The organism is Acinetobacter wuhouensis (assembly GCF_001696605.3).
In the GTDB taxonomy this organism is placed as follows: Bacteria; Pseudomonadota; Gammaproteobacteria; order Pseudomonadales; family Moraxellaceae; genus Acinetobacter; species Acinetobacter wuhouensis.
Map to the genome: position 1 here is coordinate 2,709,466 of NZ_CP031716.1, position 57,671 is coordinate 2,767,136.

Consider the following 57,671-nt stretch of genomic DNA (forward strand, 5'->3'; position numbering starts at 1 on the left):
TTATCCACTTCATCAATCACAGTCTGGAATGTACCAGTAGCAAGCTCATCTAAAGTAGACGTTGCAAGCTTGTGACGAAGTAATGATTTAGGTGACATTACGATCAATGGTTTACGTAAAGGACGAATCGCTTGACGACGTAAAACATGATAGATCTGTGCAGGTGTAGTCGGTGTAATCACTTGCATGTTTTCTTCAGCACAAAGCTGTAGATAACGTTCTAAACGTGCAGATGAATGCTCTGGACCTTGACCTTCAAAGCCGTGTGGAAGCAACATTGTCAAACCACAAACACGCTCCCATTTGGTTTCACCAGAAGCGATGAATTGGTCAATCACCATTTGCGCACAGTTTGCAAAGTCACCGAACTGAGCTTCCCAAACGATCAAGCTTTTCGGCAATGTAGTTGAATAACCATATTCAAATGCAAGTACAGCCAATTCTGACAATAATGAGTCATAAATTGCAGTACGTGGTTGGTTTTCTTTGATATGACAAAGTGGAATATAAACCGAACCATCAACTTGGTTATGAAGTTTCGCATGACGGTGTGAGAATGTACCACGACCTACGTCTTCACCAGTTAAACGAACAAGGAAACCATCATCAAGCAAAGACGCATACGCTAAAGTTTCAGCAGCACCCCAGTTCAATGGCATTTCGCCTGTTTGCATTTTCAAACGGTCATCAATCACTTTAGAAACTTGACGTTGCATCACAAAGCCTTCAGGCAATTGACGCATTTTTTGACCAAGCTCTTTTAAGCGTTCGATTGGGAAACGTGTATCCCATTCGTCTGTATAGTCATGACCCAAGTATGGAGACCAATCGACAAACATTTTTTTGTTTGGTTCAAGTACCAGTGCGTTTGCAACATGGTTACCTGCTTCAAGATCTTCACGATATTTTTCAACCAAAGCATCTGCCGCCGCGCGATCTAATACTTTTTCTTGTACCAATTGATCTGCATAAAGCGTACGAGTTGTCGCTTTTTTGCTAATTACTTGATACATCATTGGTTGAGTTGCTGCTGGTTCGTCTGCTTCGTTATGACCACGACGACGGTAACAGAACATATCAATCACAACATCTTTACGGAATGTGTGACGGAAATCATGAGCCAATTGAGAAACAAATAATACAGCTTCTGGATCATCACCATTTACATGGAAGATCGGTGCTTGGATCATTTTCGCAATGTCAGTACAGTATTCTGTAGAACGCGCATCACGTGGATCAGAAGTTGTAAAGCCCACTTGGTTGTTGACCACGATGTGAACTGTACCACCGACTGTGTAACCACGAGTTTGTGACATTTGGAAAGTTTCTTGGTTTACACCTTGACCTGCAAATGCAGCATCACCGTGAACAATGATTGGCAATACATCATCACCACCAATGTCTTTACGACGGACTTGACGTGCACGTACAGAACCTTCAACTACAGGTCCAACAATTTCCAAGTGTGATGGGTTAAACGCCAATGCCAAGTGAACTTCACCACCTGGAGTCATTACGTTTGAAGAGAAACCTTGGTGATATTTAACGTCACCAGAACCTTTTTTGTTGAGTGCTTTACCTTCAAACTCACCAAACAAGTCAGCTGGGTTTTTACCCATGATGTTGACAAGTAAGTTCAAACGACCACGGTGTGGCATCCCGATCACAACTTCTTTACAACCTACAGAACCTGCACGTTGAATCAGTTCGTTGACCATAGGAATGAAAGATTCACCACCTTCAACACCGAAACGTTTAGCACCTACATATTTATTACCGAGGAATTTTTCAAGACCTTCAGCCGCTGTTAAACGCTCAAGTACATGTTTCTTTTGATCAGCAGAGAAATTGAATTGACCACGCGCACCTTCAAGGCGTTGTTGAATCCAACGTTTTTCTTTGGTATCAACAATGTGCATGTATTCAACACCGATAGAAGCACAATATGTCGCTTCCATGGCATTTACCAATTCACCCAAAGTCGCTTCAGTTTTACCAATTGCTAAATTACCAGCATTGAAAACTGTATCTAAATCAGACTTTGTTAAACCGTGTGCAGCAAGATCCAAATCTGGCACATCTTCGCGTTTTGCCAAACCAAGTGGATCTAATTTTGCTTTTTGATGCCCACGGTTACGATACGCCGCGATTAATTGCAATACACCAATTTGACGACGTTCATGCTCAGTACTTACTTCACTTTGCACAACAGGCTGAACACGGTTCGAATTGCGACCTAATAATAAGAATTGCTCACGAATATTTCCGTGTGGTTGATCACCTTTAGGGAATTTATCGAAATATTGCTGCCAGTCCTCACCTACTGAGGTTGGAGAAGAAAGGTACTGTTCGTAAAGCTCTTCAATATACGCTGCACTATCAGCGGAAAGTTCAGTGTCAAGACGCAGTGCGTCAGCAACTTCTTGCATTTGTGGACCCATTTCCTATTGCAAAAACATTAGAGGGTGCTTTTTAAGCACTCCCATGATTGATAATGCCAAATCGGTAAATTGACATTCACCCATCAGGCGCTAATGACCAAGGGGCGTTAACAACATTGGCTAATAACCAATGCAGACAATGAATCATAACGCCTTCATTGGCATCATCACTCATCTATATACTCAACCGCAGCTGAGCAATTTTTTGCAAATCGACTTAGAAAAAACAAAGCGTAAATTTGCTTTTTCTAAAGCGGTTCTAAGCTTAGTTTATAAAAATATTTATAAACCGTTATGAATCACACTTATGTAGATAAAATGTACTAAAAAAGCAGTCCGTTTTTCACATATAGTGGTTTGTTAAATCCTAACATGAACTGTCGGTCCAATTGATTTTTTTGACACATACCATCCATAAATTAGCTAAATACATACAAAGAATAATCTATTATCATCAGCCCATTTATATAAAATAATGATGGCGAAGATCGTATTTTTCAATGCTTTTCAAAAATCAATAAAAAAGAGCGCACATCTAAAGATGCGCGCCCTCCTTTTCACGTCGTATTAACCAGCTTGGTCGAGCAACATGCTACGGATATGACCGATTGCTTTTGTTGGGTTCAAACCTTTAGGACATACAGACACACAGTTCATAATCCCTTTACAACGGAACAATGAGAATGGGTCATCAAGACGACTTAAACGATCTTGAGTCGCTGTATCACGAGAATCGATGATAAAACGATATGCATTCAACAATGCAGATGGGCCTAAGAATTTATCAGGGTTCCACCAGAATGATGGGCATGAAGTTGAACAACATGCACAAAGAATACATTCATACAAACCATCAAGATGTTCACGATCTTCAGGAGACTGTAAACGCTCTTTCGGTGGCGCAGGTTGATTATTGATTAGGAATGGTTGAATTTTGTCATACTGATCGTAGAACTGATTCATATCCACAACTAAATCTTTAACCACTGGCAAACCAGGCAATGGACGAATCACGATTTTTTCTGGTAAATCGTTCAAGTTCCAAAGACAAGCCAAACCATTTTTACCGTTGATGTTCACACCATCCGAACCACAAATACCTTCACGGCAAGAGCGACGGAAAGTCAAAGACTCATCTTCTACTTTTAATGCAAGAAGAGCATCAAGCAACATACGGTGCTTATCAGTCAATTCAAGTTTAAAAGTTTGCATGTACGGTGCTTTATCCTTATCAGGATCATAGCGGTAGATTTCGAATGTACGGGTACCTCTACTCATCTTATTTCTCCCAATTAGAATGTACGTGGTTTAGGTGGAATTGGATCAACTTTCAATGGATTATAGCGTACTGGCTTATATTCCAAGTGATTGTCTGTAGAGAACCACAACGTGTGTTTCATCCACTCATCATCACGACGACCATATGGGTAATCTGCATGATCAGGTGGTAACTCGTAATCTACAACCGTATGCGCACCACGACATTCTTTACGTGCAGCAGCAGAAATCAAGGTTGCTTTCGCTACTTCGTATAAGTTTTCAACTTCCAAAGCTTCAATACGTGCTGTGTTGAATACTTTAGATTTGTCTTTCAAGTGAATGTTACGTACACGAGGTTCGATTGCAAGAATCTGTTTAACACCTTCGTCAAGTAATGCTTGAGTACGGAATACACCCGCGTGATCTTGAACGATGTCACGGATTGCATCAGCGACTTCTTGTGCATTTTCACCTGAAGTTGAATCATCAAGGTGTTTGATACGATTTACTGTATTTACAAGCACAGTTGTAGGTAATGGTGTGTACTCATCACCGTGATGTTTAGTCACGTAATCAATGATGTGTTCACCTGCAGCTTTACCAAATACAACCAAGTCAAGAAGTGAGTTCGTACCTAAACGGTTTGCACCATGTACAGATACGCAAGAACATTCACCAATTGCATAGAAACCTTTTACAGGTTTAGTGAAGTTACGTTCACCACCATTGTGTGAATACACACCAGTTTCTTTGTTGTAGTTCGCAACAAGTTCTTGAGTTTCAGCACTTTCAGGAAGAACAACTTGACCATGAATATTCGTTGGAATACCACCCATTTGATAATGGATTGTTGGTACTACAGGAATCGCTTCTTTAGTGATGTCAACGTTCGCGAATTTTTTACCGATCTCAAATACAGATGGTAAACGCTTCATGATCGTGTCCGCACCCAAGTGAGTCATATCAAGAAGGATATAATCACCTTTAGGACCACAACCACGACCTTCTTTGATCTCTTGGTCCATAGAACGTGATACGAAGTCACGTGGAGCCAAATCTTTCAAAGTTGGTGCATAACGTTCCATGAACGGTTCGCCGTCTTTGTTACGAAGGATTGCACCTTCACCACGACAACCTTCAGTCAACAATACGCCTGCGCCCGCTACACCTGTAGGGTGGAACTGCCAGAATTCCATATCTTGTAATGGAATACCTGCACGAGCCGCCATACCAAGACCGTCACCAGTGTTGATATATGCGTTAGTAGATGCACGGTAAACACGACCCGCACCACCAGTAGCAAACAATGTTGCTTTACCTTGGAATACTGCAATTTTACCCGTTTCTTGGTCAATCGCAGTTACACCAAGCACATCACCTTCTTCATTACGGATTAAATCTAATGCAATCCATTCAACAAAGAATTGAGTACCCATTTTCACGTTGCTTTGATAAAGCGTGTGAAGAAGTGCGTGACCTGTACGGTCAGCAGCAGCACAAGCACGTGGAACTGGTTTTTCACCATAGTTCGCAGCATGACCACCGAAAGGACGTTGGTAAATTGTACCGTCAGCGTTACGGTCAAATGGCATACCAAGGTGTTCAAGTTCATAAACAACTTGAGGCGCTTCACGAGTCATAAACTCGATTGCGTCTTGGTCACCTAACCAGTCTGAACCTTTAACAGTGTCATAGAAGTGATAGTGCCAGTTATCTTCTTGCATATTACCAAGAGATGCACCAATACCACCTTGAGCCGCAACTGTATGAGAACGAGTTGGGAATACTTTGGTTAGCACAGCAACTTTCAAACCTGCTTGAGCAAGCTGATAAGAAGCACGCATACCTGAACCACCACCACCAACGATGACTGCATCGAAAGTTTCGTGTGGAATATTTGTGTAATCTTCTTTAGGGATTATAGCGCCCATGATTGTTTCCTATCAATTCGCCCAAAAAATCTGGATTGCCCAAATCGCGTATGCAAAAACTGCAATAATCACTGCAGAAGTCAATACCAAACGCAAACCTGAAGCCGAAGGACCCATTTGACGTGTAGTCACATAGTCAGTGAATACTTGCCACATACCAATCCAAGCGTGTGCAACTAAAGACAAAACAGCCAATAAAGATAAAATCTTCATCGGAAGTGTCATCATGAAGCCAAACCATTGCTCATAGTTAAATCCGCCATTGCAGAGAATCCAACCCAAAACCACAACAGTATAAACAGCAAGCACAACAGCACTCACACGTTGGATATACCAATCACGAGAACCTGAACCCGTTAAACCTGTAGCACTTTTCATTAGAGAACAATCCATACAAATGATGCGATTACAGAAATCGCAGCCAAAATTAATGCAATTGTAGCTACAACGCGACCACTTTGAAGTTCTTCAGCAAAACCAAGGTCTGCAAATAAGTGTTTAATACCCATAATGAAATGGAATAATAAGCCTGCTACAAACACCCATACGATGAAACGTACAACGAAGCCACCAAAGATTGCTTGAACTTGAGCAAAACCTTCTGGTGAAGACAATGATTTGTCTAAAAGCCACAAAAGTACCGGTACGAGTAAAAATACGATGACACCAGAAAGACGGTGTAGAATTGATGCAATAGCCACAGGGGATTTTAAGTTTACATCTAAAACTTGACCCATGGACAAATTGACAGGTCTGTTGCTTTTCACAGCGGGCATCCTGTAAGTAAAAACTCCATCCGGAGTTTGTTGGAATTAATTCGAAGGAAAGCTAGCATTGTCAGACAAATTCATTTGCCTGAACTTTAAACGACACTGAATTATAAAACGTGAACTGTCAAAATACAAACCATCGAAATTGGCTTTTCCTTTAAAAATCACTCAAATAAGAATCATTTACATCAACTTAAAAGCTAAACTCGATAATTCCAACCACACAACCTAAGCTATCTATCTATTTTATAAGAAAATTAACTTTAAGCCACTTATACATATTTACAACTTATAATATTTTTTAAATTTAGACTAAAGCACAAGATTACGGACAATAATGTTCCATAAATGATAACTACCTCTTATTTTACTTTGAAATGATTTAAGCATTTATAAGATAGTCATTATGTTCTTTCTAAATAAACCTTTATTTATATTTTAAATGGTTGTCATTCAAATCCTTGATTTGACTTAAAGCTTTACAATAAGAAAGAACAACTTAGTGTGTGAATAATTCTCGATTTTTATTTAATTTTGATGTCAATTGATTATTTATAAAACATTTAAATACAAATTTATCGCATTATTTGAATGTTTTTTGCACATTAAATATTATTTTTTAATCAATTAAGCACAAAAATGAAAATAAATATTTCATCAATTTATTTGCATATTTTTCATACAGCAACAACACCCAAAGCTATGTAAGTCATGAAATTTAGATGATTTTAAAACATAAAAAAAACAGGGCTTAATTACAAAAGCAACAAAATATTGGTTAAAAATGCCATTCCCCGCCTCGCAATCATAATTATTTTTATGCAACTTCCTCAGAATTTGCCTTATTATACTGACCGACTCTGAAATTCAATGATCAATATTTATTCATCATCACATTTTGACTAAAATACTTACGAAAACATTATCTGTTCATCCATAAGTATAATTGACAAAATTTCAGTACTCACTAAGCTTAATAGCAATTTTTGATCCGTCTGACTTGTGCATTACAAGATGACTATGCAAGTTAGATAAAATATCCACCAGGACAGGAGATCTATTGAATGTCTGCAGCAACTGGCAAGAAAGCCGTTCTAGAGCTTGATGGCAAAAAAATTGAATTACCAATTTACAGCGGCACATTGGGCCCAGATGTAATCGACGTTAAGGATGTGTTGGCTTCAGGTCACTTTACTTTTGATCCTGGTTTTATGGCTACTGCTTCTTGCGAGTCTAAAATCACTTTCATCGATGGTGACAAAGGCGTTCTTTTACACCGTGGTTATCCAATTGCACAACTTGCAACTCAAGCTTCTTACTTAGAAACTTGCTATTTATTGTTAAGCGGTGAGCTTCCAACTGCTGAACAAAAAACAGACTTCGAAAACAAAGTCCGCAATCACACTATGGTTCACGACCAAGTTAGCCGTTTCTTCAATGGTTTCCGTCGTGATGCTCACCCTATGGCTGTTATGTGTGGTGTAGTTGGTGCGTTATCTGCGTTCTATCACAATGGTTTTGATGTTGAAAATGTTGATCACCGTGAAATCACTGCAGTTCGTTTAGTTGCTAAGATTCCTACTTTGGCTGCTTGGACTTACAAATATACAATCGGTCAACCGTTCGTATATCCACGTAACGATTTAAGCTATGCTGAAAACTTCTTGTACATGATGTTTGCTACTCCAGCAGATCGTGACTACAAAGTTAACCCTATTCTTGCGAAAGCAATGGATCGTATCTTTACGCTTCATGCTGACCATGAGCAAAACGCGTCTACGTCTACAGTACGTTTAGCGGGTTCTACTGGTGCTAACCCATACGCTTGTATCGCTGCGGGTATTGCTGCACTTTGGGGACCTGCTCACGGTGGTGCGAACGAAGCTGTTCTTAAGATGCTTGATGAAATCGGCTCTGTAGAAAACGTTGCTCCGTTCATGGAAAAAGTAAAAACTAAAGAAGTTAAACTTATGGGCTTCGGTCACCGAGTTTATAAAAACTTCGATCCACGTGCGAAAGTAATGAAAGAGACTTGTGACGAAGTGTTAAGCGCACTTGGTATCAACGATCCTCAATTAGAACTTGCGATGGAACTTGAGCGTATTGCGTTAAGCGACCCGTACTTCATCGAACGTAAACTTTACCCGAACGTAGACTTCTACTCAGGTATCATCCTTAAAGCGATTGGTATCCCAACAGAAATGTTTACTGTAATCTTCGCGCTTGCACGTACTGTTGGTTGGATCAGCCACTGGTTAGAAATGCACAGCGGACCTTACAAAATCGGTCGTCCTCGTCAGCTTTATACTGGCGAAACTCAACGCGATATCCAACGTTAATTCGTTACGCGTTCAGATCGAACAAGAAACCACCCTTTGGGGTGGTTTTTTTTACGCCCTATTGTGAATAGTAATAGTTTAAGTTTAATTTCATGAATTATAAGAATTACAAATAAACACCAATAGAAACACTTTAAATTAAAATATTTTTATATATTGCATAACTTATATTTATTAATCATTTTCAAAGGAATTGAAGATGTCACAAGATTTAAAACAATATGATCAGGCCTTTATGGGACACCCCAAACCACTAAAAGGCTTATTTTTCACAGAATTATGGGAACGCTTCTCCTATTATGGCATTCGACCACTACTTATTCTCTACATGGCAGCAATGATTGCAGATGGTGGACTTGGACTAGACCGCCCTTCAGCATCTGCAATCGTAGGTTTATTTGCTGGTTCGATGTATCTCATGACTGTTCTAGGTGGCTGGGTCGCTGACCGATGGCTGGGGCAAGAAAAAGCTGTTTGGTACGGCTCTCTGATTATTGCTTGTGGACATATCTCTATTGCTTTGACCGCACTGTTTAGCCATTTCTTTTTTTACTTTGGCTTGGTTTTGATTGTGATCGGATCTGGTCTATTCAAAACCTGTATTTCAGTCATTGTGGGTACATTGTATAAAGCACAAGACACTCGACGCGATGCAGGCTTTTCAATCTTTTATATGGGAATTAACCTAGGTTCGGTCCTCGCCCCTTTAGTTACTGGGCTTTTGGTTAAAGATTATGGTTGGCATTGGGGTTTTGGAATTGGTGGAATAGGCATGCTCATTTCATTGATTATTTTCCGCGCCATGACTGTGCCTCAACTAAAAAAGTTCAATGCTTTACAAGGTGCAGAGACAACATGGGACAAAGCAGTACATTATGATAAAAATGCACCAAAAGTCGTAACTCTATTCCTTGTCTTGGTCGCTGTGGTTGTTACTTTAACCTCCATAGGTTATTTACACATCAATCCAGTTATCATCGTAAAATATTTAACCGTTTCAATCTGTATTGCGATCATTGCATATTTTGCTTACCTACTTCTGTTTGCAAATCTAAATACGACTGAAAAAAAGAAAATTATTATTTGTTTTGTACTTCTCATGACTGCAGCGCTGTTTTGGTCTGCTTTTGAACAAAAACCAACCTCATTCAACCTATTTGCTCAGGATTTTACCAATCGACAATTTTTAGGATTTGAAATTCCTGCGGTTTGGTTCCAGTCTGTCAATCCAATTCTTATTGTAATTTTTGCACCCATCGCTGCGTGGTTATGGATGAAATTAGGCAAATCCAATCGTGACCCAAGTTATATCAGCAAATTTATTATTGCATTGGTATTGGCAGCTTGTGGCTTTGGGTTAATGGTTCTTGCAAGCCATTCTGTGATCCAAAATCACGGAAATACAGTTTCACCACTGTGGCTCATTGGTGCAATGTTATTTTTAACCTTAGGTGAACTATGCTTAAGCCCTGTTGGTCTCTCCGCAATGACTAAACTTGCACCAAATGTTCTACGTGGACAAATCATGGGTTTATGGTTTACTGCATCTGCACTCGGTAATTTAATGGCAGGGTTAATTGGTGGGCATGTTTCTGCTGATGAAATTAATCAATTACCAACCTTATTCATGCGCTGTGTGATTGCATTACTTATTGGTGCTGTGATTTTATGGTTATTAAGGACGCCTATTCGTAAACTTCTTGATCAAACTGCATCAACTAAACCTACACCTATACAAAATTCTCAAGTGGAAACCTAATGAACACTCAAACGCCAAATGAAAAACTTAGCTTATTGAGAAGCCATATGCAGCAGCATCAGATTGATGCTTTCATTGCCATGAGTGCAGATCCGCACATGTCTGAGTATTTACCCGAATATTGGCAAGTTCGACTTTGGCTCACGGGATTTACGGGTTCAGTCGGAACTGTGGTGGTGACTCAAGACTTCGCTGGACTTTGGGTCGATGGGCGTTATTGGGTACAAGCTGAACAACAACTAAACAATACGGGCTATATCTTGCAGAAACAAAGCCATGATCCAGCTTCAACGCACCTTGCTTGGTTGGCACAGCATTTAAGCAAAGATGCAAAAATTTCTGTGAATGGACAAAATATTTCTGTACAGCAATATAATGCTTTAGAGGATATTGCGAAACAACAGCAATTTAAACTCGAAACCCATTTAGATCTGATCAGTGAAATTTGGTACGATCGCCCTGCCTTACCTCTACAAACAGTGTGGCAAATGGCAGATGGTTTAAATGCATTCACACGTGTAGAAAAAATTTCCGCAATTCGTGATGCTTTATCAACAAAAAATGCATCTGCTCATTTTGTTTCTTCGGTAGATGATATTTCATGGATCACTAACTGCCGTGGTCGCGATGTTGAATACAATCCTGTGTTCTTAGCACATTTATATATTGATCACTCTCGTACTGTGCTTTTTATTGATGATGCAAAACTTTCTTCTGAATTACGGGAAAACTTAGAAGCAGATCATATTAAAATTATTGCTTATGCGCAGAGTGCTGAGTTTCTAAAACAAATTCAAAATCAAGTTGTACTCATTGATCCTGCAAAAGTTTCAATATTACATGCTCAAGCAATTACCCTGCACAATCCAGTGATTCAAGACATCAACCCAAGCACTTTATTTAAATCATGTAAACATCCATCTGAGATTGCACATGTCAGAAATGCCATGATCAAAGATGGTGTTGCACTGTGTCATTTCTTTCATTGGTTAGATACTGCGCTTAAGAATGGTGAAAGCATCAATGAACTAAGCATTGATGAAAAAGCCACAGCTTTTCGTAAACAACAACAAGGTTTTATTGATTTAAGTTTCTCAACAATTGCGGGTTTTAATGCCAATGGCGCACTTCCGCATTACCGTGCAACTCCAGATCATTTTAGTCAAATTGTAGGTGATGGCTTATTACTAATTGATTCAGGTGCACAATATGCAGATGGCACCACTGACATCACACGCGTTGTTCCTATCGGTACAACAAGTAATGAACAAAAACGTGACTATACCTTGGTTTTAAAATGTCATATTGCCTTAGCACAAACTGTTTTCCCTGAGGGAATTGCATCACCTTTATTAGACAGTATTACGCGCCAAACTTTATGGAAATATGGTTTAGATTATCGTCATGGTACTGGTCACGGTGTGGGCTTTGCGCTGAATGTGCATGAAGGTCCACAAGTGATTTCATACTATGCACCACCAACAGCAAATACCAAGATGCGCGTAGGCATGATCACATCGAATGAACCTGGCTTATACCATGAAGGTAAATATGGCATTCGTATTGAAAATTTAGTGGTCAATCAATCTAAAGTTTTTGCAGACAAAACCTATGGTGTTTTTTTAGAGTTTGAAACTTTAACGCTTTGTCCAATCAATACCCAATGTATTGTTCTGGATTTGATGACGAATGATGAAAAAGCATGGCTCAATCAATACCACCAGACTGTACGTGAGCGTTTATCGCCACTTTTACAAGGTGAGATTTTAAATTGGTTAATTGAAAATACTCAGGCGATCTAAATAATTTATCCACGAATAAAACAAAGCCCTAAATCTTTTAGGGCTTTGCTGATTAAATTATAGCTGAATGATGAAGTAGAATAACCATCAATTCACAGTCGTTTTCTTTGTTTCAACTGAATAATGATCAGTATTCCAAACTTTTAACTGGTTACGCAGTTCTTGTAAAGACCACGGCCAAGCAGCAAAGTTACGACCATTTTCATCCAAATAATAAGACTTACAACCACCCGCATTAAATACCGTTGTTTTTAAATGCTTTTGTAAACGCTTATTGTGTGCTTCAACCACATCACCTTTAATTTCAAAACGAGTGAACTTCTGATTACGCATTTTCACTAAGGCATCTACAATATAACCCACTTGGGCTTCAGCAATACCAATAAATGAATCGTAAACCAAGATATTTGGACCTAGTACCAAGAATGCATTTGGAACATTCTCAATACTTGCACCCAAGTATGCTTCAGGTGAACTATTCTTCCAACGATCTGCTAAAACCTGACCATTGGCATCATAAACTCGCTTACCAATCGGTGGATGTGATACTTCAAAACCAGTCCCCCAAATAATCACATCAACTTCGTGACGTTCACCATTGGCCGCAACAACAGTATTACCATCTATCTCCACCAAACCATGTGGCACTAAACTAACATTGTCTTGTTGCAGTGCTGGATAATAGTTGTTGGCGAACAAAAGACGCTTACAACCAATATCAAAGTTTGGCGTAACATCTTTACGTAATTGATCATCTTGAATTTGCAATTTAAGCAATTGCTTACTGAGGAAATTAATTGGTTTCAATACTTTTGGATTACGCAAACCGAAATTAATACCATTTAAAATTTGCGCAATACTGTTACGCCATGTTTGTTGAATCACTGGGAATTTAGAAATAATACCTTTTGCTGTATCACTCAATTCCATATCTGCTTTTGGCAATACCCACGGCGCAGTACGTTGGAATACCACGACTGATTTTGCTAAAGGTTGAACTTGTGGGATAAACTGAATCGCTGAAGCGCCAGTTCCGATCACAGCAACACGCTTACCCGTTAAATCATAGTCATGATTCCAACGTGCTGAATGGAACATTTCACCTTTGAAACTTTCAATCCCTTTTAATTTTGGCATCGATGGTTCAGTGATTGGACCTGTGGTAAATACAACCGTTTTGGCTTGATATTTGCCTTTTGATGTTTCTAAATTCCAAATATGTTGCGACTCATCCCACTTAGCACTGGTCAATTCATTATTAAAGTCAATCTTGCCACCTAAGTTATACTTCTCAACCACTTCTTCTAAGTAAGTTAAAATCTCAGGTTGTTTGGCAAATAAGTGACTCCACTTATGACTCGGTGAAAATGAAAATGAATACAATGCCGATGGTACATCACATCCACAGCCAGGGTAATTATTATCACGCCAAGTCCCACCAACACGGCTTGCTTTTTCAAGGACGATATAATCGTGATAACCCGCTTGATTCATTTTATAGGCAGCAGCGATTCCTGAAATCCCTGCACCGATCACAATCGTATCGTACACATGTACAGATTCAGGCTTTTTAGTACTTGAAACCGGCTTTTTACTTTCTTGAGCTTGATCCACTTTTTCAGTTTTAACTGCTTTCGTCGCAGTGGTTTTAGAAATCGCAACCTTAGTTGGTGCTTTTATTTCGACTTTTGCTTCAACTTTTGGCTCAGTCTTTACTTCAGCTTTTTTCGCTTCTGCAGGCTGGATCACCTGTTTAATTTCTTCAACAGTAGTTTGTTTATTGGTCTTTTTTTCGCTTTTATCTTCAAGAAGCGTATCTACAGTCTGTTCAGTTGTCATCTTGATTCACTCTACAATTATTTTACATATTTATTAAATAATGGATAACCGATACCCAACATTTTTGCGTATAAGGCAGGTGAAGCGCGCTTCATTAACCAGAATAATTTCGCATCAGGTTGAGGTACGGTATAAAGTTTGCCAGCATCTAAATTATTCAATGTTTTAATCACGACTTTTTCACTGGTTGTGAAAGCATAATTCATCAATAAATCATCAGCCAATCCTGCATACTGTTTTGGCAAGCGACCATTTTTCATGATATTGGTTGGAACAAGTGTTGGACAAAGTACATTGACACTAATTTTATCTTTGCGTAACTCTGCTGAAAGTGTTTCAGATAAAGCCAAGACGCTAGACTTTGTGACGTTGTATGCAGTCATTTCAGGCGCTGCCGTAAAGCCAGCTGCCGATGCAACATTAATGATTGCACCATAACCTTGTTGTTTAAACTTCGGTACAAAATAATGGCAACCATAAATCACTCCCCAAAGATTGATGTTGACACACCATTGCCAATCTTCGAGTGATACTTCGTCAAACTTACCACCGAGCCCTACGCCCGCATTATTAATCACTAAAGTCACTGAATGGTTCATTAACTTTTCAGCTTGCTCTGACAACGCTTTGACCTGTGTTTTATCCGTCACGTCACATTGCACAGCAAATGCTTTGCCTGTGGTTTGAGATTGAATTAAATTCACTGTTTCTTCAGCTGCTGCAAGATTAATATCCGCACAAACAATCGTACCACCACGCTTTGCCAGTTCCATCGCAAAGCTACGACCGATCCCACTGCCAGCGCCCGTCACCACAGCATAAGCATGTTGGCTCGGTTTTAATTTTTTAGAAAAAATTCCCATGTATTTCAATCCATTTATTATTGTAAGGACGTTTTAAGAACGTAGTGCTGGAATAAATTCTTTGGTCAAATATGGCGTCAGAACACCATTTTCAGGATTCAACAAAGTTTCTTTGTAATATGCCAAAAACTCACTGGTATCGTGGTCATTTGGATGAAAGTCTGGACGCAAATAATCAAATATATGCTTTAAAGAACTACCATAAACACCATCTTTTAAACCGAAAATCAAACGGAAACTATGTGGAATCTCTTTCCAATAACTCCAACGGATCAGGTTTTTAGGATCACGATAGAACGGTACAATCGTCGATGCAGCCGAGATCAACACAAGAATCGTGATCAATGCAGGGAAAAATCCTGCAATACGCAATGCATAATTATTTGATAAAGTTTGGAAAACGTCGAAAGCAATATCTTTATGCTCAGACTCTTCTAACATATGCCACATCCAAATCGCACGTTGTTTTTCATCTGTAGAGCGGAAGAAGACCGACTCATGATTCATCATGTATTCAGCCAGAACCGCAGTAAAATGCTCAATACCTGCCATTAAGGATAATTTCATTGGTTGTGGTAAACGGTTAAAACCATACTCAAAAACATAACCTGCTAAAAAGCGAAATAATTTCACTGGCAAATCACGTTCCATATACGCATCATTTAATTCTTCATGCATTTTAGAATGAATTGCTTCTTGCCCAATCAAAGAGGTCACACGCTGTTTTAACAATGGATCTTTAATAAAATCACGATGATAACGTGCTGTATCAATCACCAAGTCTTCGCCGAGTGTCAGAAAAATAGATAAAGATGCAAAATATGCACTGGCTAATTCCGCATCCATATAAAATCTGTGATCCAATTTTTCAGGTTCAAAATCAAACTTCATATGACGAATAGGAATAATTGGTGTTTGATTTTCCAGACTAAAAGGTGCCGCTGAAAAAACTTTTGAAAATGCTTTTTTGATTGGTTTAGCTAAGATCATTGCAAATACCCTTTATTCATGAAAATGGAAATCCAATTTCTGTTGAAGCTAAAAGATTTATTTTTTAGAGTAAAAACTCCAGATTATGCATGAAAATTACGCCATGCTTTATCAATTACCATTGGCACATTTCTTCTTTTGATTAGCAAATTATGACAACATCACTGCTTTGTTAGACAAAATATTTGAGAATGGTTTCAACTGATAGAAAATGTCCTATAAAGACAATATTTGATTTTCATTTTCACAACAAAATTGGCTGAAATGACATTTTAATTTTGCCCCTAAAAGCACATAGAAACGTATCTCACAGCATTTTTTATTGGACAAATCTAATGTTTTAAAAGTGGCTCAATCGCAAAGTCAATTCAGCCACTTTCTAGCCATCGATCTATGCACATTACACACGTAAAGCAGGGGTAAATTCTTTAACAAAGAATGGGGTTAAAGTCCCTGTCACAGGATCGAGTAACTCTTTTTTGTAATGTTCTAAAAGCGCATTGGTATCATGATCATTTGGATGAAAATCTGTCCGTAAATAATCAAAAATATGACCTAAGCTACTGCCAAATACGCCCTCTTTTAAACCAAATAATAAGTCCCAACTGCCTTTGGCTTCTTTCCAAAAATCAAGGCTTAAGGCATTCTTTGGACGGCGTAAAAATGGGAGGAATAAAGCACCAGCGCCTACCCCAAGCCCCAAAGTTGCTAAAGCAATAAAGAAACCTGCGATACGTAGCGGATAATCACCTGAAAGCACCTGATAAGTATCATAAGCAATATCTTTATGCTCAGATTCTTCCAACATATGCCACATCCACAGCGCACGTGTCTTTTCATCTAAAGAATGATTAAAAATGTCTTCATGGTTCATCGCATACTGTGCAAATACCGCAGTGAAATGCTCAATTCCTGCCATCATTGAAAGTTTTAAGGGTTGTGGAAACTTCAAGAAAGTATGATTAAACACTTGTTCTGCAAGGAAACGGTAAAATTGCACAGGAAAATTACGAGGGATCATCGCATCGTTATATTCTTCATGAATTTTTGAATGAATTGCTTCTTGCCCAATCAAACTGGTTAAACGCTGTTTGAGTATAGGATCTTTGATGAAATCACGGTGATAACGTGCCGTCTCGATCACCAACTCTTCACCATAAGTTAAGAAAATAGACAGTGCAGCAAAATAAGCCGTACCCCATTCCTTTTGCATAAAGAACTTCGCATCGATGTCTTTCGATTCAAATTTGAAGTTGAAATGACGAATCGGAATATTGGCTAAACGACCTGTAAGATCAGGCATTGCTTGTGGAAATATTTTGGTAAATACTTTTTTGACTGGCTTTGCTAATAACATAGAGAGTACGCTCTGGATTCATTCATGGATCATGAGTTTGATTGCTTAAGCGGAACAATTTCACAAATTCAGCAAAAACCATGTTTTATGCACAAAAAATAAAGGATTCCTTTCAAAATACCGTTAGCAATTTAGGTCAATTGATTAGCAATACATGACTATTCGTTAAAATTGTCTGACAAATCGCTCTTCGTTATTCATCTATTGAATATTTCAAAATAAATCATGACCCATGAGGACAGTGGATTTAAACTGACATTACTTGAATAGTTGTTTAAAAAATCGTTATGGTAGGTACATTGAACTATAACAATACCTGTTGGAATGAATATGCAAACTGCTGAATCATGGATTGATCTCACCGCTCATTTACAACTCTATGTAAAATCATGGACACCTGAGCAGCTTCAGCATCAAATACCGATTATTTTATTACATGACTCGCTCGGTTCAGTGCAGTTATGGCGTGATTTTCCTGAGCAACTTGCACAAATGACTGGGCGAAAAGTGATTGCTTATGATCGACTTGGCTTTGGTCAATCTTCTGCAAATCCTGAAACATTAAAAGTCGATTTTGTTTCGACTGAAGCAACAACTCATTTTGCAAAAGTACTCGAACATTTCAATATTCAAGATTTTATTGTGATGGGACATAGTGTTGGCGGAGGTATGTCAAGCTGTTGTGCGGCACATTATCAAAACCGTTGTAAAGCCTTAATAACCATGTCTGCACAAGCAATGGTGGAAGAGCTTACCCTTTTTGGAATCCGCGAAGCCAAAGCAATGTTTCAGCAAGCAGGACAACTGGATCGCTTAAAGAAATATCACGGAGAAAAAGCCCAATGGGTATTAGATGCATGGACTGAAACATGGTTATCACCTGAATTTAAAGACTGGTCTTTAGACTCATTCCTCCATCAGGTGCATAGCCCTTTATTGGTTATTCATGGTGAGCTGGATGAATACGGCTCTTTAGCACAGCCTCAACGATTTATTGATCATACTCAAGGGAAAAGTCAGCAAGAAATTATTTTGGGGGCGCATCATATGCCACATAAAGAACAACCTGAATTGGTTTTAAGCTTAATCCAAGGTTTTCTTAATTCCCTTAATATTGCTTAAATTCTTATTTAATCAGCAGATCGTTTGATGCATCTAAATCGTGAATAGTGCCATTATTTCATCATGACATTGTGAAAATACAAATGACATCGCGAATGAAAAGCTAAGCGAATGAAAAGCTAAAAATACATATAGCATATTGATCAATGTTAATATTGATCACATATACTCATTAGAAATTTTCAATGATGCCGATATTCACCAGACTTTTAGCCAAATTGCTTCGACTCGATCAATTTAAATATCGAAGTCTCACTGAGGGTGAAATTCTGATCAGTAAAACTGTTTTTGGTGATCTAATTGATTATCAAAAGGTTAAAGTCATGAATCATCCCTATTTGCCTTGGCAACCTGTGGGTATTTTGATGGCACCCAATGGCTATATTCATTTAAAAGATGCTGACTATTGTGAAGATTTTTCATGCCTGAGTCTGGGTTATCAAGCAGTCTTTATCCATGAGATGGCGCATGTTTATCAGCATCAACGGCATGAAAATGTATTGCTCAAAGGTGCAATTTTACAATCCACTATGTATCTTACTTTTGGCAAGTACAATCCCTACCGTTATACCTTTATCAAAGGCAAAGCTTATTTTGATTATAATATTGAACAACAAGGCGATATTGCCAAAGACATTTATTTAAATCGAATCGAAAACATCATTTTGAATAAAAACTCATCAAACTAGCTTATTCAACTATGAAAAATACTTATAAAGTGACTAAACTCACAGAAATATCCTAAAGTTTTTCTATTATGATACAAATACAAAAAATATTGAAAAATCACTGGTTTCTATTAAAAAAATCGACTAAATTCAAGTGTATTTTGACGCAATACTGAATAAACCGAATGAATCACTAGCTTCTAACGTTTTTTTAGTTAAAATACGCATTGTCTAAAATTTTTGCCTTGCAAGAACATAGAGATTTTTGATCATTATTTGATGATTTTATAGATTCGCCATTTGGCAATATGACGTTGTAACTATATATGCTTTGTTGAATAACTATATTTTAAAAATCAACAGAATATATATAAATTAACCTATTGGAATAGGATTTGATTTAAATGAAAAGTTTTAAAATTGCTCTCTCGCAATTCTCTCCATTCATTGGTGATATTGAGTCAAATGTTCAAAAGATGATTGAACAAGCCAATGAAGCAAAAAAACAGAATGCTGAAATTATTGTTTTTCCAGAACTATCTACTATTGGTTACCCTGCCGAAGATTTATTATTACGTCCAAGCTTAACAAAACGTACAGCCCAAGCTTTTGAAAAATTAGCAGAAGTTAAAGATATTGTTCTTGTTTTCGGTTTTGCCAATCATACTGAAGATGGTCAACGCTATAACGCAGCGGCTGTAATGAAAGACGGGCAAGTTTTGGGTATTTATAATAAACAAAACTTACCAAACTACAGCGTATTTGATGAAAAGCGTTATTTTAATGAAGGTCATCAACACCTTGTATTTGAATACCTTGGTCATAAATTTGGCGTCTTGATTTGTGAAGATATTTGGTCACTCAATACCGTTCAACAAGTTGCTCAATTGAATGTTGAGACTATTCTTGTATTGAATGCTTCACCGTATGAAGTAGGCAAACCTCAACATCGCGTAACGACACTTAAAGAGTTGGCAAAACAAATGAATATCAACTTGGTTTACGTGAACCAAGTTGGTGGTCAAGATGATTTGATCTTTGATGGTACAAGCTTTGTCATTAACAATTCTGGCGATGTAGCATCTCAAGCATCAAGTTTTAAAGAAGAGCTACTGATTGCCAATTATCAACTTGAAAATAAAGCTTATGAAGTTGTAGAAGCTGCTCCTGCATTAGATACGATGGCTGAAATTTACCAAAGCTTGGTTCTTGGAACGCGTGACTATGTTCAACGTTCAGGTTTCCCTGGCGTGATTTTAGGTCTTTCAGGTGGTATTGACTCTGCTTTGACACTGGCGATTGCAGTTGATGCAATTGGTGCAGATAAAGTTCAAGCTGTAATGATGCCTTATACTTATACATCACAAATCAGTGTTGAAGATGCCACAGAACAAGCTAAACGTATGGGTGTAACTTTCGGTATTGCTGAAATTCATCCTATCGTGAACAGTTTCATGCAAACACTGTTCCCATTCTTTGGTAACTCACCTGCGGATGCGACTGAGGAAAATCTTCAAGCACGTGCACGTGGTACTTTACTCATGGGCTTGTCGAATAAATTTGGTAACTTAGTCCTTTCGACAGGAAATAAATCTGAACTTGCTGTCGGCTATTGCACACTCTACGGTGACATGGTCGGTGGTTATGCTGTGCTGAAAGACGTGTATAAAACCATCGTATTTGAACTAGCAAAATACCGTAACAGCATTGCAGACGCACCAGTGATTCCAGAACGTGTGATTACGCGCCCACCATCAGCAGAACTTCGTCCAGATCAAAAAGACCAAGACTCGTTACCTGCTTATGACGTACTTGATGCAATTCTTTATGCTTATATTGAAGAAGATCAAAGCCAAGATGACATCATTGCCAAAGGTTTTGAAAAAGACGTTGTTGAAAAAATCATTCGTCTGGTTGATCGTAATGAATATAAACGTCGTCAAGGTGCAATTGGTCCACGCATCAGCTCACGTGCATTCAGCCGTGAACGCCGTTACCCAATTGTGAACGGTTGGAAAGCAGGTGTATAAGCCTCGTGAATGTGAATAATTCACTTCCACCTTCGAGCTTTGCTCAGGAATTTGCTCAAGCCTTGTTGCTTGAGCAAGTTCGCTTTATTAAACAACAACTTTTAGATCAAAATAATCCTCAATATATTCGCAATTTTATTTCTCAAAGTTATCAAAATGCCGATAAAATCCTTTTAAAAGATGTCATCCAACTCGAACAACTACAATCTGTTGTTCAAAAATATGCATTTGAATTAAATTTAGGTGCAGACATTCTTGAGTTTATTGGCGTTGCGGCACAAAAAATTCACCGTGAAGCGATTCATAGCCATACGATTTTCAATGATCTTTTGTCTGATGAAGCATTTGAATTATGGCTATTTAAAATTTTAGAATTAGAACAACTCAAAAATTATATTCAGGAAAATTTACAACATAATCCTCAAATCCAACAGGTCAGCTTACAACTTGCCAATCAAATTTTGGAAAGCAATACACCTTGGCTCAATCAGTTACGTCAATACACAGTTAAACAGAATAAGCTCAGCTCAAAAGTCATCAGCTTTATCCAAGACCAGCAACAAAATATAGAGTTAAAGCTAGAACACCAACTGGCTCATGCGATTCGTAAACAACTAAGTCAGATCATTCTTTTACCCAATGAAGATTTGGCAGATATAGCAACACATATTTGGTCAGAGATTAAACAACGCACATTAAAAGAGACTTTCTCACAAGTACAATCCATTGATTTTGAAGAATTCTTTATTCTTGTTTATGAATCTTGGAAAGAGCTTCGCCAAACTGAATTCATGCAACAAGTGATTTTAAATATCGTTGAAGCCTTTTACGAATATTTTAGTGCATACAGCTTACAAGAATTACTTCACTCAGTCGGTTTAGATGAAAATGATTTATTCGCAGAAGCAGATCGCTTTGTGCCACATTGCCTAGGCGCTTTAGATCAACATCAGTTACTTGATGACATCATCAAATCTCTAATTGCACCTTTCTATTTAGATACACAAACCCAGCGCTTTATTGAAAATTATTTGGCTGAAAAAGCTTAGTTTTACTTTTGCATCACTTCGTTCTATATTTTCAATAAAATAATTAAGTTATTAAATTTGCTTAAATTTTATTTATTTTCAAAAATACAAAAAAAGAGACCATGCGGTGAGCATGGTCTATAAAAATGGTGGCTATGACGGGACTTGAACCTGTGACCCCCGCATTATGAGTGCGGTGCTCTAACCAACTGAGCTACATAGCCTTAAACTGTGTGGGCATTATCTAGATTTATCTGGCATGCGTCAAGCACCGAAAAGCGCTAATGATCACGCTTTAAACAATTGATAATTAAATGTTTAAAATTAATACATATTTATAAAATTATTGAGGCAAAATAGAAGAAATTTTTCTTTGAGCCCTCTATGAAAATCAAAAGTTTAGTTCTCATTTTATCATTAACGCTACTAACTGCTTGCCAGACGATCAGTCCAATCTTTGTAGACTACAACGGTGTGCGAATGGATGTAGCAAAATGGATTAATCAGCATCAACTTCTCAACATGCAACAAAAACGAAGCATGGTGCAACTGAGCAAAGCTCAACAACAACTTCAACGTATTAACAATATTCCAGAAACACAGAAATTAGAAATTGCCAAAGACAATAGTATTGCCATGCATTGCGCACAACAACATTTAACTGAATCTCAAATCAGTCAACTACAACAGCAAATTTTTGGTGACGATAAACAAAGAATTTTAGACATCTATGATCAAAAATTTCCAAAGTTAAAATTGGACGTAAATGCCATTCAGTGCGAATGATGGATTTCGTTCTTTTTATTTTTTCTGATACTCAAAAGAAAAATAGAGAGTGACTTACCACTCTCTATTTGCAACAAGTTCTTCCATTTCAATATCAAGATAGCCTTGATCTTGCACCACCATCATCATCGCTTCTGCAATATAATCCGCAGCAGTATCATCCAGTGAAGAATCAAGGTCTTCAAACTGTGGCTTCATTTCATTAATATCAAGCACAGTTGAGTTTGCTAAAGCATACACCTCAGCATCACTAAAACTGGTTTTCGCTAATTTCTTAGCAAATTGTTCGATCAGTTGCTTGACTTCAGCAACCAGAATATCTGGATAATATTCATCATCGAACATTGGGAGGAGTAAATCATTAAACATAGCGACCAAAAAAATCTGACAGCAATTGACCTGCTTATATAACACAAACGATACAATTCACCAAATTGATATGCCGCTTTTCATGATCGAATTTACAAATCACTCTTTCGCATTTGCGCTTAAACTTTTTGCAATCCCAATTAAATCAATAAATTCAGAGCGTATTTGAAAAGGATCTGGTTGATCTGACTGTTTCGCTAGTTTTTGAATATCATTCCATGTCTGATTTGCACTATATTTTCCACCCTGCAACTTTTGCCCATAACTTGCAACCGCTATTGCAAATTGGGTGTCTGTACTGGCTTGTGGCAAGGCTTTACTTTGTACTTTGATCGGTTGATTGAGCAAAATACTGGTTTTTTCATTCGGTTGTTTATAACGTAGCTTTAAAAATGCATATTCACCATTCTTATTGGCATCTGTAGATTTTGCAGCTGCTTGATAGCGTGATTCATTTAACCATCCAGCCTGACCTGTAGGAATGATTTCGTATAGTGCCGTCACAGTATGCCCTGCACCTATATCACCTGCATCCACTTGATCATTATTAAAATCTTCTTGGTTTAATAGACGATTTTCATAACCAATTAAGCGATATTCTTTGACTGTATGCGGATTAAATTCAACTTGAATTTTTACATCTTGTGCGACTGTTGCAAGTGTCGATGACAATTGACGTTGTAAGACTTTCTTGGCTTCTTTTTCATTATCAATATAACTATAGTTGCCGTCCCCTGCATCTGCCAATTGTTCCATCAACTGTTCATTATAATTGTCCGTTCCAAAGCCTAAAGTTGTAAATGAAATACCCGTTTTACGCTTTTCCGCCACCATGCCTTTTAAGGTGTTGAAATCGGTAATACCGACATTAAAATCACCATCTGTCGCGATTAAAATACGATTAATCCCGCCCTTGATCATGGATTTTTCAGCTTCTTCATACGCCATACGAATCGCACGTTCTCCAGAAGTTGCACCATCTGCTTTTAATTGATTAATGGCTCTAAGAATTTTATCTTTGTCTTTACCTGATGTTGGTTCAAGTACCAATTTCTCACCACTTGCATAGGTAATAATCGTAACTTTATCTTGTGGACGTAGCTGTTCGGTCAATGTTCTCAGTGTGGTTTTCACCAAAGGCAGTTTATTTTCATGATCCATACTGCCTGAAACATCGACCAAGAATACTAAATTTGCAGAAGGAAGATTTTTAGGGTCAATATCTTTAGCTTTAATACCGATTTTGATTACTTTTGCATTATTTTTCCAAGGTGAATCTACAGTTTCAGTGGTGACTGAAAATGGATGCTGCCCTGTCGGCAATGGATAATCATAATTAAAGTAATTGATCAATTCCTCTATACGTACTGCATCCACAGGTGGTAATTGACCATTGCTATTTAAAAAACGTCTAACATTAGAATAACTTCCTGTATCCACATCAATACTAAAAGTTGACACCGCTTCTTGAGTCACACTTTTTACAGGATTGATCTCATTTTCTTGATATTTTTCGGTGTTCTGTACAGGTTGTGGTTTTTCTCGAACAATCATTTCAGGCTGTCTTATACTGACACGAGAACCAGAAGTAGCAGAACTCTGAACTAATTTTCGATTATGTGCTGCATAAGCCGCTTGCTTTGCTAAAGCTTTAGCATCAGACAGCGGTGCTGCTGACACAGGCATCGGTGCGACTGGTGCAACTTCAACAACTGTAGCCGATTGTTGATGTTGCATCTGAGTACAACCAGCCAAACTCACTATAGCCAAACTTAATATCGTAAATTGGGTCTTCAAATGAAAGTTCATTGTATTTCCTTATTCTTAAATTTCTGATTATTAACATCATAAAATAAATAATGACGAATTTAGAATGCTATATTGTCAATTAAAACAGTATTTATAATGAATAATTTGTAATTTTTTGAGCAAAAAAGGCGCTTTATTGCAAAACGCCTGTGTCATGAATAAGGAAGATCAATGATTCAGTTTTTTATAGCCTTTTAAATTTAAGAACTTTTAGAATTTAAGAAGCTTTATTGATCTGTGCAGTCTTCGTCACACTCGAACTTAAACTTTTGGCTCTTTTTACCAAATCAATAAATTCAGCTTTTAAACCATAAGCATCATCCTGTTTAGCACTTTGCGCCAAGTTTAGAATGTCATTCCAACCCATCGAAGCATTGTATTGACCACCTTTTAACTGTTGACCATAAGCAGCAACAGCAATAGCAAAACGTGTGTCTGCATTGGCTTGACTCAAAGGTTTACTTGAAGCAGAAATCGGTTGTGTCAGTAAAATACTTTTGCTCTGATTCGGCAATTTATAACGGATATTTAAATAGGCATATTCAGATTTTTTACCCGAACTCGCATCATTTTTCGTATAGCGTGAATCTGCCAACCAACCCTTTTGCCCTACTGGAATAATTTCATACAACGCAGTCACGGTATGCCCTGCACCCACATCTCCCGCATCGACTTTATCGTTATTAAAATCCTCCTCTTTTAACATGCGATTTTCATAGCCAATTAAACGGTACTCTTTCACCGTTGCAGGATTAAATTCCACCTGTAATTTTAAATCTTGCGCAACGGTTGCCAAAGTGGATGACATTTGACGCTGTAAGACTTTTTTTGCTTCATTTTCATTATCAATGTAACTGTAATTTCCATTGCCCGCATCGGCAAGTTGCTCCATCAACTGCTCATCATAATTACCTGAGCCAAAACCTAAGGTTGAAAATGAAACACCAGTTTTACGTTTTTCTGCGATCATATTTTTCAGGGTATCAAAGTCAGTTATACCGACATTAAAATCACCATCAGTGGTAATTAAAATGCGGTTAATCCCACCTTTAACAAAGCCCTGTTGAGCTGACTTATATGCCATTTGGATCGCTTGCTCACCGGCTGTACCACCGCCTGCAACAAGCTGATCAATTGCCTTGAGAATCTTATTTTTTTGGTCGCCGCTGGTTGGTGGTAAAACCACTTTATCACCATCTGAATAAGTAATTAACGTGACCTTATCTTGTGGACGTAGCTGTTTGGTTAGGATTTTTAAAGTCTTTTTCACCAATGGCAATTTGTTCGGCTCATTCATACTGCCTGATACATCGACCAAGAAGACTAGATTTGCAGCAGGTAAATTTTGTTGGTCAATGTCTTTGGCTTTAATACCAATTTTGATCACTTTAGCATTAGGCTGCCAAGGAGAGTCTACTGTTTCACTACTCACAGCAAAAGGATGCACACCTGTAGCCTGAGGATATTGATAATCAAAATAATTGATCATTTCCTCAACACGCACCGCATCAACAGGAGGTAAACTTCGATCTTGCACAAGGAAGCGACGCACATTGGTATAACTACCTGTATCCACATCCGCACTGAATGTAGAAATGGGTTGTTGCGCAACACTTTTAACAGAATTGGTTTCAACCTTTTGATAATTTTCCATATTTTCAGCAGAACCCACTACAGGACTAGTTGCTGCAACATCAGCTGTAGCAGCAGCTTCCATGTCAGTACTCGCATCTACAGCAACCTGTTCAGTTGAATATTCAGCAGAAACAGCGGCATCACTCGCAGCTTCTTCTGATTTTTTACTACATCCTGCAATCATTACAGCAAATAATGATAGTGCAAGTAAACTTTGTTTGGATTTCATCACTCATCCCTCAAATTATTGTCAGTTTTTATAGTTATATCGATATAAGCTAATTGTTATATTATTACATTGCTATTTTTTCACAATATGCAAAACCAGTTTGGTTGACATGATTTTGTATATGTTATGTAATACCATTACATTTAGTAAATTAAAAAAAAGCATGCCTATAGACATGCTTGATTCGTGAATAAGTAGAAATTTAAATTCAGAATAACAATTAGCTTGCCAGATTCATCGCTTGCCACACTTTAATCGCATCCGACATGGCTTTTACATCATGCGCACGCACCATACTCGCCCCCTGCTGAATACTGAGTAAATGTGCCGTTACACTGCCTACTGCACGATGTTGCGCATCTGCACCATTCAAAGCTTCACCGATAAAACGCTTACGTGATAAAGCAGAAAGAATCGGATAACCCATTTCATTGAGTTTATAAAATTCATTTAAGAGTTTTAAATTCTGCTGTGCATTTTTTGCAAAACCAAAACCTGGGTCAATCATGATATTTTCAGCACGGACACCTGCGGACAATGCAACATCGACACGTTGTTGTAACTCTGCCATCACATCCAATGTCACATCCTGATATTGATCAAGATTATTCATGGTCGTTGGCTCACCACGCATGTGCATGATAATAATTGGAATATCCAATTCAGCTGCTGTTTGCAATGCATTTGGACGGGTCAAGGCACGTACATCATTCCAGATATGTGCACCCGCTTGTACGGCAGCTCGAATCACTTCAGGTTCAGAAGTATCAATCGAGATCACAACATCATGCTTTGACAGCGCTTCAACCACAGGAACAACACGGCGGATTTCTTCTTCAAGCTCAACGGGTGATGCGCCTGGACGTGTAGACTCACCACCAATATCAATCACTGTTGCACCATCAGCTACCATTTGTAAGGCATGCGCTACCGCTTGATCTTTCTGGTTATGCTTTCCGCCATCACTAAATGAATCAGGGGTGACATTGAGAATTCCCATGACATGCGGTTGCGATAAATCTAATGATAATCGCCCACACTGCAAGATCTTTTTAGGCAGTGGTTGTAGTTGCATGTCATCGCTCCAATTTCATATTCACAATATTTTAGCAATTCATTAAACAAATAAGTTAAATCATTTTTAATTAAAGCTTTATTTGAGCAATTTATGAATATGAAATTTGCTTAGGCTATTTATAACCTTCTATGATTTCTGTTTGAATGATCTGTCAAATGATCAATTTTAATCATTGTTAAAATTCATCAAACATAAAAAAAGAGCCTCTTTCGAGACTCTCATTTTTTAAGCTAAGTTTTTTAAAGCTTTGCTTTAAAATCGCTCCGCACTATGTCTTGCGCTTCACTTAAAGCCATGCTTTAAGTTTGCTCAGGTCGCTGGTAATGGCGGTGGTGTTGATGGACCATCAGTTGGAACAACATCAATCACTGGATTATCAGCTACATAAACTTTCGGTGGTTGAGGCTCGCGACCTTCCATGATGTCACGGATTTGATCACGGTCAATAGTTTCCCATTCCATCAAAGCTTTTACCATTGCATGTGCAATATCTTTGTTATTTTCAAGAATATCACGTGCAACCTTATATTGCTCATCTAAGATGCGGCGAACTTCTTGGTCAACTTGTTGTTGCGTTGCTTCTGAAATCGTGCGATTGCCCATATTTCCAAAGAAACCATTTTGGTTCTCTTCTTCATAAACCATCACGCCCATTTTGTCAGACATACCGTATTTGGTTACCATCGCACGTGCCATTTTCGTTGCACGCTCGAAGTCGTTTGAAGCACCTGTCGACATTTGGTTAATGAAAACTTCTTCTGCAATACGGCCACCAAATAAGATTGAAAGTTCATTCAACATTTTTGATTTGTAATGACTAATCGCATCTTGTTCAGGTAACTGCCAAGTCACACCCAAAGCCCAACCACGCGGCATAATTGTAACTTTATGCACTGGGTCTGTACCTGGAAGGATTTCAGCAACAATCGCATGACCCGCTTCATGATAAGCAGTCGCACGACGCTCTTCATCACGGATGACCATCGACTTACGTTCTGGCCCCATATACAACTTGTCTTTTGCATCTTCAAAATCATGCATATCAACAGTGTTTTTATTACGACGTGCTGCAAACAATGCTGCTTCATTGACAAGGTTTGCAAGTTGCGCACCAGAGAAACCAGGCGTACCACGTGCAAGGACTTTAACGTCCACGCCTGTAGTCGAAGGAAGTTTCTTCAAGTGAACATTAAGAATTTGCTCACGACCTTTAATGTCTGGAAGTCCAACCATTACTTGACGGTCAAAACGACCTGGACGAAGTAAAGCTTTATCGAGTACATCTGCACGGTTTGTTGCAGCAATCACGATAATGCCTTCATTACCTTCAAAGCCGTCCATTTCTACAAGCATTTGGTTAAGGGTTTGTTCACGTTCATCGTGACCACCACCTGTACCTGAACCACGATGACGACCTACCGCATCAATCTCATCAATAAAGATGATACATGGCGCATGGCGTTTTGCTTGTTCAAACATGTCACGTACACGAGATGCACCAACACCGACAAACATTTCAACGAAGTCAGAACCTGAGATACTAAAGAATGGAACTTTCGCTTCACCTGCAATCGCTTTCGCAAGTAAAGTTTTACCTGTACCTGGAGGACCGACCATCAATACGCCTTTCGGAATAGTTGCACCTAGACGTTTGAATTTAGCAGGATCTTTTAAGAAATCGACAATTTCGACAACTTCTTGTTTCGCTTCATCACAGCCCGCAACATCTGTAAATGTCACTTTGATTTGGTCTTCTGAAAGCATTTTTGCTTTCGACTTACCAAAGCTCATTGGACCGTTTTTACCACCTGCACCACCACCCATGTTACGCATAAAGAACATGAACAATAAAATAATCAATAGTACAGGGAAGCTTGCGATCAGAAGTTGCATCAACAAACCTTGGCGTTGAGGTGCAGTACCTTCAACAACAACGTTATTTTTGATGAGTGTTGGCATCAGTTCAGGATCTTGAACTGCTGGGCGAATACTTTCAAAGTCCGAACCATTCTTTTTTTCGCCACTTATTCTTTCGCCATCAATTGTGACTTTACTGATTTGACCAGCATTCACCGCTGTAATGAATTCTGAATAATTCATTGCAGAAGGCTTACTGCGGTCACTCAGGTTACTGAAGATAAGGATCAGCACACCTAGTATGACCAGCCACAATACGGCATTTTTGAAGTAATCGCTCAAAGCTTTATTCCCATATATAACTATTTTGATCAGGCTCAATCTTGCTTGATCGTAACAAAAAGCGAGTAATGAATTTCGCAATTATTATTAAAAACGTACAAAATGCACAATTTTTAACAACTTGGCAAGTATTTGTTGGCGATTCATTACCAACAATGAACATACCTTAAATACCCAACCTATTGCGATACTTTTTTACGGCCCTGTCCAATTAAAAAAACTTCTTTGGAACGTGCACGTGAAGCAGCGGGTTTTGCTGTTTTTAACACATCAAAACTGTCTACAACTTGCTTTCGAAACTCATCAAAACCAGTCCCTTGGAAAACTTTTACCACAAACTGCCCTTTTGGTCCTAAAACCTTATTGGCAAAATCAAGTGCAAGTTCACACAAGTAAATCTGGCGAGGTTGATCTACAGCCTTATTACCTGATGTATTGGGGGCCATATCCGAAATTACAACGTCTACAGTGCGTCCATTTAAAATATTTAACAATTTTTCGAAAACTTCTTCTTCACGGAAGTCACCTTGTAAGAAGGTTACATCGGGTAAAGCATCCATTTCTAAAATATCAGAAGCAATAACCAAACCCTTATCACCAACGAGCTTTCCTGCGATTTGCGACCAACTTCCAGGCGCAGCTCCCAAGTCAACCACGGTCATACCAGGCTTAATCATTTTATGTTTTTCTTGAATTTCAAGTAGCTTATATGCTGCGCGAGCGCGATAACCTTCTTTTTGTGCTTTTTTCACAAAAGGATCATCCAAATGCTCTCTCATCCACGCACGACTACTTTTCGATAACTTCTGGTTGGTAATGCGTGTAGCCATAACTCTCTTGATATAAACGATAACTAACCTCTGATTGTACGTTAAAAACATTTTCAATGCAGTATTGATCTGCATTTAAATCACCCAATATTGGTGTGTTTTTTTAAATCATCTTGATCGATTATTTCTACAGAATTTACAGCGCAGTGGAATGGCTTTTGTTATACTAGGTCGTTTTTAAATTTAGGTTATTTTTTATGGCGACTCTCTCTATCCAAGAACGTAAACGTTTACGTCAAATCGGACATGCATTAAACCCAGTTGTAATGCTTGGGGATAAAGGCTTGACTGAAAGTGTCGTTGAAGAATTAAGCCGCGCTTTAAATGATCACGAATTGATTAAAGTGAAAATTGCAGGTGAAGATCGTGAAGCACGTGCAGCAACAATTGCTGAAATCGCTGAAGTTTCAGGTTCTGAAGTAGTACAAACCATCGGTAAAATTGCATTACTTTACAAAAAAGCGCCTAAACAAAATCCTAAGCTATCTAACTTAGTTCGCCACGCACATTTGTCTAATTAAGCTTAAATTTTACTGGCAATACTATGGCAAGTTACGAACTTAGTGCTTTTGATCGTCGTTTTCAAAGCATTTCTCTTGTAGGTGCGATTGAGCAAGTCAGCCCATATACATTGAATGTGGGTTATTGGCTCAGAGATCCAAATCAGTTTATTCAATACCCTGAGCAAGTTGCATCAAATCCTCGCCAAGATTTTCTTTGGGAAAATACCTGCTTCGAGATTTTTATTGGCGTACAAGGTGAAGATTATTATCGTGAGATCAATCTTTCCCCTTCTCAAGCGTGGCAAGCCTATCAGTTTGAAGAATATCGCTATCCTGAAAATATGCCGCCCGTTGTTGCCTATGATATTGAACTCAATCAATTAAAGCGTACTCATTATGGCTTAAATGTCAGTATTGATTTAACCGAGTTCATGTTGGCAAATAAATTGAAATGGTCTGACTTATTTCTGGGTTTAACTGCTGTCTTGAATACAACCCAAGGGCAACATTATTTTGCAATGCAACATAGTGGTCAACAAGCTGACTTTCACAATAAGCGTGATTGGTTGCATACTTTTTAATTGATGCACATTCACTTATGCGCAAAGATAAGATTCGAGGCGATATGCCTCGTTTTTTGTTTTCTATTTTCAAATATTTTTCAAACAGCATTCAATAAAAAAGGCAGTGACATTGATCACTACCTTTTTATCAAGCAGTTTTAAAGTCTATTTCAAAGTTATTGTTAAAATCAGTCATCAGCATTGCTCGATGATAATCAAAATGCTGAATACTTCATTTTAAAAATTAACTTTTTGAAGAACTTTCATCTTCAACCTTATTCACCACTTTTTTCCAAGCATCTAAGGTACTGTCTTTAGAACGCTTAAATGTTTCATTTAAATGTTCTTTGTGTTTTGAAGAAATTTGCGAAACATCTGTACGAATTTCCTTACCCACTTCAGTTAAATCTTTTAATAAAACTGTCAATTCAGTTTTAATCAACTCTGCAAGACCAACTAAATCTTTTGGTGATGTTGAGAATTGATTTTTAATAATATCCAAACGCATCAACAGCTCTTGTTTAAAGCTTTGCACTTGATCTTGAACTTGTGCATTTAACTGTTCAGCTTCTGCTTGCAAATTCGCTTTAGTTTCCGTCACAGCTTCAGTCACTTTCTGCTTTGTTTCAGCACTGATTTTCTCTAAACTCTCAGTCGTTTCAGCCACAACTTCTTTAATCGCAGCGGTGTCTTTTGCTACTTTTTTAGCGACAGTATCTTTGGCTGTATCGACTGCTTCTTTTACAGTCTCAACATTTTCTTTCACAGTTTCGATATTGTCTTTCACTGCATCTTTCACAGTTTCTTTTGAAATCGTCATCATTAATTCCCCCTGGAATGTGAGACATAAAGATAACGTGAAATGTTAAATTTTAGAGTTTGATTTGTCAGACAATTCTTAAATACTTACAATTTCAATAAGTTCATTTAAAAATCAGATTTAATCATAAATAGCAAGGGATTTATCTATCATTATCTTGAAAAATACATCTCAAATAAAATGGACTTTCGGGGGCATCATGCGTATAATACGCTGTTAAGTTACAAGCGAGCAGACATGAGGAGGGTAGGATTTAATTAACCTTCCTTTTTTTTCGTCTACTCGCTTTTTTACAGCCCTATTTTTGTGGTTTTAGTTCAGGAGCTATGGTTTGAGCACCCCCGCCATTTTAGCCCTTGCTGACGGTACTGTATTCAAAGGTACATCGATCGGCGCTACGGGAAGTACGACTGGTGAAGTCGTTTTTAACACTGCCATGACTGGTTATCAAGAAATCTTGACCGATCCTAGTTATGCACAGCAACTTGTAACTTTAACTTATCCTCATATCGGTAATACTGGTTGTAATGACGAAGACGCTGAGTCTGGTCGCATTCACAAAGTCTGGGCGAATGGTTTAATCATTCGTGACTTGCCTTTATTACACAGCAATTTCCGAGCTACTCAATCTCTTGGCGAATATTTACAACAACATAATGTCGTTGCCATTGCAGATATTGATACTCGACGTTTGACACGTATTCTTCGTGACAAAGGCGCGCAAAACGGTTGCATCCTTGCAGGTGAGAACATCACTGAAGAAGAAGCGATTGCAAAAGCACGTGCATTCGGTGGCTTAAACGGTTTAGACCTTGCTAAAGAGTGTTGCGATCCTGAAGGTTTCGAATGGACTGAAGGTTCATGGACACTTGGTCAAGGTTTCTCTCAGCCTGAAGCGAAGTTCCATGTTGTTGCATATGACTATGGTGTCAAAACCAACATCTTACGTATGCTCGCAGACCGTGGTTGCAAACTAACAGTTGTTCCTGCTCAAACTCCTGCTGAAAAAGTACTTGCATTGAATCCAGATGGCGTATTCTTGTCAAATGGTCCTGGCGATCCAGCTGCATGTGATTATGCAATTGAAGCAGTGAAAACTATTGTTGAAGATGCGCGTAATGTTCCTGTATTTGGTATCTGTTTAGGTCACCAAATTCTTGCTTTAGCATCAGGCGCTAAAACAGTTAAAATGCCACATGGTCACCACGGTGCAAACCACCCTGTTCAGAACATTGAAACAGGGACTGTGATGATTACTTCTCAAAACCACGGCTTCGCTGTAGATGCAGACACTTTGCCTGCAAATCTAAAAGCAACGCACAAGTCATTGTTCGATCAAACGCTTCAAGGCATTCATCGTACAGACAAACCAGCGTTCAGCTTCCAGGGTCACCCTGAAGCTAGTCCTGGTCCACACGACTGCGCACCTTTGTTCGATCATTTCATCGAACTTATTGAAGCATCTAAGAAGTAATTGAGGAGCGATCATGGCTAAACGTACAGACATTAAAAGCATCCTAATTATTGGTGCAGGTCCGATTGTGATCGGTCAGGCATGTGAGTTTGACTACTCAGGTGCACAAGCGTGTAAAGCCCTTCGTGAAGAAGGCTACCGTGTTATTTTGGTGAACTCTAACCCAGCGACCATTATGACTGACCCTGCAATGGCAGATGCAACGTATATCGAACCGATTACCTGGCAGACTGTTGCGGCAATCATTGAGAAAGAACGCCCAGACGCTGTTCTTCCTACAATGGGTGGTCAAACAGCATTGAACTGTGCACTTGCACTTGATGCCAACGGTATTTTGAAAAAATACAATGTTGAATTGATTGGCGCGACCAAAGAAGCGATCGAAAAAGCAGAAGACCGTAAACTTTTCGATATCGCAATGCGCAAAATCGGTCTGGAATGTCCACGTGCTGACGTTGCAGAAAGCATGGAACACGCGCTTGAAATTCAAGCTCGTTTCGGTTTCCCTGTGATTATCCGTCCATCATTCACCATGGGTGGTTCAGGCGGTGGTATCGCTTACAACCGTGAAGAATTCATTGAAATCTGTGAACGTGGTTTCGATCTTTCTCCAACTAAACAATTATTGATTGATGAATCTTTAATTGGTTGGAAAGAATACGAAATGGAAGTTGTTCGTGACAAAAACGACAACTGTATCATCGTATGTACAATCGAAAACTTTGACCCAATGGGCGTGCACACTGGTGACTCAATCACAGTTGCGCCTGCACAAACATTGACAGACAAAGAATTCCAGTTACTTCGTAATGCATCTTTAGCGGTTCTTCGTGAAATTGGTGTAGAAACTGGTGGTTCGAACGTTCAATTCGGTATTAACCCGAAAGACGGTCGTATGGTTGTGATCGAGATGAACCCACGTGTTTCTCGTTCATCTGCACTTGCTTCTAAAGCAACTGGTTTCCCAATTGCGAAAATTGCTGCGAAATTGGCTGTAGGTTATACCCTTGATGAGTTGAAAAACGACATCACTGGCGGTACAACGCCTGCGTCTTTCGAACCAGCAATCGACTACGTTGTAACTAAGATTCCTCGTTTTAACTTCGAGAAATTCCCACAAGCTGATGCAACTTTGACGACACAGATGAAATCTGTGGGTGAAGTGATGGCGATTGGTCGTAACTTCCAGGAATCTGTATCTAAAGCACTTCGTGGTCTTGAAGTGGGTGCATGTGGTTTTGACGAAAAAATCGCTGTGGGTACTGAAGGCGCACGTGAAAAGATCCTTGTTGAACTTAAAGTTCCAGGTCCAGAGCGTATTTGGTTTGTAGGTGATGCATTCCGTCACGGTTTCACATTAGACGAAGTGTTTGAAGCGACTAAGATTGACCGTTGGTTCTTGATTCAAATCGAAGACATTATCAAAACTGAAAACCAAATCAAAACTTTAGGTTTTGGTGATTTGAATGCGGACAATATCCGTTCATTCAAACGTAAAGGTTTGTCAGATCTTCGCATTGCGAACTTGATGGGCATTTCACAAAAACAATTCCGTAAACATCGTTGGAACTTGGGTGTAACGCCTGTTTACAAACGTGTTGATACTTGTGCTGCTGAGTTTGAATCAGATACAGCGTATATGTACTCAACTTACGATGAAGAATGTGAAGCGAATCCATCTAGCCGTGACAAGATCATGGTGATCGGTGGTGGTCCTAACCGTATTGGTCAAGGGATCGAATTCGATTACTGCTGTGTACACGCTGCCCTTGCAATGCGTGATGACGGTTATGAAACAATCATGGTGAACTGTAACCCTGAAACTGTTTCAACAGATTATGACACTTCAGATCGTTTGTACTTCGAACCGATTACACTTGAAGATGTTTTAGAAATCGTACGTATCGAGAAGCCAAAAGGTATTATCGTACAGTACGGCGGTCAGACTCCGCTTAAACTGGCTCGTGCTTTAGAAGAAGCTGGTGCGCCAATTATCGGTACATCTCCTGATGCAATCGACCGTGCAGAAGACCGTGAACGTTTCCAGCAAATGATTCAACGCCTGCAACTTCGTCAACCAAACAACAGCATTGTTAAATCTGCTGAAGAAGGTATGGCTGAAGCTGCAAAAGTGGGTTATCCATTGGTTGTACGTCCATCTTATGTACTGGGTGGTCGTGCGATGGAAATCGTCTATAACGATGACGAATTGAAACGCTACTTACGTGATGCGGTTCAAGCATCAAACGAAGCACCTGTACTTCTTGACCATTTCCTTGATGATGCCATCGAAGTTGACGTGGACTGCGTATCTGACGGTAAAGACGTTGTAATCGGCGGTATCATGCAGCACATCGAACAAGCAGGTATTCACTCAGGTGACTCAGCATGTTCTATTCCTCCTTATTCTTTATCTAAAGAAATTCAGGACGAAATGCGTCGTCAAACCATCGCTATGGCGAAAGAACTTGGCGTTGTTGGTTTGATGAACGTTCAATATGCTGTAAAAGGTAATGACGTTTATATCTTAGAAGTGAACCCACGTGCATCGCGTACAGTGCCGTTTGTTTCTAAATGTATCGGTGAATCTTTAGCGAAAGTTGCTGCACGTTGTATGGCGGGTCAATCTTTAGAATCTCAAGGATTCACAAAAGAAATTATCCCGACTCACTTCGCAGTGAAAGAAGCGGTATTCCCATTCAACAAATTCCCAGGTGTTGACCCGATCCTTGGCCCAGAGATGAAATCTACAGGCGAAGTGATGGGTGTAGGTACTACTTTTGGTGAAGCGTTCTATAAAGCTGTTTTAGGCTCAAATGATCGTTTACCAGGTAAACCAACTGAAGGTGAAATCAAACACGTATTTATTTCTGTACGTGATTCAGATAAACCTCGTGTTGTTCCTATCGCACAACAACTTGTTGATCTAGGCTTTAAAATTATCGCAACTGGTGGTACTTTTGATGTTATTCAACAAGCGGGTATTGAAGTTGAACGTGTGAATAAAGTTACTGAGGGTCGCCCAAATATCGTCGACCGCTTGAAAAATGGCGAAATTCACCTCATTATCAATACAACTGAAGGTAAACAAGCTCAGCAGGATTCATTCTCAATCCGTCGCTCTGCGCTTCAAGGTAAAGTGTATTACACAACGACCTTGAATGGTGCTGATGCTGTATGCCAAGCTTTAGCAATTAAATTGCCAATGGATGTATATCGCTTGCAAGATTTGCAAACACTAGGTTAATTCGTTTCCGAGAAGTCCCGTCACCTCTCGGTGGCGGGCTTTTTTCATTTTATAAACCTGTATTTTTTAAATACAAAACTGAGGGACAACAATGCAACGTTATCCTATGACTCCTGAAGGCAAGGTTGCTTTGGAGAAAGAATTACAGCAGTTAAAAACTGTTGACCGTCCACGTATCACTGCGGCAATTGCGGAAGCTCGTGAACATGGGGATTTAAAAGAAAATGCGGAATACCATGCAGCACGTGAGCAACAAGGTTTCTGTGAGGGTCGTATTCAGGACATCGAAGGTAAACTCGGTGCTTGCCAAGTGATCGATGTAAAAGAACTTGAGCAAACAGGTCGTGTGGTTTTCGGTGTGACTGTAACCATCGAAAACTTAGATACAGAAGAGCAAAAGACTTATCGTATCGTTGGTGATGATGAAGCTGACTTTAAAATTCACAAAATTTCTGTAAATTCACCGATTGCACGTGGTCTTCTCGGTAAAAACGAAGGCGATGAAGTTAAAATCGTAACACCACAAGGTGAAGTAGAATACGAAGTTGTCAGTGTTGAGTATCTTTCATAGTTATTTAACTAGAAATATTTGATAAAATTAGGGCTGATCATTCAGCCCTTTTTCTTTGATTTAAATAATGAAAATTAAAAATTTGTTTAATTCCACGTTACTACTTTGTCTATTATTACCTACAGCACTCTATTTTACAGTGTTGAGAGAAGGCATTATTACTTTTAGCTTCGGATTATTTTTGTGCTTTTGTAGTTATAGTATTTTCTTTTATAGCCAAAATAAAAAAAGACCTGCTGATTTATCTACAAATATAATATCATCTTTTGCCTTTGTTGCTCCCATTTTGTTCTTAGGAATATGGGCTCAAATGACATCATTAACCAGTCGAAATTTTGAAACATATTTACAACAACATCAATGTGAAAGCACCAAAAAGAGATATAAATATACGGTATCTAAATGTGAAAACAAGGTTTGTAAAAGTGTACCCGCCTCAGATATTGTGTATTACTGTGACTCCTCTCAGGAAAGTATGTATGAAACTAAATATAAAGAACTTTATGGTCCTAAATATGGAATTTGGGATGATCAACTTGATTAACTAAGACTTATCGCTCATTTCATAAAAAATTTAACTCACAATATAGTCCATCTCTTGCGTATCAAATCGCCATTGTTTAAATGCTTTTTTCTTTTAAAGTGTTAGAAAATAAAATTTTAAGTGGATATATTATGAAAGCAGGACGAGTCAGTCGAACTGCCGAAGCTGCTGCTGCGCTTCGTGCCAATCACTATCTTTATGCAAATGACCCTGTATTTTCAGATCCTTATGCTTTTGAAATGACCAATGCACGTTGGCGTTTTTTGCTCAAAAATGGCTTATTTCGTAAAACCTTAAATTCCACTTTTATGAATCAAACTTTTGGCAAACTCACAGGACAAGTGGTTGGGCGTTCTCGTTATACCGAAGACCTTTTAATACAAGCCATTGAACAGAATCATATTCAACAATATGTCTTAGTCGGTGCAGGATTAGATTCTTTTGTATTACGTTTGGCTGAACAATATCCAAACATAAAAATATTTGAAGTCGATCATCCTGATACGCAAAAAACCAAAATTCAGCAACTCAAATCTGTTTTAAAATCTAAACAACTGCCTAGTAATGTTGAATTTGTCAGCATTGATTTTGAAAAAGAAAAACTGTCTGATGCCCTGCTGCGCAGTCAGTATCAAGCGACTGAAAAAGCGTTCTTTTCTTGGTTAGGCACAACACATTATTTAACACCACAAACCACACTTGGGACTTTACAAAATATCGCCTCTATTGCGCCTTCTGGTAGTGAATTGGTGATGGACTATTCAATTGATTATAAAGAATTACAAGGCATTGAACGTTATGGCGCTTTTGCTTTAACGCATTTCACTCGCTTCTTAAAAGAACCTTTGATTGGTGCTTTTGCTTCTCAAGACTTGCATCAAGCTGTTGAGAATATGGGTTATATCGTTGACGAAGATTTATCTGGAGTTGATATTACTGAACGCTATTTCCATGATCGTGCTGATCATATTCGTCATACGCATGGATCACATTTGATTCATTTAAAAATTGCTTAGGCTATTTAATTCATCTTTTGGACGAAGTCATATAAAATGGTGAAACCACTAGCCTTTTGCTTTTTATATGACTGATTCCATTAACTCACCTGTGAAACACTGGTGTGAATTTGAGTTTATTTCTAAAACTGTGAACAATCCAAATATTCACATCAAAGGAAATTATTCTTATTATTCAGCTTATTGGGATCAAGGTTTTGAGCGTTGTGTGGTGCGTTATTTACATGATAAACCATCTACACCTGAAAAGCCGATTGATCAGCTTTATATTGGCAATTTTGTTTGTTTTGGGGCTGAATGCGTCATCATGATGGGTGGCAATCAGTTGCATCGTCCTGACTGGATTTCGACCTTTCCTTTTGATACGCGTAGCTTTTTACCTGCGGGTGATACGGTCATTGGTGATGGTTGTTGGATTGGTAGTCGTGCCATGATCATGCAAGGGGTGACTTTAGGTGAAGGTGCCGTGGTTGCTACAGGTGCTGTGGTTACGCAGGATGTGCCGCCTTATGCCATTGTTGGTGGTGTTCCTGCCAAAGTGATTAAGTATCGTTTTTCTGAGGAAGATATCGAAAAACTGCTTTCCCTTAAACTCTATGAGATGGATGAAAAGCAGTTTTTAAAGATGCGGGAAGAGTTGCAGACAGGAATTATTTCAAGCTTAATTAATTTTCGCTAAAAATACCTGTTTGGATATACGACTTCCAATCACGAATAAAATAATCAGTATGACTTAATTTATTGATTGCAAATTTTTCAAGATATTCTTTCAAAATAATTTCTTTAGCATCTATTTGTCCCGCTGTGCTATAACGCTTATTAATATTCTCTATCTTTGCTATATGGTCTATGATAAAAAAGTTATCAATATTAAATTCTGTAGCAAGTTTTGTATGGATAAAATGCTCTTTTGTCATATAACCAGTATCCCCCCCTCCAAGATATGTGAAAAGAACATCAACTATCTGTTTAAAATTAAATAAATTAGTACTTACTGATTGATCGAATAATAATGCCATTAATATCATATTCATCTTATTATCATCAGTCCTTAATAGAGCAAACTGATTAATTTTTTTACTTAATTCTCGAGAATTGAATTTTTTTAATAATTGTAATCCAAGTACTAAATAATAAAGTTGATTGACAGTCTCAGTACTTTTTAACTCATTAATTCTAAATAGCTGTTCTTTAATGATATGTTGATATATTTTTGAGTTAATTATTTCTGGAAATTTTATTGTAAAATCTACAAATTTTTCTAAATAATCGCCATTTGACTCTGAATCATATCCATAAAAACTTTTGATTGATTGTAATAACTGTGGCTTATTCATCACTAAAACAAAAACTATTTTAGGTATATCAAAAAATGTTTAATGCGTTCAATCAAGCGAATCGCAAAGTCAGGGCGACAACGATCAAGTTCATCAATGATAAAAACAAGTGGCTTTTCTAACTTACTTGCTAATTCTTTCAATTCATTTTTAAAATCAACTATTGTTTGCTTTTCTAAATGATGATTTTCAATTTTCTTTTCAATATGTTCTTTGAGTTTTCCTGTAATTTCATCACTTAAAGAGTCATATACATCTTTTCCATCCTTATAAACTTCTTGAATCGCTTCTCCAGCACCTCCAAGCCCGACCCAATGTAGAGCAGCTTTGGTTGCGATAACAGGAAGAATCGCTGCTAATGAAATTAAAACTGATGCAGTTTTTTCATTAAAACTTTCGACTTCACTTTCATCAATATTTTCAGCTGTTTTAAATGCTTCACTTATTTCAGCTGCTATTGTTAAAAATGGATCTTCTAAATAATCATTTGCAAAAGCATCTAGATAAATGACGTGATGATTTTTATTTTCTAAGTGCCTTTTCCAATTGCGTACAAACCACGTTTTCCCCTCACCCCAACGCGCATCTAAAGCAAGTACAGCACCGCAATTTAAGCGATCTACATAATTGGTCAGTTGGATACCTAAACGCTCTCGATCCCAAAGATCACCATCCCAAGCTTGTTCAATATTTTCTAGATTTGTACGTTGCCATGGTAATTGATTCAGTTCAGACATTAGTTATTCATTATCATAAAGTTAAAAACATTATGACTGAGTTTCAGTACATTTAAAACTCATTTAGCCTTTTGTCCAACCGGCATCACCACTTCACGATACTTTTCAATTTTCTTTGCTTTCTCAGGTTTAAATGATTCCCATGTAAAATCGGTATAATTCAACGTCCATTGATAGTACGGTTTTCCAACATCTTTAAATTGAATCGACAGCGTTGAACCACTTTCGTCATGGCAGTGTGGTGAAATTTTATAATCACGTTCAGAAAAACAAGCTCGAATCATTTCATAAGCATAAAAAGCAACATCATTCAAAGCGACTTTATACTTTCCATTTGGTTCTAACATTAAAAAATCAGCAATTTGCTCTCCTCTTCCTCCACCTGCATAACTTGTGCCCCATTTCTTCACCAAAGCAATAGAAAAGTTTTTTTGATTTAAAGGATAAAAAGCAGGAAAAATTTCGGTGCCATAATCCGCCATTTCATCATCAGGGGAATGTTGACTACTATGCCGATAATGATCAAAACGCCATGAATTTATCAATTTATATTGATTATTTACTTTTGATAATTCAAATAACTGAGGTGTTTCATCCGTTAAATACAATTTATCCTCTGTAGATGCTTTCTTTTTCCAAACATCTACATGATTTCCGCACTTTAAACTTAAAGTATTACAAATGTACTTCACATGGCCTGTTTCAGCTTTTACTTTTACCCAAGGTGTTACTTTTATTTCCTCAGCTACAACCAATGTTGAAAAACAGTAGAAGCCTAAAAGTATAGTTAACTTATATACATTCAAAGTCATGAAATCATCACCGCCCTTTAAAGTTTGGCTTATCTTTCATTAAAAATGCACGAGCGGCTTCAATAAAATCTTCACTCCGCCCTGCTTTTAACTGCAAATCACGCTCTAATTTTAACTGAGTTTCCAAATCATTTTGCAAAGACACATTCAATGCTTGTTTGATCATGGCATAACTCAAGGTCGCTTGAGTTGCCATATATTCTGCAAGTTTTTCCACTTCCTGTTGTAATAGATCATCATCAACTACTTTATAAATCATGCCTAGACGTTCAGCTTCTTCGGCTGAAACTTTTTCTGCAGTAAGCATCAATGCCTTTGCTTTAGCAAAACCAATCATTCTCGGTAAAAACCATGTCGCGCCACCATCTGGAATTAAACCCATTTTGCTAAAAATTTGCGTAAAACTTGCAGACTTTGCAGCAATAGTAATATCACATAATAATGGAATACTTGCGCCCGCACCTGCTGCGGTACCATTCACCGCACAAATAATGATTTTCGGAATATTCAAGATCAGATCAATCATTGGTTTAAAATACTTTTCGATCACCAACCCCAAATCAATATTATCAACGTCTTGAAATAGGCTTGGACTCAGTTCCATCCCTGTACAAAAGGCTTTTCCAGTTGCCCCCAGAACAATAACTTTCACTTCAGGATTTTGTTCAAATGCTTTAAGTGCAGAAATAATTTCTTCACTCATTGATAGCGTTAAACTATTAAGCTGTTGAGGGCGATTCAACATCAAATAACCCACATGATTTTTTTCTTCTACAATGATAGTTTGATAATCCATTATCCATTTCCTCTTCAATTATAGTTTTGAAATTTAGTTTTAAAATTTAGCTACATTTTCATTCATGTCTTCTCTGTATTCAATTTATTGTAATTGAAGAATCTCTACATAAGCTGGCAGATTCTATCAATCCTTAAAAATTATTCAGCAAACATTGATCTATTTTATCTGATGAAAAAACACGCTAAATCATGCGGATTATAAATTTATAGTGCTCGTAAACTGCTCATTAATCTTAAAAAATAAGTATTCATGCAAATTTAGACATTTTAATTGATGTCTAATTTTGTGCGGACAGCAATAAATTATGTCTATAAATTTACTAGGTTTTATTCATTTCATATTCACGTTATGATCGAGTGAGAAACTAGCAATTGTTATAACAACTTGAACTTAAATCTAAGTGCAAATAAGGAAAATACGCATGACTTATCAAAATATCCTCGTTCCAGTCGATGGCTCTGAAACTTCTTTATCTGTCGTTAAACACGCGGCTGATATTGCCAAAGCATTCAATAGTAAAATCACCGTTGTCCAAGTTATGACTTTAGACCCTTATATTGCAGCGGAATATCTAAGCAATGGACAAACAAATCAACTTATTGAACGTGCGCGTGAGTTTATTCAGGACAATATCAATGCTGCCAAAGAACAATTTGTTGCAGAAGGTCTACAAGTTGAAACCCGCCTCTTAGAAGGTGAAAGCATTACCCATACATTGGCGCAAGCAGTCAATGATTTGAAAATAGATCTTGTCGTACTCAGCTCACATGGTCGTACGGGTCTGAAAAAACTCATCATGGGCAGTGTCGCACAAGGTTTATTAACTGAGCTACAAATTCCAGTTTTAGTGGTTAAATAAGCATTTAAACTGATTTTTCTGCTTAAATTTCTGCTTTTCCTAAAACCTGTTGTTCTTAATGCGACAGGTTTTTTGTTTTGCTTATGGTTTCCATTGAAATTGTTTCAAATTCACCTTTCCATTGATCACAACAACGCCTTCTTCCAATAATTTTGCTGTCTGCACACACATTCCCATTTCGTCTAATTTATTCAAGCTGATTCGACCTTGTGAATTAATGACGCGATACCAAGGAATATCATGGTCAGATGGAAGTTGACCCAAAACTTTTCCCACCAGTCGTGCATGTTTAGGCAAACCTGCCAAGCTGGCTATTTGTCCATAGCTCGCCACTTTGCTTTTCGGTATTTGAACGATGACATTGAGAATCATCTGTGCTAATTCTGGATTTGACATAGAACTTGGATAAACCTGCTGGAATTATGCTAAATTGACATTTTAAATTGGCTTTTTGCGTTTTAGGCAAATGCATTTTTATCATGCATATTCTAATGTAAAAACGTTTCTAAACTAAAACAACAAGAGTATTCATCATGAAAGGAATCTTGAACAAAATAGTTTTATCTACTGCACTGGTCATGGGGTCAGTGACAGCAATCGGTATTTCTAGTACAACCTATGCTGCACCTGCCATTGATATCCAAAGCGTGCTACAACAAGAACGAGCTTGGGCAGGCATGGAAACTAAACGTGTCAAAGTCGGTGACATTGATTGGGCATATAGTGAAGGTGGCCCTGCTGGTAAGCCTACGATTCTATTGGTTCATGGTCTTGCTGGTAGTCGTGATAACTGGAATCGTGTCGCACGCTATTTAACACCGTATTATCATGTGATTATTCCAGATCTACCAGGTCAAGGTGGCAGTAAAGTCCCCGCAGATTTTGACTATTCTCTACCGAATTTGACTGAAAAATTACGACGTTTTGCCGAAGCTGTAAAAATTGAAAAAGATTTAAATATCGCAGGTCACTCAATGGGTGGTTCAATTGCTTTACTATATGCTGCGCAATACCCTGTTGATGCGAAATCACTCTTTTTAGTCGACAGCGCTGGTGTATTTAAATCTGCCAATACCCCTTATCTCAAAGATCCAACAACATTGCGCAATATGATCGTGAGCAAGCCAGGGGATTTTGATCGCTTAATGAAAATTGCCATGAATCAACAACCTTTCATTCCGAAAGAGCTCAAAGATGCGCAAGAAAAACTCATGATCAGCCAAGCTGGAAATACCACAAAATTGGTTGAACAACTCATCGTAATGTCGAAATTATTTACCCCTGATTCATTTGCCATTGCAGCGCGTTCTATTGATCAACCTGTTCTCATTGCATGGGGAGAAAAAGATCAAATTATCAATGTAGAAGCGGCAGCAGAGTTGAAAGGTTTATTGAAGAATGCCCAAGACCCTATTATTTTAAAAGGTGTTGGACATATGCCGATTTTAGAGCAAGAGCAGCTTTTGATTAAACCGTATTTGGATTTTCTAGCAAAATACAATCGTTAATCATTTAAGAACTGACTGTACTTTCATGATCACCAACAGAGCCTATACGTAGGTTCTGCTGTTAAATTTTTCATTGAAAACCCATAGCTTTATTTACATAAGATCTTTTAATCAACAGAAATATAAGCATAATCAATAAAGCAACTCTGCATAGATAATCTTTCTTCAATAATTTAACAATATTTTGAGTGCTTAATAAGACTTAACTATGTTCAAAATTATATTTCTCCAGTATTAAATCAACATCAGAGGTGGTCCCACTTGTTTGAACAACTAAAAGCGTATTTATAAGTGATATTCCGCTCTAGTTAAGCCACCTTGTTTTGTTGGGGTAGCTGATCATAGTAAAACTCATTTGGTGTCATTTTGTCTAGACTCGAATGAGGTCGTTTCAAATTATAAAACTCAAAATATGCACTTAATTGCTTTTTCGCATCTGTGACACTGCTATAAGCTTTGAGATACACCTCTTCATATTTAACGCTCCGCCATAATCGTTCAACCATCACATTATCTACCCATCGACCTTTACCATCCATACTGATTTGAATGCCATTTGATTTCAATACATCAATAAATGCATCACTGGTAAACTGGCTGCCTTGGTCTGTATTAAATATTTCAGGTCGACCATATTTTTCAATCGCTTCATTTAAAGCCGAAATACAAAAATCCACCTCCATACTAATCGATACCCTATGCGCAAGTACCTTGCGGCTATGCCAATCAATCACAGCACATAAATAAACAAAGCCTTTTGCCATAGGGATATACGTTATATCCGTAGACCACACTTGATTACTGCGCTGAATAGCCAACCCTTTGAGCAGATATGGATATTTACGGTGAGCTTGATTAGCCTGGCTTAAATTTGGTTTGCAATATAACGCCTGAATACCCATTTTCTTCATTAAAGTACGTGTATGACGTCGTCCTATATGATGTCCTTGACGATTCAACAAATCACGCATCATACGACTGCCTGCAAAAGGATATTGCATATGTAATTCATCAATACATCGCATCAGCTTCAGATCTGATGCACTCACAGGTTTTGGGCGATAGTAATAACAACCACGGGAGACTTTCAGCAGCTTAGCTTGCTTAGATACTGAAATCTGAAGTGAGTCGTCGATTAACTTTTGTGGTTGAAGCGGCCCAGTTTCTTCAACACACCTTCTAAAAAATCAATTTCTAATGCCTGCTCACCGATTTTTGCATGTAGTTTTTTTAGATCGATGGGTGGTTCTGTTGGAGCTTTTGATTGATCGAAAGCTTGCGAGGAAGCTGAGATCAATTGATTTTTCCAGTCAATAATTTGGTTTTGATGAACATCAAACTCAGCACTCAATTCAGCAAGTGTTTTTTCTGCTTTAATCGCAGCAAGTGCTACCTTAGCTTTAAAATCATTTGAATGATTTCTTCTTGGTCTACGTGCCATAAAATACTCCATATATTGATGTTTATAACATCATTTGAGGAGCAGAATATCACTTATAGGAGTTGTTCAAATTTACGGATCCATCTCTATCAGCACCCATTGTAATTATTTAAGGCATGAAGCAATCATGATTTTTGATTGTTAAGTTGATTATTTTTAAATCAATGTTCTCTAAATTAATAATTTTCCATTTTGATTCATTTGGATAGATTAATCCTCTTATACACTATGAATGATTAATCATTTCAATTTAGGTTCACCCTATAGCATATTAAACTTGTATATAAATAAGCCATAAAGTGTATCAATTACTGCTAAAAATAAAAAAGGATGCCGAAGCATCCTTTTCTTTAAAACCGTTTAAATTAAATGATTAATTGGTTGTTTTGGATCAATGTTAATAGGTCTGTTTTCACATCATTCAAAATAAGCACATCTGTAAATGTATGTGTTGTACCAGCTTTACCATCACGGTCAATTTGAACATGAGTATTCGTACCATCATAAGTTACATTGACGTATTCAGTAAGGTTAGATGATGGATCTAATGTTACTTTACCTGTGCTGTCTGTATGTAGAGCATTAGAAATTTTATCATTCAATAATTCATGAATATCTATAACATCTGCATTGGCATCCGTTTCTATTTTACCAATTTTGAAGTTATTTGCTTGGTCAATACCATTACCACCGGTGTCGTGACTTGCATTTAATAACGCGAAGTAGATCGTATCACTGCCACCTGTAGTACCCATATTATAAGTATCGTTACCCGCATTACCTTGGAAGACTTCATCTGTGCTACTTCCATTAAAAGTTGATGGGGTACTTGCCACATCTGATGAATTTTCCGAACTAGAGGTTCCGCTATCATCAGCGAGTGAGCTATTTGGTGTCGCATCATTGCTCTTCGCAGTTGCACCATCCGTTCCTGTATCTGAAGCAACATTATCTACATATTGTTTAGATGCAAATGAAGTTGATGGCGTAGCATCTGGTACTGTCTCAGTCGCAACAATACTTCTATTCCCTGCTTGATCCACTGAAACTGCTGATACACTTTGTCCTGGCATTAAGCCTGGAATCGAAATAGACCAATTTCCAGCTGGATCAGCAGAGACATATTGATCTGAACCTTTTACACCATTTACGATTACGTTGACAATTACCACAGAGTTTCCTTCTGCTGTACCTGTAATCGGACTCGTCGAATCTACAATAGGATCAATTGCAACATCTGGAATCGTAGTATCGACTGTAACTGTTTCATAAAAATATCCCTCACTCGATTGACCAGCAATATTTACCACTCTTACTAGAAGGTCATAATCAGTATAAGTTCCTTGTGGTAGTACAAATGAATTACCTTCTCCACCAATCCAAGTATCACCACCATCGATTGTATATTCCCAATAATCAAGATCTGGATCTAGATTCGACAATATGACTTTTCCATTTTTTGTCACTCCATCATCATTAGTGCCACCCAAACGAGCAGTGTCTTCTTCAAATTCAAGGAAAGGAGTAAGTATACTATTGTCAAATACAATCTTTGTAGCATTCATACCTGTTGCAGTATTTCCAGCCACATCTGTCTGTCTGACTTGAATTTTACCAGCATCATATGTGGTATCTGATGCCGCTTTAAAGCTATTGCTACTCGTACCAGTAGTCCAGCTAGTACCTCCATCTAAACTATATTCCCACATCGCACCTTCTTCGATGTTTGACACAAGCAAAGTTGTATTCATAGTGATGTTATCAGTACTAGACTTACCAGTTTCTTGAACGATGATCACTGGAGTTGCAATCGTTGTATCGACAGTAACTGTTTGGTAAAAATATCCCTCACTTGATTGACCAGCAATATTTACCACTCTTACTAGAAGGTCATAATCAGTATAAGTTCCTTGTGGTAGTACAAATGAATTACCTTCTCCACCAATCCAAGTATCACCACCATCGATTGTATATTCCCAATAATCAAGATCTGGATCTAGATTCGACAATATGACTTTTCCATTTTTTGTCACTCCATCATCATTAGTGCCACCCAAACGAGCTGTATCTTCTTCGAATTCCAAGAAAGGAGTAAGTATACTGTTGTCAAATACAATCTTTGTAGCATTCATACCTGTTGCAGTATTTCCAGCCACATCTGTCTGTCTGACTTGAATTTTACCAGCATCATATGTGGTATCTGATGCAGCTTTAAAGCTATTACTACTCGTACCAGTAGTCCAGCTAGTACCTCCATCTAAACTATATTCCCACATCGCACCTTCTTCGATGTTTGACACAAGCAAAGTTGTATTCATAGTGATGTTATCAGTACTAGACTTACCAGTTTCTTGAACGATGATCACTGGAGTTGCAATTGTTTTATCTATTGTAGTCGCTGGTAATTGACCTACTTGGCTTACATTACCCGCAGCATCAGTTTGTCGAACTTCTACTTGTCCGGCAGTGTATTTTCCTTCAGGTAAGTTAAAACTTGTACTACTGCCTCCTGGCAACCAAGCACCACCATCGGTTCTGTATTCCCATGTAGCACCTGGCTCTAAACCAGTTACATTTACGGTGTCATTAGAAGTAATACCATCTGCAAGACCTGTATCTTCAGCTAGCGTTAATATTGGGGCTGTTGGCGCTGTTGTGTTCACAGTCAATGTTAATGCTGGGCTTGGATCGCTTTCATTACCCGCTGCATCCGTCAAGGTGTAGCTCAGCTTATGTTCACCTTCAGACAACGGAGTCGTTGGTGTCAAGGTGCCTGTCGTTGCATCATAGGTCGCAGCGACTGCTGCGCCATCTACATACAATTTTGGTGTTTCACCCGCGGCTGGTGCAGGGATGATCAAGCCTGGGGTGCTATCGTTGGTGCTTGTACCTGTACCGAATGTGCCTTGTACGGGATCGGTATTGTCCAAGTACTGTGTCGGGGCTGCTGGCGCTGTTGGCGCTATGGTGTCCACAGTCAATGTTAATGCTGGGCTTGGATCGCTTTCATTACCCGCTGCATCCGTCAAGGTGTAGCTCAGCTTATGTTCACCTTCAGACAACGGAGTCGTTGGGGTCAAGGTGCCTGTCGCTGCATCATAGGTCGCATCGACTGCTGCGCCATCTACATACAATTTTGGTGTTTCACCCGCGGCTGGTGCAGGGATGATCAAGCCTGGGGTGCTATCGTTGGTGCTTGTACCTGTACCGAATGTGCCTTGTACGGGATCGGTATTGTCCAAGTACTGACTCGGGGCTACTGGCGCTGTTGGCGCTATGGTGTCCACCGTCAAGGTTAATGCTGGGCTTGGATCGCTTTCATTACCCGCTGCATCCGTCAAGGTGTAGCTCAGCTTATGTTCACCTTCAGACAACGCAGTCGTTGGTGTCAAGGTGCCTGTCGCTGCATCATACGTCGCAGCGACTGCTGCGCCATCCACATACAATTTTGGTGTTTCACCCGCGGCTGGTGCAGGGATGATCAAGCCTGGGGTGCTATCGTTGGTTGTAGTACCTGTACCGAATGTGCCTTGTACGGGATCGGTATTGTCCAAGTACTGACTCGGGGCTACTGGCGCTGTTGGCGCTATGGTGTCCACCGTCAAGGTTAATGCTGGGCTTGGATCGCTTTCATTACCCGCTGCATCCGTCAAGGTGTAGCTTAAGTCATGTTCACCTTCAGACAACGGAGTCGTTGGTGTCAAGGTGCCTGTCGCTGCATCATACGTCGCAGCGACTGCTGCGCCATCCACATACAATTTTGGTGTTTCACCCGCGGCTGGTGCAGGGATGATCAAGCCTGGGGTGCTATCGTTGGTACTTGTACCTGTACCGAATGTGCCTTGTACGGGATCGGTATTGTCCAAGTACTGACTCGGGGCTACTGGCGCTGTTGGCGCTATGGTGTCCACAGTCAAGGTTAATGCTGGGCTTGGATCGCTTTCATTACCCGCGACATCCGTCAAGGTGTAGCTTAAGTCATGTTCGCCTTCAGACAACGCAGTCGTTGGGGTCAAGGTTCCCGCAACTGGATCATAGGTTGCAGGGACTTCGATGCCATCCACATACAATTTCGGTGTTTCACCCGCGGCTGGTGCAGGGATGATCAAGCCTGGGGTGCTATCGTTGGTGCTTGTACCTGTACCGAATGTGCCTTGTACGGGATCGGTATTATCCAAGTACTGTGTCGGGGCTGCTGGCGCTGTTGGCGCTATGGTGTCCACCGTCAAGGTTAATGCTGGGCTTGGATCGCTTTCATTACCCGCTGCATCCGTCAAGGTGTAGCTTAAGTCATGTTCGCCTTCAGACAACGGAGTCGTTGGTGTCAAGGTGCCTGTCGCTGCATCATACGTCGCAGCGACTGCTGCGCCATCCACATACAATTTTGGTGTTTCACCCGCGGCTGGTGCAGGGATGATCAAGCCTGGGGTGCTATCGTTGGTACTTGTACCTGTACCGAATGTGCCTTGTACGGGATCGGTATTGTCCAAGTACTGTGTCGGAGCTGCTGGCGCTGTTGGCGCTATGGTGTCCACAGTCAATGTTAATGCTGGGCTTGGATCGCTTTCATTACCCGCTGCATCCGTCAAGGTGTAGCTCAGCTTATGTTCACCTTCAGACAACGGAGTCGTTGGTGTCAAGGTGCCTGTCGCTGCATCATAGGTCGCAGCGACTGCTGCGCCATCTACATACAATTTTGGTGTTTCACCCGCGGCTGGTGCAGGGATGATCAAGCCTGGGGTGCTATCGTTGGTGCTTGTACCTGTACCGAATGTGCCTTGTACGGGATCGGTATTGTCCAAGTACTGTGTCGGAGCTGCTGGCGCTGTTGGCGCTATGGTGTCCACAGTCAATGTTAATGCTGAGCTTGGATCGCTTTCATTACCCGCGGCATCCGTCAAGGTGTAGCTCAGCTTATGTTCACCTTCAGACAACGGAGTCGTTGGTGTCAAGGTGCCTGTCGCTGCATCATACGTCGCAGCGACTGCTGCGCCATCTACATACAATTTTGGTGTTTCACCCGCGGCTGGTGTAGGGATGATCAAGCCTGGGGTGCTATCGTTGGTGCTTGTACCTGTACCGAATGTGCCTTGTACGGGATCGGTATTGTCCAAGTACTGTGTCGGGGCTGCTGGCGCTGTTGGTGCTATGGTGTCCACAGTCAATGTTAATGCTGGGCTTGGATCGCTTTCATTACCCGCTGCATCCGTCAAGGTGTAGCTTAAGTCATGTTCGCCTTCAGACAACGCAGTCGTTGGGGTCAAGGTTCCCGCAACTGGATCATAGGTTGCAGGGACTTCGATGCCATCCACATACAATTTTGGTGTTTCACCCGCGGCTGGTGCAGGGATGATCAAGCCTGGGGTGCTATCGTTGGTGCTTGTACCTGTACCGAATGTGCCTTGTACGGGATCGGTATTGTCCAAGTACTGTGTCGGAGCTGCTGGCGCTGTTGGCGCTATGGTGTCCACAGTCAATGTTAATGCTGGGCTTGGATCGCTTTCATTACCCGCTGCATCCGTCAAGGTGTAGCTCAGCTTATGTTCACCTTCAGACAACGGAGTCGTTGGTGTCAAGGTGCCTGTCGCTGCATCATAGGTCGCAGCGACTGCTGCGCCATCTACATACAATTTTGGTGTTTCACCCGCGGCTGGTGCAGGGATGATCAAGCCTGGGGTGCTATCGTTGGTACTTGTACCTGTACCGAATGTGCCTTGTACGGGATCGGTATTGTCCAAGTACTGTGTCGGGGCTGCTGGCGCTGTTGGCGCTATGGTGTCCACAGTCAATGTTAATGCTGAGCTTGGATCGCTTTCATTACCCGCTGCATCCGTCAAGGTGTAGCTCAGCTTATGTTCACCTTCAGACAACGGAGTCGTTGGTGTCAAGGTGCCTGTCGCTGCATCATAGGTCGCAGCGACTGCTGCGCCATCTACATACAATTTTGGTGTTTCACCCGCGGCTGGTGCAGGGATGATCAAGCCTGGGGTGCTATCGTTGGTACTTGTACCTGTACCGAATGTGCCTTGTACGGGATCGGTATTGTCCAAGTACTGTGTCGGGGCTGCTGGCGCTGTTGGCGCTATGGTGTCCACAGTCAATGTTAATGCTGAGCTTGGATCGCTTTCATTACCCGCTGCATCCGTCAAGGTGTAGCTCAGCTTATGTTCACCTTCAGACAATGGGGTCGTTGGTGTCAAGGTGCCTGTCGCTGCATCATAGGTCGCAGCGACTGCTGCGCCATCTACATACAATTTTGGTGTTTCACCCGCGGCTGGTGCAGGGATGATTAAGCCTGGGGTGCTATCGTTGGTACTTGTACCTGTACCGAATGTGCCTTGTACGGGATCGGTATTGTCCAAGTACTGTGTCGGGGCTGCTGGCGCTGTGGGTGCTGTACCATCAATCACTGTATTGCCTGGCTGTGAAACGTTACCCGCGGCATCTGTTGCTGTCGCTGTAACTTCATCACCGTCTTTTAAGCCTGGATTTGGCACACTCCAGTGACCATCCGCATCTGCTGTGGTGGTCACAGTCGTCGTTCCGCCTTGTCCATCTGGATAGCTCACGCTAACCGTACTGCCTGCTTCTGCTGTACCTGTAATTGGGTCATGTGTATTGGCTGGATTCACCACGGGTGCATCTGGTGCTTGGGTGTCCACAGTCAATGTTAAGGCTGGGCTTGGATCGCTTTCATTACCCGCGGCATCCGTCAAGGTGTAGCTCAGCTTATGTTCACCTTCAGACAATGGGGTCGTTGGTGTCAAGGTGCCTGTCGCTGCATCATACGTCGCAGCGACTGCTGCGCCATCTACATATAATTTTGGTGTTTCACCCGCGGCTGGTGCAGGGATGATCAAGCCTGGGGTGCTATCGTTGGTGCTTGTACCTGTACCGAATGTGCCTTGTACGGGATCGGTATTGTCCAAGTACTGTGTCGGGGCTGCTGGCGCTGTGGGTGCTGTACCATCAATCACTGTATTGCCTGGCTGTGAAACGTTACCCGCGGCATCTGTTGCTGTCGCTGTAACTTCATCACCGTCTTTTAAGCCTGGATTTGGCACACTCCAGTGACCATCCGCATCTGCTGTGGTGGTCACAGTCGTCGTTCCGCCTTGTCCATCTGGATAGCTCACGCTAACCGTACTGCCTGCTTCTGCTGTACCTGTAATTGGGTCATGTGTATTGGCTGGATTCACCACGGGTGCATCTGGTGCTTGGGTGTCCACAGTCAATGTTAAGGCTGGGCTTGGATCGCTTTCATTACCCGCGGCATCCGTCAAGGTGTAGCTCAGCTTATGTTCACCTTCAGACAATGGGGTCGTTGGTGTCAAGGTGCCTGTCGCTGCATCATACGTCGCAGCGACTGCTGCGCCATCTACATATAATTTTGGTGTTTCACCCGCGGCTGGTGCAGGGATGATCAAGCCTGGGGTGCTATCGTTGGTGCTTGTACCTGTACCGAATGTGCCTTGTACGGGATCGGTATTGTCCAAGTACTGTGTCGGGGCTGCTGGCGCTGTGGGTGCTGTACCATCAATCACTGTATTGCCTGGCTGTGAAACGTTACCCGCGGCATCTGTTGCTGTCGCTGTAACTTCATCACCGTCTTTTAAGCCTGGATTTGGCACACTCCAGTGACCATCCGCATCTGCTGTGGTGGTCACAGTCGTCGTTCCGCCTTGTCCATCTGGATAGCTCACGCTAACCGTACTGCCTGCTTCTGCTGTACCTGTAATTGGGTCATGTGTATTGGCTGGATTCACCACGGGTGCATCTGGTGCTTGGGTGTCCACAGTCAATGTTAAGGCTGGGCTTGGATCGCTTTCATTACCCGCGGCATCCGTCAAGGTGTAGCTCAGCTTATGTTCACCTTCAGACAACGGGGTCGTTGGTGTCAAGGTGCCTGTCGCTGCATCATACGTCGCAGCGACTGCTGCGCCATCTACATATAATTTTGGTGTTTCACCCGCGGCTGGTGCAGGGATGATTAAGCCTGGGGTGCTATCGTTGGTACTTGTACCTGTACCGAATGTGCCTTGTACGGGATCGGTATTGTCCAAGTACTGTGTCGGGGCTGCTGGCGCTGTGGGTGCTGTACCATCAATCACTGTATTGCCTGGCTGTGAAACGTTACCCGCGGCATCTGTTGCTGTCGCTGTAACTTCATCACCGTCTTTTAAGCCTGGATTTGGCACACTCCAGTGACCATCCGCATCTGCTGTGGTGGTCACAGTCGTCGTTCCGCCTTGTCCATCTGGATAGCTCACGCTAACCGTACTGCCTGCTTCTGCTGTACCTGTAATTGGGTCATGTGTATTGGCTGGATTCACCACGGGTGCATCTGGTGCTTGGGTGTCCACAGTCAATGTTAAGGCTGGGCTTGGATCGCTTTCATTACCCGCGGCATCCGTCAAGGTGTAGCTCAGCTTATGTTCACCTTCAGACAATGGGGTCGTTGGTGTCAAGGTGCCTGTCGCTGCATCATACGTCGCAGCGACTGCTGCGCCATCTACATATAATTTTGGTGTTTCACCCGCGGCTGGTGCAGGGATGATTAAGCCTGGGGTGCTATCGTTGGTACTTGTACCTGTACCGAATGTGCCTTGTACGGGATCGGTATTGTCCAAGTACTGTGTCGGGGCTGCTGGCGCTGTGGGTGCTGTACCATCAATCACTGTATTGCCTGGCTGTGAAACGTTACCCGCGGCATCTGTTGCTGTCGCTGTAACTTCATCACCGTCTTTTAAGCCTGGATTTGGCACACTCCAGTGACCATCCGCATCTGCTGTGGTGGTCACAGTCGTCGTTCCGCCTTGTCCATCTGGATAGCTCACGCTAACCGTACTGCCTGCTTCTGCTGTACCTGTAATTGGGTCATGTGTATTGGCTGGATTCACCACGGGTGCATCTGGTGCTTGGGTGTCCACAGTCAATGTTAAGGCTGGGCTTGGATCGCTTTCATTACCCGCGGCATCCGTCAAGGTGTAGCTCAGCTTATGTTCACCTTCAGACAATGGGGTCGTTGGTGTCAAGGTGCCTGTCGCTGCATCATACGTCGCAGCGACTGCTGCGCCATCTACATATAATTTTGGTGTTTCACCCGCGGCTGGTGCAGGGATGATTAAGCCTGGGGTGCTATCGTTGGTACTTGTACCTGTACCGAATGTGCCTTGTACGGGATCGGTATTGTCCAAGTACTGTGTCGGGGCTGCTGGCGCTGTGGGTGCTGTACCATCAATCACTGTATTGCCTGGCTGTGAAACGTTACCCGCGGCATCTGTTGCTGTCGCTGTAACTTCATCACCGTCTTTTAAGCCTGGATTTGGCACACTCCAGTGACCATCCGCATCTGCTGTGGTGGTCACAGTCGTCGTTCCGCCTTGTCCATCTGGATAGCTCACGCTAACCGTACTGCCTGCTTCTGCTGTACCTGTAATTGGGTCATGTGTATTGGCTGGATTCACCACGGGTGCATCTGGTGCTTGGGTGTCCACAGTCAATGTTAAGGCTGGGCTTGGATCGCTTTCATTACCCGCGGCATCCGTCAAGGTGTAGCTCAGCTTATGTTCACCTTCAGACAATGGGGTCGTTGGTGTCAAGGTGCCTGTCGCTGCATCATACGTCGCAGCGACTGCTGCGCCATCTACATATAATTTTGGTGTTTCACCCGCGGCTGGTGCAGGGATGATTAAGCCTGGGGTGCTATCGTTGGTACTTGTACCTGTACCGAATGTGCCTTGTACGGGATCGGTATTGTCCAAGTACTGTGTCGGGGCTGCTGGCGCTGTGGGTGCTGTACCATCAATCACTGTATTGCCTGGCTGTGAAACGTTACCCGCGGCATCTGTTGCTGTCGCTGTAACTTCATCACCGTCTTTTAAGCCTGGATTTGGCACACTCCAGTGACCATCCGCATCTGCTGTGGTGGTCACAGTCGTCGTTCCGCCTTGTCCATCTGGATAGCTCACGCTAACCGTACTGCCTGCTTCTGCTGTACCTGTAATTGGGTCATGTGTATTGGCTGGATTCACCACGGGTGCATCTGGTGCTTGGGTGTCCACAGTCAATGTTAAGGCTGGGCTTGGATCGCTTTCATTACCCGCGGCATCCGTCAAGGTGTAGCTCAGCTTATGTTCACCTTCAGACAACGGGGTCGTTGGTGTCAAGGTGCCTGTCGCTGCATCATACGTCGCAGCGACTGCTGCGCCATCTACATATAATTTTGGTGTTTCACCCGCGGCTGGTGCAGGGATGATTAAGCCTGGGGTGCTATCGTTGGTACTTGTACCTGTACCGAATGTGC

38 protein-coding genes, 1 tRNA gene and 2 pseudogenes (2 of these 41 only partly in view) are annotated in these 57,671 nt (G+C 40.1%); 18 read left to right on the forward strand and 23 right to left on the reverse strand.

Annotated elements, in window-relative coordinates; genetic code table 11:
• The 5 genes from BEN71_RS13640 to sdhC form a co-directional block, all read right to left on the reverse strand.
• Window positions 1-2,429, reverse strand: the 5' portion of a protein-coding gene (locus BEN71_RS13640) for a 2-oxoglutarate dehydrogenase E1 component (protein ID WP_068973553.1). It extends 409 nt beyond the left edge of the window; only the first 2,429 of its 2,838 coding nucleotides appear in the window; it begins with the start codon at window positions 2,427-2,429; the stop codon falls past the left edge of the window.
• A gap of 579 nt (window positions 2,430-3,008) precedes the next feature.
• Entirely contained in the window at window positions 3,009-3,719 is a 711-nt protein-coding gene (locus tag BEN71_RS13645; protein WP_068973516.1) for a succinate dehydrogenase iron-sulfur subunit, read from the reverse strand.
• Window positions 3,720-3,733: 14 nt separating this feature from the next.
• A complete protein-coding gene (locus tag BEN71_RS13650) occupies window positions 3,734-5,632 on the reverse strand; it encodes an FAD-binding protein (protein WP_068973515.1) in 1,899 nt (632 codons plus the stop codon).
• Between the two features lie 12 nt (window positions 5,633-5,644).
• A complete protein-coding gene (gene sdhD / locus BEN71_RS13655; protein ID WP_068973514.1) occupies window positions 5,645-6,010 on the reverse strand; it encodes a succinate dehydrogenase, hydrophobic membrane anchor protein in 366 nt (121 codons plus the stop codon).
• Window positions 6,010-6,408, reverse strand: coding sequence for a succinate dehydrogenase, cytochrome b556 subunit (sdhC, locus tag BEN71_RS13660; RefSeq protein WP_122071964.1), 399 nt, complete (start codon window positions 6,406-6,408; stop codon window positions 6,010-6,012). The genes sdhD and sdhC overlap by 1 nt, the downstream gene beginning before the upstream one ends.
• A gap of 1,058 nt (window positions 6,409-7,466) precedes the next feature.
• Here sdhC and gltA point away from each other — a divergent pair.
• The 3 genes from gltA (at window position 7,467) to BEN71_RS13675 (ending at window position 12,302) form a co-directional block, all read left to right on the forward strand.
• The gene (gene gltA / locus BEN71_RS13665) at window positions 7,467-8,741 is read left to right on the forward strand and encodes a citrate synthase (RefSeq protein ID WP_068973513.1); all 1,275 of its coding nucleotides are present in this window, start codon (window positions 7,467-7,469) and stop codon (window positions 8,739-8,741) included.
• 199 nt (window positions 8,742-8,940) lie between these two features.
• The gene (locus BEN71_RS13670; RefSeq protein ID WP_068973512.1) at window positions 8,941-10,500 is read left to right on the forward strand and encodes a peptide MFS transporter; all 1,560 of its coding nucleotides are present in this window, start codon (window positions 8,941-8,943) and stop codon (window positions 10,498-10,500) included.
• On the forward strand, window positions 10,500-12,302 hold the full coding sequence (locus BEN71_RS13675) for an aminopeptidase P family protein (RefSeq protein WP_068973511.1): 1,803 nt from the start codon (window positions 10,500-10,502) through the stop codon (window positions 12,300-12,302). Before BEN71_RS13670 ends, BEN71_RS13675 begins: the two co-directional genes overlap by 1 nt.
• 87 nt (window positions 12,303-12,389) lie before the next feature.
• Here the strand turns inward: BEN71_RS13675 and BEN71_RS13680 are convergent, their stop codons facing one another.
• The 4 genes from BEN71_RS13680 to BEN71_RS13695 form a co-directional block, all read right to left on the reverse strand.
• Window positions 12,390-14,141 carry an NAD(P)-binding domain-containing protein gene (locus tag BEN71_RS13680; RefSeq protein ID WP_068973510.1) on the reverse strand — a complete coding sequence of 584 codons (1,752 nt, stop codon included), beginning with the start codon at window positions 14,139-14,141 and terminating at the stop codon, window positions 12,390-12,392.
• A 17-nt stretch (window positions 14,142-14,158) separates the two neighbouring features.
• Window positions 14,159-15,004 (reverse strand): SDR family NAD(P)-dependent oxidoreductase, encoded by an 846-nt coding sequence (locus BEN71_RS13685; protein ID WP_068973509.1) that lies wholly within the window; start codon window positions 15,002-15,004, stop codon window positions 14,159-14,161.
• 33 nt (window positions 15,005-15,037) lie between these two features.
• A complete protein-coding gene (locus BEN71_RS13690) occupies window positions 15,038-15,994 on the reverse strand; it encodes a metal-dependent hydrolase (RefSeq protein ID WP_068973508.1) in 957 nt (318 codons plus the stop codon).
• Window positions 15,995-16,394: 400 nt separating this feature from the next.
• Window positions 16,395-17,351 (reverse strand): metal-dependent hydrolase, encoded by a 957-nt coding sequence (locus tag BEN71_RS13695; protein WP_068973507.1) that lies wholly within the window; start codon window positions 17,349-17,351, stop codon window positions 16,395-16,397.
• Between the two features lie 330 nt (window positions 17,352-17,681).
• Between BEN71_RS13695 and BEN71_RS13700 the strand changes: the two genes are divergently transcribed.
• The 4 genes from BEN71_RS13700 (at window position 17,682) to BEN71_RS13715 (ending at window position 22,220) form a co-directional block, all read left to right on the forward strand.
• On the forward strand, window positions 17,682-18,473 hold the full coding sequence (locus BEN71_RS13700; protein WP_406565250.1) for an alpha/beta fold hydrolase: 792 nt from the start codon (window positions 17,682-17,684) through the stop codon (window positions 18,471-18,473).
• Between the two features lie 185 nt (window positions 18,474-18,658).
• A complete protein-coding gene (locus BEN71_RS13705; RefSeq protein ID WP_068973505.1) occupies window positions 18,659-19,162 on the forward strand; it encodes a hypothetical protein in 504 nt (167 codons plus the stop codon).
• A 383-nt stretch (window positions 19,163-19,545) separates the two neighbouring features.
• Window positions 19,546-21,171, forward strand: coding sequence for an NAD+ synthase (locus BEN71_RS13710; RefSeq protein ID WP_068973504.1), 1,626 nt, complete (start codon window positions 19,546-19,548; stop codon window positions 21,169-21,171).
• A 5-nt stretch (window positions 21,172-21,176) separates the two neighbouring features.
• Window positions 21,177-22,220, forward strand: coding sequence for a hypothetical protein (locus BEN71_RS13715; RefSeq protein WP_068973503.1), 1,044 nt, complete (start codon window positions 21,177-21,179; stop codon window positions 22,218-22,220).
• Between the two features lie 126 nt (window positions 22,221-22,346).
• Here the strand turns inward: BEN71_RS13715 and BEN71_RS13720 are convergent.
• Window positions 22,347-22,423: transfer RNA gene (locus BEN71_RS13720), tRNA-Met, on the reverse strand.
• Between the two features lie 160 nt (window positions 22,424-22,583).
• On the opposite strand from BEN71_RS13720, the gene BEN71_RS13725 reads away from it, so the two are divergent.
• Window positions 22,584-22,985 carry a hypothetical protein gene (locus BEN71_RS13725; protein WP_068973502.1) on the forward strand — a complete coding sequence of 134 codons (402 nt, stop codon included), beginning with the start codon at window positions 22,584-22,586 and terminating at the stop codon, window positions 22,983-22,985.
• A gap of 54 nt (window positions 22,986-23,039) precedes the next feature.
• Here the strand turns inward: BEN71_RS13725 and BEN71_RS13730 are convergent, their stop codons facing one another.
• The 6 genes from BEN71_RS13730 to rlmE all read right to left on the reverse strand — a co-directional run bounded on the left by BEN71_RS13730 (window position 23,040) and on the right by rlmE (window position 31,134).
• A complete protein-coding gene (locus BEN71_RS13730) occupies window positions 23,040-23,354 on the reverse strand; it encodes a DUF5713 family protein (RefSeq protein ID WP_068973501.1) in 315 nt (104 codons plus the stop codon).
• A 99-nt stretch (window positions 23,355-23,453) separates the two neighbouring features.
• The gene (locus tag BEN71_RS13735; protein ID WP_406565251.1) at window positions 23,454-25,163 is read right to left on the reverse strand and encodes a vWA domain-containing protein; all 1,710 of its coding nucleotides are present in this window, start codon (window positions 25,161-25,163) and stop codon (window positions 23,454-23,456) included.
• Between the two features lie 217 nt (window positions 25,164-25,380).
• Window positions 25,381-26,880 (reverse strand): vWA domain-containing protein, encoded by a 1,500-nt coding sequence (locus BEN71_RS13740; protein ID WP_406565280.1) that lies wholly within the window; start codon window positions 26,878-26,880, stop codon window positions 25,381-25,383.
• 367 nt (window positions 26,881-27,247) lie between these two features.
• Window positions 27,248-28,102: a dihydropteroate synthase gene (gene folP, locus BEN71_RS13745; protein WP_068973499.1), complete on the reverse strand. Its 855-nt coding sequence runs from the start codon at window positions 28,100-28,102 to the stop codon at window positions 27,248-27,250.
• 312 nt (window positions 28,103-28,414) lie between these two features.
• Window positions 28,415-30,304: an ATP-dependent zinc metalloprotease FtsH gene (gene ftsH, locus BEN71_RS13750; protein WP_068973498.1), complete on the reverse strand. Its 1,890-nt coding sequence runs from the start codon at window positions 30,302-30,304 to the stop codon at window positions 28,415-28,417.
• A 179-nt stretch (window positions 30,305-30,483) separates the two neighbouring features.
• Window positions 30,484-31,134: a 23S rRNA (uridine(2552)-2'-O)-methyltransferase RlmE gene (rlmE, locus tag BEN71_RS13755; RefSeq protein WP_068973497.1), complete on the reverse strand. Its 651-nt coding sequence runs from the start codon at window positions 31,132-31,134 to the stop codon at window positions 30,484-30,486.
• 197 nt (window positions 31,135-31,331) lie between these two features.
• Between rlmE and yhbY the strand changes: the two genes are divergently transcribed.
• Together yhbY and BEN71_RS13765 are read left to right on the forward strand one after the other, a co-directional pair.
• A complete protein-coding gene (gene yhbY / locus BEN71_RS13760) occupies window positions 31,332-31,655 on the forward strand; it encodes a ribosome assembly RNA-binding protein YhbY (protein ID WP_068973496.1) in 324 nt (107 codons plus the stop codon).
• Window positions 31,656-31,678: 23 nt separating this feature from the next.
• On the forward strand, window positions 31,679-32,218 hold the full coding sequence (locus BEN71_RS13765; protein WP_068973495.1) for a DOMON-like domain-containing protein: 540 nt from the start codon (window positions 31,679-31,681) through the stop codon (window positions 32,216-32,218).
• A gap of 226 nt (window positions 32,219-32,444) precedes the next feature.
• Here the strand turns inward: BEN71_RS13765 and BEN71_RS13770 are convergent, their stop codons facing one another.
• On the reverse strand, window positions 32,445-33,023 hold the full coding sequence (locus tag BEN71_RS13770; RefSeq protein ID WP_227542610.1) for a hypothetical protein: 579 nt from the start codon (window positions 33,021-33,023) through the stop codon (window positions 32,445-32,447).
• Between the two features lie 328 nt (window positions 33,024-33,351).
• Between BEN71_RS13770 and carA the strand changes: the two genes are divergently transcribed.
• The 6 genes from carA to BEN71_RS13800 all read left to right on the forward strand — a co-directional run bounded on the left by carA (window position 33,352) and on the right by BEN71_RS13800 (window position 40,551).
• Entirely contained in the window at window positions 33,352-34,494 is a 1,143-nt protein-coding gene (gene carA, locus BEN71_RS13775; protein ID WP_068973494.1) for a glutamine-hydrolyzing carbamoyl-phosphate synthase small subunit, read from the forward strand.
• Window positions 34,495-34,507: 13 nt separating this feature from the next.
• Window positions 34,508-37,741: a carbamoyl-phosphate synthase large subunit gene (gene carB / locus BEN71_RS13780; RefSeq protein WP_068973493.1), complete on the forward strand. Its 3,234-nt coding sequence runs from the start codon at window positions 34,508-34,510 to the stop codon at window positions 37,739-37,741.
• 91 nt (window positions 37,742-37,832) lie between these two features.
• Window positions 37,833-38,312, forward strand: coding sequence for a transcription elongation factor GreA (gene greA, locus BEN71_RS13785; RefSeq protein WP_068973492.1), 480 nt, complete (start codon window positions 37,833-37,835; stop codon window positions 38,310-38,312).
• Window positions 38,313-38,379: 67 nt separating this feature from the next.
• Window positions 38,380-38,856 carry a hypothetical protein gene (locus tag BEN71_RS13790; protein ID WP_068973491.1) on the forward strand — a complete coding sequence of 159 codons (477 nt, stop codon included), beginning with the start codon at window positions 38,380-38,382 and terminating at the stop codon, window positions 38,854-38,856.
• A gap of 131 nt (window positions 38,857-38,987) precedes the next feature.
• Window positions 38,988-39,872, forward strand: a complete 885-nt coding sequence (locus BEN71_RS13795) for a class I SAM-dependent methyltransferase (RefSeq protein WP_068973490.1) — start codon at window positions 38,988-38,990, stop codon at window positions 39,870-39,872.
• A gap of 67 nt (window positions 39,873-39,939) precedes the next feature.
• Window positions 39,940-40,551 (forward strand): CatB-related O-acetyltransferase, encoded by a 612-nt coding sequence (locus tag BEN71_RS13800; protein WP_068973489.1) that lies wholly within the window; start codon window positions 39,940-39,942, stop codon window positions 40,549-40,551.
• Here the strand turns inward: BEN71_RS13800 and BEN71_RS19550 are convergent.
• The 3 genes and pseudogenes from BEN71_RS19550 to BEN71_RS13815 all read right to left on the reverse strand — a co-directional run bounded on the left by BEN71_RS19550 (window position 40,538) and on the right by BEN71_RS13815 (window position 43,554).
• Window positions 40,538-41,946 (reverse strand): annotated as a pseudogene (locus tag BEN71_RS19550) (KAP family P-loop NTPase fold protein). The gene BEN71_RS13800 and the pseudogene BEN71_RS19550 overlap by 14 nt on opposite strands.
• Before the next feature lie 59 nt (window positions 41,947-42,005).
• Window positions 42,006-42,758 (reverse strand): hypothetical protein, encoded by a 753-nt coding sequence (locus tag BEN71_RS13810; protein ID WP_068973488.1) that lies wholly within the window; start codon window positions 42,756-42,758, stop codon window positions 42,006-42,008.
• Window positions 42,759-42,765: 7 nt separating this feature from the next.
• Complete coding sequence (locus tag BEN71_RS13815) at window positions 42,766-43,554, reverse strand: enoyl-CoA hydratase-related protein (protein WP_068973487.1); 789 nt, start codon at window positions 43,552-43,554, stop codon at window positions 42,766-42,768.
• A 424-nt stretch (window positions 43,555-43,978) separates the two neighbouring features.
• Between BEN71_RS13815 and BEN71_RS13820 the strand changes: the two genes are divergently transcribed.
• A complete protein-coding gene (locus BEN71_RS13820; RefSeq protein ID WP_068973486.1) occupies window positions 43,979-44,416 on the forward strand; it encodes a universal stress protein in 438 nt (145 codons plus the stop codon).
• Between the two features lie 81 nt (window positions 44,417-44,497).
• Here the strand turns inward: BEN71_RS13820 and BEN71_RS13825 are convergent, their stop codons facing one another.
• Entirely contained in the window at window positions 44,498-44,812 is a 315-nt protein-coding gene (locus tag BEN71_RS13825; protein ID WP_068973485.1) for an MGMT family protein, read from the reverse strand.
• Between the two features lie 137 nt (window positions 44,813-44,949).
• Between BEN71_RS13825 and BEN71_RS13830 the strand changes: the two genes are divergently transcribed.
• Window positions 44,950-45,924 (forward strand): alpha/beta fold hydrolase, encoded by a 975-nt coding sequence (locus tag BEN71_RS13830; RefSeq protein WP_068973484.1) that lies wholly within the window; start codon window positions 44,950-44,952, stop codon window positions 45,922-45,924.
• 308 nt (window positions 45,925-46,232) lie between these two features.
• Here the strand turns inward: BEN71_RS13830 and BEN71_RS13835 are convergent.
• Window positions 46,233-47,365, reverse strand: a protein-coding gene (locus BEN71_RS13835; protein ID WP_223155595.1) for an IS3-like element ISAba14 family transposase whose coding sequence is annotated in 2 segments (ribosomal slippage) — window positions 46,233-47,113 and window positions 47,113-47,365 — 1,134 coding nt in all. Because the reading frame shifts where the segments join, the coding sequence is not laid out codon by codon here.
• Window positions 47,366-47,799: 434 nt separating this feature from the next.
• Window positions 47,800-57,671, reverse strand: a pseudogene (locus tag BEN71_RS13840) (Ig-like domain-containing protein); its annotated part runs 4,600 nt beyond the window's last position; the annotation flags it as partial.

Bases quoted from the DNA above. Each gene is read 5' to 3' on its own strand.
- BEN71_RS13645 (WP_068973516.1), bottom strand. From the start codon at position 3,719: ATGAGTAGAGGTACCCGTACATTCGAAATCTACCGCTATGATCCTGAT.
- BEN71_RS13650 (WP_068973515.1), bottom strand. From the start codon at position 5,632: ATGGGCGCTATAATCCCTAAAGAAGATTACACAAATATTCCACACGAA.
- sdhD (WP_068973514.1), bottom strand. From the start codon at position 6,010: ATGAAAAGTGCTACAGGTTTAACGGGTTCAGGTTCTCGTGATTGGTAT.
- sdhC (WP_122071964.1), bottom strand. From the start codon at position 6,408: ATGCCCGCTGTGAAAAGCAACAGACCTGTCAATTTGTCCATGGGTCAA.
- gltA (WP_068973513.1), top strand. From the start codon at position 7,467: ATGTCTGCAGCAACTGGCAAGAAAGCCGTTCTAGAGCTTGATGGCAAA.
- BEN71_RS13670 (WP_068973512.1), top strand. From the start codon at position 8,941: ATGTCACAAGATTTAAAACAATATGATCAGGCCTTTATGGGACACCCC.
- BEN71_RS13675 (WP_068973511.1), top strand. From the start codon at position 10,500: ATGAACACTCAAACGCCAAATGAAAAACTTAGCTTATTGAGAAGCCAT.
- BEN71_RS13680 (WP_068973510.1), bottom strand. From the start codon at position 14,141: ATGACAACTGAACAGACTGTAGATACGCTTCTTGAAGATAAAAGCGAA.
- BEN71_RS13685 (WP_068973509.1), bottom strand. From the start codon at position 15,004: ATGGGAATTTTTTCTAAAAAATTAAAACCGAGCCAACATGCTTATGCT.
- BEN71_RS13690 (WP_068973508.1), bottom strand. From the start codon at position 15,994: ATGATCTTAGCTAAACCAATCAAAAAAGCATTTTCAAAAGTTTTTTCA.
- BEN71_RS13695 (WP_068973507.1), bottom strand. From the start codon at position 17,351: ATGTTATTAGCAAAGCCAGTCAAAAAAGTATTTACCAAAATATTTCCA.
- BEN71_RS13700 (WP_406565250.1), top strand. From the start codon at position 17,682: ATGCAAACTGCTGAATCATGGATTGATCTCACCGCTCATTTACAACTC.
- BEN71_RS13705 (WP_068973505.1), top strand. From the start codon at position 18,659: ATGATGCCGATATTCACCAGACTTTTAGCCAAATTGCTTCGACTCGAT.
- BEN71_RS13710 (WP_068973504.1), top strand. From the start codon at position 19,546: ATGAAAAGTTTTAAAATTGCTCTCTCGCAATTCTCTCCATTCATTGGT.
- BEN71_RS13725 (WP_068973502.1), top strand. From the start codon at position 22,584: ATGAAAATCAAAAGTTTAGTTCTCATTTTATCATTAACGCTACTAACT.
- BEN71_RS13730 (WP_068973501.1), bottom strand. From the start codon at position 23,354: ATGTTTAATGATTTACTCCTCCCAATGTTCGATGATGAATATTATCCA.
- BEN71_RS13735 (WP_406565251.1), bottom strand. From the start codon at position 25,163: ATGAACTTTCATTTGAAGACCCAATTTACGATATTAAGTTTGGCTATA.
- BEN71_RS13740 (WP_406565280.1), bottom strand. From the start codon at position 26,880: ATGGAAGCTGCTGCTACAGCTGATGTTGCAGCAACTAGTCCTGTAGTG.
- folP (WP_068973499.1), bottom strand. From the start codon at position 28,102: ATGCAACTACAACCACTGCCTAAAAAGATCTTGCAGTGTGGGCGATTA.
- rlmE (WP_068973497.1), bottom strand. From the start codon at position 31,134: ATGGCTACACGCATTACCAACCAGAAGTTATCGAAAAGTAGTCGTGCG.
- yhbY (WP_068973496.1), top strand. From the start codon at position 31,332: ATGGCGACTCTCTCTATCCAAGAACGTAAACGTTTACGTCAAATCGGA.
- BEN71_RS13765 (WP_068973495.1), top strand. From the start codon at position 31,679: ATGGCAAGTTACGAACTTAGTGCTTTTGATCGTCGTTTTCAAAGCATT.
- BEN71_RS13770 (WP_227542610.1), bottom strand. From the start codon at position 33,023: ATGATGACGATTTCAAAAGAAACTGTGAAAGATGCAGTGAAAGACAAT.
- carB (WP_068973493.1), top strand. From the start codon at position 34,508: ATGGCTAAACGTACAGACATTAAAAGCATCCTAATTATTGGTGCAGGT.
- greA (WP_068973492.1), top strand. From the start codon at position 37,833: ATGCAACGTTATCCTATGACTCCTGAAGGCAAGGTTGCTTTGGAGAAA.
- BEN71_RS13790 (WP_068973491.1), top strand. From the start codon at position 38,380: ATGAAAATTAAAAATTTGTTTAATTCCACGTTACTACTTTGTCTATTA.
- BEN71_RS13795 (WP_068973490.1), top strand. From the start codon at position 38,988: ATGAAAGCAGGACGAGTCAGTCGAACTGCCGAAGCTGCTGCTGCGCTT.
- BEN71_RS13800 (WP_068973489.1), top strand. From the start codon at position 39,940: ATGACTGATTCCATTAACTCACCTGTGAAACACTGGTGTGAATTTGAG.
- BEN71_RS13810 (WP_068973488.1), bottom strand. From the start codon at position 42,758: ATGACTTTGAATGTATATAAGTTAACTATACTTTTAGGCTTCTACTGT.
- BEN71_RS13815 (WP_068973487.1), bottom strand. From the start codon at position 43,554: ATGGATTATCAAACTATCATTGTAGAAGAAAAAAATCATGTGGGTTAT.
- BEN71_RS13820 (WP_068973486.1), top strand. From the start codon at position 43,979: ATGACTTATCAAAATATCCTCGTTCCAGTCGATGGCTCTGAAACTTCT.
- BEN71_RS13825 (WP_068973485.1), bottom strand. From the start codon at position 44,812: ATGTCAAATCCAGAATTAGCACAGATGATTCTCAATGTCATCGTTCAA.
- BEN71_RS13830 (WP_068973484.1), top strand. From the start codon at position 44,950: ATGAAAGGAATCTTGAACAAAATAGTTTTATCTACTGCACTGGTCATG.